Source organism: Archangium violaceum Cb vi76 (genome assembly GCF_000733295.1).
GTDB lineage: Bacteria > Myxococcota > Myxococcia > Myxococcales > Myxococcaceae > Archangium > Archangium violaceum.
The window spans coordinates 1-57671 of the sequence record NZ_JPMI01000010.1; the positions used below are offsets into that span (position 1 = coordinate 1).

Annotated in this window: 42 protein-coding genes and 3 pseudogenes (1 of these 45 running past the window's edge); 34 read left to right on the forward strand and 11 right to left on the reverse strand. The window is 68.5% G+C overall.

The features are described from left to right. Positions 1–661, reverse strand: a 661-nt coding sequence (locus tag Q664_RS02255; RefSeq protein WP_043389488.1) for a cation diffusion facilitator family transporter, incomplete at its 3' end; no start/stop codon positions are given. Positions 662–777: 116 nt separating this feature from the next. On the opposite strand from Q664_RS02255, the gene Q664_RS02260 reads away from it, so the two are divergent. The 4 genes from Q664_RS02260 (at position 778) to Q664_RS02275 (ending at position 6388) form a co-directional block, all read left to right on the forward strand. Further along, a complete protein-coding gene (locus Q664_RS02260; RefSeq protein WP_043389393.1) occupies positions 778–2361 on the forward strand; it encodes a sigma-54-dependent Fis family transcriptional regulator in 1584 nt (527 codons plus the stop codon). Positions 2362–2372: 11 nt separating this feature from the next. Then, positions 2373–3323, forward strand: coding sequence for an alpha/beta fold hydrolase (locus Q664_RS02265; protein WP_052517571.1), 951 nt, complete (start codon positions 2373–2375; stop codon positions 3321–3323). Between the two features lie 165 nt (positions 3324–3488). Beyond that, entirely contained in the window at positions 3489–5330 is a 1842-nt protein-coding gene (gene typA / locus Q664_RS02270) for a translational GTPase TypA (RefSeq protein ID WP_043389396.1), read from the forward strand. 335 nt (positions 5331–5665) lie between these two features. Then, positions 5666–6388, forward strand: a complete 723-nt coding sequence (locus tag Q664_RS02275; RefSeq protein WP_043389397.1) for a YebC/PmpR family DNA-binding transcriptional regulator — start codon at positions 5666–5668, stop codon at positions 6386–6388. Between the two features lie 43 nt (positions 6389–6431). Here Q664_RS02275 and Q664_RS02280 read toward each other — a convergent pair whose 3' ends face one another. Together Q664_RS02280 and Q664_RS02285 are read right to left on the reverse strand one after the other, a co-directional pair. After that, on the reverse strand, positions 6432–11837 hold the full coding sequence (locus Q664_RS02280) for a trifunctional serine/threonine-protein kinase/ATP-binding protein/sensor histidine kinase (RefSeq protein WP_043389400.1): 5406 nt from the start codon (positions 11835–11837) through the stop codon (positions 6432–6434). Between the two features lie 62 nt (positions 11838–11899). Further along, positions 11900–13402: a hypothetical protein gene (locus tag Q664_RS02285; RefSeq protein ID WP_152621858.1), complete on the reverse strand. Its 1503-nt coding sequence runs from the start codon at positions 13400–13402 to the stop codon at positions 11900–11902. Between the two features lie 213 nt (positions 13403–13615). Here Q664_RS02285 and Q664_RS02290 point away from each other — a divergent pair, with 213 nt between their 5' ends. Beyond that, positions 13616–14932, forward strand: coding sequence for a hypothetical protein (locus Q664_RS02290; protein WP_152621859.1), 1317 nt, complete (start codon positions 13616–13618; stop codon positions 14930–14932). Between the two features lie 57 nt (positions 14933–14989). Here the strand turns inward: Q664_RS02290 and Q664_RS02295 are convergent, their stop codons facing one another. After that, positions 14990–15367: a MarR family winged helix-turn-helix transcriptional regulator gene (locus Q664_RS02295; protein WP_235216520.1), complete on the reverse strand. Its 378-nt coding sequence runs from the start codon at positions 15365–15367 to the stop codon at positions 14990–14992. Positions 15368–15669: 302 nt separating this feature from the next. Between Q664_RS02295 and Q664_RS02300 the strand changes: the two genes are divergently transcribed. The 3 genes from Q664_RS02300 to Q664_RS02310 are packed head-to-tail and all read left to right on the forward strand — an operon-like array spanning position 15670 to position 21249. Continuing rightward, positions 15670–16950: a TolC family protein gene (locus Q664_RS02300; protein ID WP_043389405.1), complete on the forward strand. Its 1281-nt coding sequence runs from the start codon at positions 15670–15672 to the stop codon at positions 16948–16950. Then, positions 16947–18101: an efflux RND transporter periplasmic adaptor subunit gene (locus Q664_RS02305; RefSeq protein ID WP_052517575.1), complete on the forward strand. Its 1155-nt coding sequence runs from the start codon at positions 16947–16949 to the stop codon at positions 18099–18101. Before Q664_RS02300 ends, Q664_RS02305 begins: the two co-directional genes overlap by 4 nt. Before the next feature lies 1 nt (position 18102). Continuing rightward, a complete protein-coding gene (locus Q664_RS02310) occupies positions 18103–21249 on the forward strand; it encodes an efflux RND transporter permease subunit (RefSeq protein WP_043389406.1) in 3147 nt (1048 codons plus the stop codon). A 97-nt stretch (positions 21250–21346) separates the two neighbouring features. Here the strand turns inward: Q664_RS02310 and Q664_RS02315 are convergent, their stop codons facing one another. The 4 genes from Q664_RS02315 to Q664_RS02330 all read right to left on the reverse strand — a co-directional run bounded on the left by Q664_RS02315 (position 21347) and on the right by Q664_RS02330 (position 24705). After that, complete coding sequence (locus Q664_RS02315) at positions 21347–22810, reverse strand: MDR family MFS transporter (protein WP_043389414.1); 1464 nt, start codon at positions 22808–22810, stop codon at positions 21347–21349. Between the two features lie 71 nt (positions 22811–22881). After that, positions 22882–23715, reverse strand: coding sequence for a sigma-70 family RNA polymerase sigma factor (locus tag Q664_RS02320; protein ID WP_043389415.1), 834 nt, complete (start codon positions 23713–23715; stop codon positions 22882–22884). A gap of 60 nt (positions 23716–23775) precedes the next feature. Beyond that, positions 23776–24264: a DUF6691 family protein gene (locus tag Q664_RS02325; RefSeq protein ID WP_152621860.1), complete on the reverse strand. Its 489-nt coding sequence runs from the start codon at positions 24262–24264 to the stop codon at positions 23776–23778. 12 nt (positions 24265–24276) lie between these two features. Beyond that, positions 24277–24705 carry a YeeE/YedE family protein gene (locus tag Q664_RS02330; protein WP_043389417.1) on the reverse strand — a complete coding sequence of 143 codons (429 nt, stop codon included), beginning with the start codon at positions 24703–24705 and terminating at the stop codon, positions 24277–24279. A gap of 152 nt (positions 24706–24857) precedes the next feature. Between Q664_RS02330 and Q664_RS02335 the strand changes: the two genes are divergently transcribed. From Q664_RS02335 to Q664_RS02360, 6 genes and pseudogenes are all read left to right on the forward strand, one after another. Continuing rightward, positions 24858–25559 (forward strand): MBL fold metallo-hydrolase, encoded by a 702-nt coding sequence (locus Q664_RS02335; RefSeq protein WP_043389420.1) that lies wholly within the window; start codon positions 24858–24860, stop codon positions 25557–25559. A gap of 30 nt (positions 25560–25589) precedes the next feature. Beyond that, positions 25590–25907: a rhodanese-like domain-containing protein gene (locus Q664_RS02340; RefSeq protein ID WP_043389424.1), complete on the forward strand. Its 318-nt coding sequence runs from the start codon at positions 25590–25592 to the stop codon at positions 25905–25907. Between the two features lie 48 nt (positions 25908–25955). Continuing rightward, a pseudogene (locus tag Q664_RS02345) lies at positions 25956–26742 on the forward strand (sulfite exporter TauE/SafE family protein). 154 nt (positions 26743–26896) lie between these two features. After that, positions 26897–27592 carry a pirin family protein gene (locus Q664_RS02350; RefSeq protein WP_043389427.1) on the forward strand — a complete coding sequence of 232 codons (696 nt, stop codon included), beginning with the start codon at positions 26897–26899 and terminating at the stop codon, positions 27590–27592. A gap of 112 nt (positions 27593–27704) precedes the next feature. Next, the gene (locus tag Q664_RS02355) at positions 27705–27887 is read left to right on the forward strand and encodes a hypothetical protein (protein WP_043389430.1); all 183 of its coding nucleotides are present in this window, start codon (positions 27705–27707) and stop codon (positions 27885–27887) included. A 35-nt stretch (positions 27888–27922) separates the two neighbouring features. Further along, positions 27923–29185: a radical SAM/SPASM domain-containing protein gene (locus Q664_RS02360; RefSeq protein WP_043389434.1), complete on the forward strand. Its 1263-nt coding sequence runs from the start codon at positions 27923–27925 to the stop codon at positions 29183–29185. On the opposite strand, the gene Q664_RS02365 is transcribed toward Q664_RS02360, so the two are convergent. Next, a complete protein-coding gene (locus tag Q664_RS02365) occupies positions 29182–30744 on the reverse strand; it encodes an RICIN domain-containing protein (RefSeq protein WP_043389437.1) in 1563 nt (520 codons plus the stop codon). The genes Q664_RS02360 and Q664_RS02365 overlap by 4 nt on opposite strands. Before the next feature lie 190 nt (positions 30745–30934). Between Q664_RS02365 and Q664_RS02370 the strand changes: the two genes are divergently transcribed. From Q664_RS02370 to roxB, 13 genes are all read left to right on the forward strand, one after another. Next, entirely contained in the window at positions 30935–31684 is a 750-nt protein-coding gene (locus Q664_RS02370) for a hypothetical protein (protein WP_152621861.1), read from the forward strand. Further along, positions 31684–32325: a hypothetical protein gene (locus Q664_RS02375; protein ID WP_043389443.1), complete on the forward strand. Its 642-nt coding sequence runs from the start codon at positions 31684–31686 to the stop codon at positions 32323–32325. The genes Q664_RS02370 and Q664_RS02375 overlap by 1 nt, the downstream gene beginning before the upstream one ends. Then, a complete protein-coding gene (locus tag Q664_RS02380) occupies positions 32322–33527 on the forward strand; it encodes a hypothetical protein (RefSeq protein WP_043389446.1) in 1206 nt (401 codons plus the stop codon). The genes Q664_RS02375 and Q664_RS02380 overlap by 4 nt, the downstream gene beginning before the upstream one ends. Next, positions 33517–34479, forward strand: coding sequence for a hypothetical protein (locus Q664_RS02385; RefSeq protein ID WP_152621862.1), 963 nt, complete (start codon positions 33517–33519; stop codon positions 34477–34479). Before Q664_RS02380 ends, Q664_RS02385 begins: the two co-directional genes overlap by 11 nt. Then, entirely contained in the window at positions 34476–35105 is a 630-nt protein-coding gene (locus tag Q664_RS02390; protein WP_043389451.1) for a tetratricopeptide repeat protein, read from the forward strand. Before Q664_RS02385 ends, Q664_RS02390 begins: the two co-directional genes overlap by 4 nt. 15 nt (positions 35106–35120) lie before the next feature. Continuing rightward, a complete protein-coding gene (locus Q664_RS51455) occupies positions 35121–35828 on the forward strand; it encodes a MotA/TolQ/ExbB proton channel family protein (RefSeq protein WP_052517572.1) in 708 nt (235 codons plus the stop codon). A 9-nt stretch (positions 35829–35837) separates the two neighbouring features. Beyond that, entirely contained in the window at positions 35838–36464 is a 627-nt protein-coding gene (locus tag Q664_RS02400; RefSeq protein WP_052517573.1) for an OmpA/MotB family protein, read from the forward strand. A gap of 103 nt (positions 36465–36567) precedes the next feature. Then, positions 36568–38337 (forward strand): magnesium and cobalt transport protein CorA, encoded by a 1770-nt coding sequence (locus tag Q664_RS02405; protein ID WP_043389455.1) that lies wholly within the window; start codon positions 36568–36570, stop codon positions 38335–38337. Positions 38338–38351: 14 nt separating this feature from the next. Continuing rightward, positions 38352–40355 (forward strand): hypothetical protein, encoded by a 2004-nt coding sequence (locus tag Q664_RS02410; protein WP_043389457.1) that lies wholly within the window; start codon positions 38352–38354, stop codon positions 40353–40355. After that, on the forward strand, positions 40345–41172 hold the full coding sequence (locus Q664_RS02415; protein ID WP_043389460.1) for a hypothetical protein: 828 nt from the start codon (positions 40345–40347) through the stop codon (positions 41170–41172). The genes Q664_RS02410 and Q664_RS02415 overlap by 11 nt, the downstream gene beginning before the upstream one ends. Beyond that, a complete protein-coding gene (locus tag Q664_RS02420) occupies positions 41172–43082 on the forward strand; it encodes a hypothetical protein (RefSeq protein ID WP_043389462.1) in 1911 nt (636 codons plus the stop codon). Before Q664_RS02415 ends, Q664_RS02420 begins: the two co-directional genes overlap by 1 nt. Then, the gene (locus tag Q664_RS02425) at positions 43079–43726 is read left to right on the forward strand and encodes a hypothetical protein (RefSeq protein WP_043389465.1); all 648 of its coding nucleotides are present in this window, start codon (positions 43079–43081) and stop codon (positions 43724–43726) included. Before Q664_RS02420 ends, Q664_RS02425 begins: the two co-directional genes overlap by 4 nt. Positions 43727–44249: 523 nt before the next feature. Further along, positions 44250–46232 carry a rubber dioxygenase RoxB gene (gene roxB / locus Q664_RS02430; RefSeq protein WP_326938657.1) on the forward strand — a complete coding sequence of 661 codons (1983 nt, stop codon included), beginning with the start codon at positions 44250–44252 and terminating at the stop codon, positions 46230–46232. 164 nt (positions 46233–46396) lie between these two features. Here roxB and Q664_RS02435 read toward each other — a convergent pair whose 3' ends face one another. Then, complete coding sequence (locus Q664_RS02435; RefSeq protein ID WP_043389470.1) at positions 46397–47101, reverse strand: hypothetical protein; 705 nt, start codon at positions 47099–47101, stop codon at positions 46397–46399. A gap of 458 nt (positions 47102–47559) precedes the next feature. Here Q664_RS02435 and Q664_RS02445 point away from each other — a divergent pair, with 458 nt between their 5' ends. After that, a complete protein-coding gene (locus Q664_RS02445) occupies positions 47560–48387 on the forward strand; it encodes a TonB C-terminal domain-containing protein (RefSeq protein ID WP_043389474.1) in 828 nt (275 codons plus the stop codon). Between the two features lie 1302 nt (positions 48388–49689). Next, a pseudogene (locus tag Q664_RS62835) lies at positions 49690–49815 on the forward strand (hypothetical protein); the annotation flags it as partial. 84 nt (positions 49816–49899) lie between these two features. Here Q664_RS62835 and Q664_RS62840 read toward each other — a convergent pair. Further along, positions 49900–50454: pseudogene (locus Q664_RS62840) on the reverse strand (alkaline phosphatase D family protein); the annotation flags it as partial. Positions 50455–50638: 184 nt separating this feature from the next. Between Q664_RS62840 and Q664_RS02460 the strand changes: the two are divergent. The 5 genes in view from Q664_RS02460 to Q664_RS62005 are tightly spaced (at most 41 nt apart) and all read left to right on the forward strand, a layout consistent with a single transcriptional unit that may run on beyond the window. Further along, a complete protein-coding gene (locus Q664_RS02460; RefSeq protein ID WP_152621864.1) occupies positions 50639–52549 on the forward strand; it encodes a hypothetical protein in 1911 nt (636 codons plus the stop codon). Between the two features lie 41 nt (positions 52550–52590). Beyond that, positions 52591–53991, forward strand: a complete 1401-nt coding sequence (locus Q664_RS02465; RefSeq protein WP_043389481.1) for a hypothetical protein — start codon at positions 52591–52593, stop codon at positions 53989–53991. After that, on the forward strand, positions 53988–54815 hold the full coding sequence (locus Q664_RS02470) for a carboxypeptidase regulatory-like domain-containing protein (protein ID WP_152621865.1): 828 nt from the start codon (positions 53988–53990) through the stop codon (positions 54813–54815). Before Q664_RS02465 ends, Q664_RS02470 begins: the two co-directional genes overlap by 4 nt. A 3-nt stretch (positions 54816–54818) precedes the next feature. Then, a complete protein-coding gene (locus Q664_RS02475) occupies positions 54819–56741 on the forward strand; it encodes a hypothetical protein (RefSeq protein ID WP_043389487.1) in 1923 nt (640 codons plus the stop codon). Continuing rightward, a protein-coding gene (locus tag Q664_RS62005) for a protein kinase domain-containing protein (RefSeq protein WP_063934646.1) crosses the window boundary here: on the forward strand, positions 56738–57671 show its 5' portion. 878 nt of this gene lie beyond the right edge of the window; 934 of the gene's 1812 nt are visible here — the first part of the coding sequence; it begins with the start codon at positions 56738–56740; its stop codon lies beyond the right edge, outside the window. Before Q664_RS02475 ends, Q664_RS62005 begins: the two co-directional genes overlap by 4 nt.

Sequence of the window (57671 nt, forward strand, 5' to 3'; positions counted from 1 at the left end):
CGGAGATGAGCACCGAGATGATTGGGTCCTCCATGTACCAGCCCGTCAGGTACATCACCCCGGCGCCGATCAGCACGCCCACGCTGGAGAGCGCGTCCCCCAGCACGTGCAGGAACGCCCCGCGCACGTTCATCGAGTGTGAACGGTGCAGGAATCCGAGCGCTCCCAGGTTCGCCACCAGGCCCACCAGGGCCACGATCGCCATGGGGCCCAGCTTCACCTCGGCCGGGGCGAGCATCCGCTCCCAGGCCTCCACCAGGATGAAGACGGTGATGCCCAGCAGCAGCACGCCGTTGAGCAGCGCGCTGAGGATCTCCATGCGGTAGTAGCCGTACGTCTTCTTCAGATCCGCCGGCTTGCCCGAGAACCACAGCGCCAGCAGGCTCAGCCCCAGCGCGCTCACGTCCGTGAGCATGTGGCCCGCGTCGGACATCAACGCCAGCGAGTTGGTGAGATAACCTCCCACCGCCTCCGCCACCGCGATCGTCCCCGTGAGCACCAGGGCGAACAGGAGCCGCGACCGGTCCTTCCGCCGCTCCTCCTTCATGGAAGGAGGCAGCCGCTTCGCGGGTTTACCGTGACCATGCCCCTCACACGCCTCGCCGTGGGCGTGATCATGGTCATGTCCCGATGCGCCATGGATGTGGGGAGAGGTAGTCACGAGCGGGTGATGTGCGAACGCAGATCCACGGAGAAGCACCAAACGGCTAGAGTTCCAAAACATCGCGGGTTCAAGGTTTTTCCCAGTTCAACCTACCCAAGGGCACGGCACGGCAGATGGACTTCGAGAGGCACCAGAACCTGCACACCATCATCATGCTGCGGGAAATCATTCGCAAGTGGTGGAGAGCGGAGCTCCACTTCGCGGACCGCAACGGGCTGGTGATGGATTGGCAGAAGGGAGGAGATATTCCCCCGACGCCCAACGGGTGCTGCCGCTTGTCGCTCAGCTCGCGGGAAGGCCTGCGGCGTTGCAACCAGTCCGTGCGCCAGCTGCACGAGCAGTTCCGGACCAACCGGCGTCTGCGCCGCGCCACCGCCCAGCCGTGCCACCTGCAATTCAGCCTCCTGGGCGCGCCCATCTACGTGCAGGACGAGTACGAGGGCTGCCTCTTCGTGGAGGGCTTCCTGCGCGAGCGGCCCTCGAGCCGGGAAGTGGATGTGCTCAAGACGCGCCTGCGCGAGCTGGGCGCGGTGAGCTCGGACGTGGAGCGCGTGGTGGAGCGCCTGCCGGTGCTCGGCGACGAGGGCATGGAGCGGCTGGCGGATCTGCTCGAGTACGGCGCCAGCGAGATCGCCGCCTTCGAGGCCGACAAGGCCCGCCGCGAGGAGAGCGGTCCGCCGGGAATCACCCCGGGCAACGGCGAGCACTACCGCTTCGAGGACATCATCGGCCGCTCCGGGCCCATGCAGGAGATCTTCAAGCTGCTGCAGAAGGTGTCCAACTCGGAGGCCACCATCCTCATCAACGGAGAATCGGGCACGGGCAAGGAGCTGGTGGCGCGCGCCATCCACTCCAACGGCCCGCGGCGGCACGGCCCCTTCGTGGTGCAGAACTGCTCGGCCTTCAACGACAACCTGCTGGAGAGCGCGCTCTTCGGCCACATGCGAGGCTCCTTCACCGGCGCCATGCGCGACAAGAAGGGCCTCTTCGAGGTGGCCGACACGGGCACCTTCTTCCTGGACGAGGTGGGTGACATGTCCCCCGCCCTGCAGGTGAAGCTGCTGCGCGTGCTCCAGGAGGGCACCTTCCTGCCCGTGGGTGGCACCGAGCCACGCGAGGTGGACGTGCGCGTCATCGCCGCCACGCACAAGGACCTGGGGGAGATGGTGAAGCGGGGCGAGTTCCGCGAGGACCTCTTCTACCGCATCAACGTCATCCGGGTGCACCTGCCCCCGCTGCGCGAGCGCCGGGACGATCTGCCCCTGCTGGTGGACCACTTCCTGCGCAAGCACCACCGCGAGGGCCAGCGCGCCCGGGGCCTGTCCCCCGAGGCCATGGCCCTGCTCGCCTCCTACGCCTGGCCCGGCAACGTGCGCGAGCTGGAGAACGAGATGGAGCGCCTGCTGGTGCTCGGTGGAGACCTGGATCTGCTGCCCGCCGAGCTCATCTCCAGCCGCATCCGGGACGCGGTGACACCCGGGAGCCTCTCCATGCTCACCGCCCGCGCCGCCGGCAAGCTGCACGAGGCCGTGGAGACGTTGGAACGCGACATGATCCACCAGGGACTGTTGCGCACCGGCAACAACAAGAGCCGGCTGGCGAGGGAGCTTGGCATCAGCCGCTCCAACCTTATCTTGAAGATCGCCAAGTACGGCCTCGACAAGGGTCTCCCACCCGACGCCGAGGCGGACGCGTGATCCGATAACCCATGAGCCACTATTTCCGGCAGGACTTCCTCACCGTGCCCGATGGGGCATCGCTGTACTACCAGGTGCAGGGTGAGGGCGAGCCGGGGATGGTGATGTGCGACGGCCTGGGCTGCGACGGCTTCGTCTGGAAGTACCTCGCGCCCTACCTGGAGCAGCGCTACCGGGTGCTGCGCTGGCACTACCGGGGCCATGGGCGCTCGGGGCTGCCCCGCGACCGCCAGCGCATCGGCATGCTCTACACCTGCGATGACCTCAACCGGGTCATGGACGCGGCGGGCATCGACAAGGCCGTGCTCTTCGCCCACTCCATGGGGGTGCAAGTGGCGCTGGAGTTCCACCGCCGCTACGCCCACCGCGTGAAGGGGCTCGTCCTCCTCTGCGGCAGCTACGGCAGCCTGCTGGACACCTTCCACGACGGCGACTGGCTCAAGCGGCTCTTCCCCTACATCCGCTTCGCCGTGGAGCGCTTCCCCGAGCCCGCCGCCCGGCTGACGCGCACCCTGCTGAGCACCGATCTGGCCATGCAGGTGGCGCTCTCCGTGGAGCTCAACCGCTCGCTGCTGGCCAAGAACGACCTGGTCCCCTACTTCACCCACCTGGCCAACATGGATCCGGTGGTCTTCGTGAGGACCCTGCAGTCCGCCGCCCACCACAGCGCGTGGGATCACCTGCCCCACGTGGACGTGCCCACCCTCATCGTCGCGGGCGAGCACGACAAATTCACCCCGGCGTGGCTGTCGAGGCGCATGGCCGCCCACATCCCGGACGCCGAGTTCATGATGGTGCCCCAGGGCACCCATGCCGCCCCCCTGGAGCACCGCGACCTGGTCGAGCTCCGGGTGGAGCGCTTCCTGCGAGAGCATCTGCCCGCCTCGCCGCCCGCCCCCCTCTCCCCACACCGGGCGAGCGGACGGGATCTCCTGCTGGATGTGGCCGCGTCGCCTACCTGACCGCCCTTCTTTCTTCCAGCCACGTTGCAGTGTGGACACCCACGGCATATAAGCGCCCGCCCTCCGCGTTCCTGTGAAGTTCACACAGGGTCCCCCGCGGGGCCTGGGCGCTTTGCCCATCCACGATTTTCTCAGCCGGAGGACGCAGCTCCGGCTCACCTCGACATGATTGCCCGAGAGAACATCCGCAACGTCGCCATCGTCGCCCACGTCGACCATGGCAAGACCACCCTCGTCGACCACATGCTCCGCCAGGCGGGCATCTTCCGCAGCAACGAAGCCGTGACCGAGCGGGTCATGGACTCGAACGACCTCGAGCGCGAGAAGGGCATCACCATTCTCGCGAAGAACACGGCCGTTACCTACAAGGGCAAGCAGATCAACATCATCGACACCCCGGGCCACGCGGACTTCGGCGGTGAGGTGGAGCGCGGCCTGCGCCTGGTGGATGGAGTGATCCTCCTGGTGGACGCGGCCGAAGGCCCCCTGCCCCAGACCCGCTTCGTGCTCAGCAAGGCGCTGGGCATGGGCCTGAAGACGGTGCTGGTCATCAACAAGATCGACCGCCAGGACGCCCGTCCCAAGGAGATCCTGGATCAGGTCTACTCGCTCTACATCGACCTGGGCGCGGACGATCACCAGCTCGAGTTCCCGGTGCTGTACACGATCGCCCGCCAGGGGCAGAGCTCGCCCTCGCTGGATCAGCCGGGCAAGAGCCTGGAGCCGCTGTTCGAGGCCATCCTCTCGCACATCGCGCCCCCGCCGGCGCCGACGCAGGATCCGCTGCAGCTGCTGGTGGCCAACCTGGACTATGACGACTACGTGGGCCGCCTCGCGGTGGGCCGCGTCCAGGCCGGCCGGCTCGCGCCCAACATGCCCGTGGCCGTCATGCGGGACGGCGGGAAGATCGAGCAGGGCAAGATCGTGAAGCTCTACGGCTTCCAGGGCCTCAAGCGCACGGAGATCGCGGACGCGGGCCCCGGGGAGATCGTCTCCATCGCGGGCATCGAGTCCATCTCCATCGGCGACACCATCGCCGACGCGGAGAAGCCGGTGGCCCTGCCGCGCATCACCGTGGACGAGCCCACGATGATGATGATCTTCAAGGTGAACGACGGGCCGCTGGCGGGCAAGGAGGGCAAGTACGTCACCAGCCGCAACCTGCGCGAGCGCCTGTACCGTGAGGCCTACCGAAACGTGTCCATCCGCGTGGAGGACACGGAGACGCCGGACGCGTTCCGGGTGGTGGGCCGTGGCGAGCTCCAGCTGGCGGTCATCATCGAGACGATGCGCCGCGAGGGCTACGAGCTGACGGCGTCGAATCCGGAGCCGGTGACGAAGACGATCGACGGCGTGCTGCACGAGCCGATGGAGCTGATGTTCTGCGACGTGCCCGAGAACAGCGTGGGCTCGGTGACGGAGCGCCTGGGGCCTCGCAAGGGCCGCATGTCGGACATGTCGCAGCTGGGCGGCGGGCGTACGCGCCTGGTGTTCCGGATTCCGGCGCGTGGCCTCATCGGCTTCCGCTCGGAGTTCCTCACGATTACCCGTGGCGAGGGCATCATGAGCAGCCAGTTCGACGGGTACGAGCCGTGGTTCGGCTACATCCCGAAGCGGGCGAACGGCGCGATCGTGTCGGACCGCCTGGGCGAGACGGTGCCCTACGCGCTCTTCAGCATCCAGGAGCGTGGCCACCTGTTCGTGGGTGCTGGCGTGACGATCTACGAGGGGATGATCATCGGCGAGCACGTGCATCCGTCGGAGCTGAACGTGAACGCGTGCCGCGAGAAGAAGCTGACGAACATCCGCGCGGCTGGCCGCGACGAGAACGTGATTCTCACGCCGCCGCGCGAGATGGGGCTGGAGAAGGCGCTCGAGTGGATCGCCGACGACGAGCTGGTGGAGGTGACGCCGAAGTCGGTGCGCATGCGCAAGAAGGCGCTGAGCTCGGGCGAGCGTTACCGTGCCGAGCGTGATCGCAAGCGCGAGGAGCGCGGCGAGGCGTAGAACAACCTCCCCTCTCCCGCCGGGAGAGGGACGGGGTGAGGGTATCGAGCCCAATCGGGTTCCGATCACCCTCTCCCTCTGGGAGAGGGCTGGGGTGAGGGTCTACGAGGCCCCCACCGCGGCCCTTTGCCATTTGAAGCCGAAGCAGCGCCTCCGCGAGCCGGTTACACATCCAGTCCGATGTCCAGCGGTTCATGACCGTCTGGACGGCGGGACTGTACCGGCGGGGCCGCTCGTGGCTGTACATGAACCGGGGCGTGGGCACCTGCCCACGGGGTGACAGGGAGCACCGATAGCCTTGAAGAAGGCCTGGGGGCTCGGCCATTCTCCGGTCCATGGGACGCATTTTCGAAACCCGCAAGACCACGATGTTCGCCCGCTGGAACAAGATGGCGAAGATCTTCACGCGGATCAGCAAGGACATCGCCATCGCGGTGAAGGCTGGAGGCCCGAGCCCGGACAACAACCCGGCCCTCCGCCGGGCGTTTCAGAACGCCCGCGCCGCGAACATGCCCAAGGACAAGGTCGAGGCCGCCATCAAGCGCGCCAGCGGCCAGGACGCCAAGGACTACGAGGTCGTCCTCTACGAGGGCTTCGCGCCGCACGGCATCGCCGTCCTGGTGGAGACCGCGACCGACAACGTGGTGCGCACCGTCGCCAACATCCGCATGCACTTCAAGGATTGGGGCGGCAACATGGGCAACAGCGGCAGCGTTGCCTACATGTTCCAGCGCATGGGTGTCTTCCGGCTCGCCCCCGAGGGGCTGGATCTGGAGGCGCTCGAGCTGGAGCTGATCGATCACGGGTTGCAGGAGATGGGCGAAGGCACCGGCGAGAAGGGTGAGAAGCAGATCATCATCCGCTGTGCCTTCAACGACTTCGGGCAGCTCCAGGCCGCCATCGAAGCGAAGGGCATCCATCCCATCTCCTCCGAGTCCGAGTACATCGCCCAGACCCCGATCGAGCTGCCCGAGGACAAGGCGAAGGAAGTGTTGGAGCTGGTGGACGCACTCGAGCAGGACGAGGACGTCCAGCGGGTCTTCCACAACCTGGCGTGATGGAACCGACGCTCACGGAGGATGCGAGAGAGGTGAAGGGGCCTCAGCGCGCGGCCTGAGCGGGGAGCGCCCGCTTCGGCAGCGTCACCACGAACTCCGTGAACACGCCCTCCTCGGACGTGAAGGTCAGGGTGCCGCCATGGCCCTGCACGACGATGTCGTGACTGATGGACAGGCCGAGCCCGGTTCCAGCTCCTGGCGGTTTGGTGGTGAAGAAGGGAGTGAAGACCTTGTTCCTCAGCTCCGCCTGGATGCCGCCACCATTGTCGCGGATGCGGATCTCGAACCGCCTCTCCAGGTTCCGCGTCGTCACCCCGAGAACCGGCAGGAAGGCCTCTCCTCGCCGCCGCTTCTCGAGCTCGAGCGCGTAGAGGGCATTGTTGGTGAGATTCAGGATGACGCGTCCGAGCTCCTCGGGTGTGACGACCTCGCTCCCGAGCGTCTCGTCATAGTCCGCGTGAAGCCTGACCGCGAGCACGAGAGAGCCCTTGCGGGCATCATGGCCAACCATCGCGAGATTCACGTACTCACGGACGAGCGCGTTGATGTCCACCTTCCGGGCCAGTCCCGAACCGCTCCGTGAGTGCTCGAGCATCGCGCGGATGATCCTGTCCGCCCGCCCGCCGTGCTCGACGATCTTCTCCGCGGCCGTCGACAGCTCCCCGAGGAGCTGTTCCACGCCCTCGGCGCCCTCCCCTGCCGGCATGGCCCGCCGCGGGTGGAGCTCCTCCCGAAGCTCGGAGACCAACGCCACGGCGGATCCGGCGAAGTTGTTCACGAAGTTGAGCGGGTTCTTGAGCTCATGGGCGATCCCCGAGGTCAGGCTGCCGAGCGCCGCGAGCTTCTCCTGGAGGATGAGCTGGGTCTGGGTCTCCCGCAGGCGCTGCAGCGCCTCGGAAAGCTCCCGCGTCCGCTCCTTCACCCGCGCATCGAGCGTCTCGTAGAGCTTGGCATTCTCGAGCGAGATGGCGGCCTGGGCGGCGAGCATCTCGAGCACTCCGCAGCGCTCCGGGGTGAAGGCGTTCGCCAGCAGCTCGTTCTCCAGGTAGAGGACGCCCACGCGCTTCTTCTGGTGGAGGATCGGCATGCACAGCACCGACTTCGGCCGCCGTGCCAACACATAGGCCTCCGACTGGAAGGCCCCCGCCCCGGCCGCATCACCCAGGACCACCACCTCCTGCGTGCGCTCCACGTAGCGGACGATCGCGCGCGAGAACTCGACCGGCACCTGCTCGATGCCCTCGTGGAGCGAGACCGCGCCCACGCCGTCCCGGGAGGAGCCATGCGCCACCGCGACGAGTGGCCGCTCTCCTTCGAGCATGAGCAGGCCCCAGCGTGCCCCCGCGTTCTCGACGACGATCCGCACCAGTTTCTCGAGCAGCGCGGTGAGCACCACCTCGCCCGAGATGGCCTGCGAGGCCTTGAGCACGCTCACCATATCGAGCGCCTGCGAGGAGCTGGACTCCTCGGAGTTCGTACTCACCGAGGTGCTCGGCGGACGTGACTCCACACTGCCCCGAGTGCCCAGCGTGCGCAGTTCCGGAAAGGCGCGATCGAGCTCGCGCACTTTCGCCTCGGCCCCCCAGAGGTGGTAGAGGTGGCGGGCCTTGGTCAGGAAGAACCAGGCGACCTCGTGCTCCCCGTTCTCGCGCAGGAACGCGGCGAAGAGCTCCGTCGCGAGGGCCTCGTCGTTGCGGAATTCATGCTCCCGGGCCAGGGCGATGGCCCGGTAATACTCCGCCCGGGCCTGCTCCGGTGCGCCGAGCACCCGGTGGCGCTCCGCCATGAGCAGCGCATGCTTCGCCCCATAGTTCATCGGGGCGTGCCCGGCCCATCCCTTCATCTTCGAGATCTCTTCATCCACGCGCTTCAGCGAGGGTTCACGCTGCTCGGCGGGCATGCCAGCGTGGAGCGCCAGGCGCGTGAGCGCATCGAAGAAGAAGAAGATCGGAAGGTGGAGGGTGGCCGTCACCGCTCCCACGAGGCGATCCACGGCATCGGCGTGACCGAGCCCCTCCGCATGACGCCCGAACAGCACACAGAGCTGGAGCTTGTAGAGGGAGAGCGCCGCCAGGCCGAGCGCATCGTTCGCCGCGAGGTGGATGGGCAACATCTCCGCTTCGTCGTACACGGCCCCGACGAGGCGGCAGGGATCCTCGGACAATCCCCTCAGGTTCTGCACCGTCTGGTGGATGATCCGGATGCGATGAGCAGCACTGTCCTGCTTGCACTGCACGACGGCCTGGACCCAACCACCGGCGCTCCGGTCGAGCTCAGCGAGCTCCTGCCCCATGAAGAGGGAATGAATCACATACCAATTCGCTCCCCTTCCGGCGAACTCGAGGTCTCCCACCTCCAGCCCCATCCGGAAGACCTCCTGGAGGCCCCGAAGGCTCTCGCGGATGTGTGTCTTCCACTGTCCGCTGAGCATGTTCCACATGAAGTGCGCGCGCGCCGCGAACTCGCGGGCCTCGTAGCGCTCGAGGACTCGCAGCGCCAGCTTTCCGAACGCATAGGACGTGTCGATATCCCCCACCGCGCCGAGGAGGATGACGCCATACATGGCATAGCCGTACGCCAAGGCTCCGGTGTTGCCGTGCTTCGCCGCGAGCGCGACCTGGCGCAGCACGACGAGCGGAAAGAGGGGTGGTGCGGAGACATATGCGGCTGGGGCGAGGATCGTCAGGAGCCGGCTCACCGCCAGCATCACGGGGTCCGTCATCGGGGGGAGCTCGATGAGCGCTTCGATGGGGCGGTCCCCGATGGCGGCCTTGACCTCGAGGAGCGCGGCCCTCACATCCGCTGGAGTCGGCTGCTCCGGGAAGCCGACGCCGAATCGCGTCAGAACCTGGCGTGCGCTCAGGATGGCCTCCTCGAGCCGGTTCTGGATGATGCAGGCCCGGCTCCGCACCTCGTGGACCTTGCACTGCTCGAGCGGTCCACGAGCGTGCGCGAGGACCTGGGTGGCGTGGTGCTCCATGCGCTGGAGGTCCCTGCTCAGGAAACTCGCTTCCATGGCCTGGGTGTGGAGCGAGAGCGCGAGCGCGTGGCAACGCGCCCAACGTTCCTCCCCGAGGAGGGCGAGCCCCGTCTCGAAGTAGCCCAGCGCGGCGGCGTGCGCGGCCGAGGCTTGCGCCTTCCGTCCCGCGGTGAGGTTGAGCTCCGCCAGTTCCTCCCGCTCCTCCTTCTGGCTGATCAGCTCCGAACCGAGGTTGAGATGACCCACGATGGCGAAGAGTGCCTCGCCCTGCTCCGCGGCGGTCAGCCCCGAGCGCATCAGGCGACCCAGCCGCAAGTGGATCTCGCACCGCTCCTTGTCGGGAATCAGCGACCAGGCGGCCTGCTGCACGCGATCATGCAGGAAGCGGTAGAAGACCCTGCCCTCCCCGGCGTTTCGCGCCTCCGTCTCTCCAGGGTGGGTCACGAGGTCCGCGGCGGCGGATTGATCCTCGATGAACTTGTAGGCATCTCCCAGTGGGAGGATCAGCCCCTCGCGCAGCCCCGCCCAGAGCGAGTCCGCTGTCTCCCGGGCAGAGCGTCCATCGATGAGGGCGAGGGACTTCAGCTCGAAGGTACCTCCCACACAGGCCGCCAGTTTGATGATGCGTTGCGCGTCCCCTGGCAGCTTCTGGATCTTCGCCTCCATCAGCGCGACGACGTTATCGGTCATCGGCGTGTGCGAGATCCGCTCCATGTCCCACGTCCATCCGCCCGCCTGGCTGTCGAAGCGGAGCATCCCCTCGTTGTAGAGGGAGAACAGGAACTGCCCCACGAAGAAGGGGTTGCCATCCGTCTTCCGGAGGCAGATGTCCGCGAGCGGCTCCACCTCCGGGAGAGCGCGGCTCAGGGCGTCGGACAGGAACTCAAGGCAGTGCTCACGATGGAGCGGGCCCAGGGTAATGGTGCTCACGGACGCGCCGGCCTCGCGCATCCCCTTGAGCGCCGGCAGGAGCGGATGCGCCGCATCCAGCTCGGTGTCACGGTAGGCGCCGATCAGGAGCAGGTGCCTCATGTCCGGATCGGTCATGAGCTGCTCGATGAGCGCGAGGGACGGTGAATCGGCCCACTGGAGATCATCGAGGAACATCACGAGCGGGTGCTCCGGCCTCGCGAAGGTACGAACGAAGGCCTCGAAGACACGCATGAAGCGGTGCCGCGCCTCGACGGGCGGCAACTCGGGTGCCTTCGGCCGCGGCCCGACGATGAGCTCCACTTCGGGGATCACCTCGAGGATCACCGAGGCATTCGAACCCAGCGCGGCCAGGAGCTTCTCCCTCCAATGTACCAACTGCTCCGCCGGCTCGGAGAGGAGTTGCCGCACGAGCTCCTGGATGGCCTGGATGAGGGAGGCATAGGGGATGTTCCGGTTGAACTGCTCGAACTTGCCGGAGATGAAGTGGCCGCGGCGTTGGACGATGGGCCTGTGCACCTCGTGCACCAGCGAGCTCTTCCCGATGCCCGCGTAGCCGGCGACGAGGACGAGCTCCGCCCTCCCTCCCGCCACTCGCTCGAAGCTCGCGAGGAGATCCTCGCTCTCCCGCTGGCGTCCGTAGAGTTTCTGCGGAAGCTGCAGACGCTCGGAGACATCTCCACGTCCCACCTCGAAGGAGGAGATACCACCGGTAGCCCGCAGCTCCTCGAGACACCGCTGGAGATCCCTGACGAGCGCGCCGGCGCTCTGGTAGCGGTCCTCCGCCCTCTTGGACATCAGGCGCAACACGAGCTCCGAAACGACGGCCGGAACGTCCGGCACGAGCTCGCGCGGAGACACCGGCATCCGCGCGATGTGGCTGTGCACGAGCTCCATCGGATCGGTCGACGTGAAGGGGAGCTGCCCGGTGAGGAGCTCGTACAGCGTGACGCCCAGTGAGTAGAAGTCGGTGCGATAATCGACGGTCCGGTTCATGCGGCCCGTCGCTTCGGGCGACACATAGGGGAGCGACCCCTCCACTCCCTTCAGGCCGAGGAGGGCCGGCGTCTCACGAGACAACTCCGTCGCGATCCCGAAGTCGATGAGCTTGAGCTCATCGGTGCTCGGGTTCCAGACGACGTTGGAGGGGTTGATGTCCTTGTGGATGACGTGGCGCCGGTGGACACGTCCCAGGATCTCCGCGAGCCGGAGCGCCAACTCCAGGAAGCGCGGCAGTTCCATGGGACGGCCAGCCAGCAAGCGGGCAAGGGACTCCGCTCCGAAATCCTCGAGGACGATCGCCACACTCGTCCCGTACCGCTCCAGGGCGAGAACCTCGATGACGCCCTCCATCGCGAGCGCCTGAGTCAACCGGTACTCACGATGCAGCCGGGCCACCTGCTCGGTGCCGGGGAACTCCGCCTTCAGGACCTTGAGGATCACCGGCCGCAGGTCAGCGGTTCGCGTGGCCCGGTAGATGATCGATTTCGTGCTGGTGAACAGCGTGTCCCTGACTGAATACCCCGCGATTGGATTCATCGGCCTGGTGACTCCCGCACTGCACCAAGCCTGCGAAGGTACCATCAGGGCCTGCCCCTGGACTATCTTGCGCCGAGCGCCGCCTCCCATTGCCGCGGAGTCCATCCATCCCGCTCCATGCGCGCGCGACGCTCGGCGGGGATGTCCTTCCAGGCGAGCCCCTGCTCCAGCTCGGGCAGCGGTCCGAAGAGCGTACCGGGCATCATCGAGGCGACGTCCTGTGCGCGCTCGAGCCGCGAGCCCTGCATGGTGACGCCGTACTCCCTCTTGACCTTGGAGTCCTTCGAGACCTCCTTCTCGACGCTCACGCCGCCTCCGAACGTCCCCTTCTCGTAGTTGAACTCGGAGTAGGCGCCGTAATCGGTACCGGGGATGGGCAGCTCCATGCGGACAGTGCCCTCTGAATCGATGCTCGCCTTGCCCACCCCGAAGTCGACCCCGTTCGACGTCTTGGCCGCGCCCGAGGACTCGAGCTCGACGGCCGTCTTCCGGTGCCCCAGAGACGCCTCCGCTCCGGCCTTCGAGGAGCCGTCCATCTTCCCGTACTGGGTGACACTCGTCTCCCGGGACATTTTCAGCGTCACGCCCTCGCGCTCCACGCTGAGCTCCGTCTCCTGCTTGAGCTTGAGCGTGCCGGCCCGCTGCACATCGGCCAGATCCCGCGAACGATTGGACACCGCCTTGTAGGCCTGGACACGGGTGTCGGGCACCCGGGCCCAGCTCGAACGGAAGGATGAGTAGTCCGGGTGCGAGGAGATCACCCCGGGCTCGCTCACCGTGAACGGCGCCACCGGCTCCCCCAGGTCACGGATGGCCGGGAGATCCTTCGCCTGCATGACCTGCTCGGAGTACCGCCGCACATAGGCATGGTGCGCGTCGTAATAGGCCTTCCTGGCCTCGCTGTTCTTCTCATGAACGAGCTGCCGGACACTGTCGGGCAGGTTCGCGTCGTTCTTGTCGAGGGCCGGGCCATCGGGCGGGTTGCACGGTGCCGGCTCGGCCTTCTTCCCGGGCTCGCGGGTCACGTAGCCCTTGCTCACGGCCTGGGACAGGAATGCCTCGCCCGCCTCGGGGCTCATCTGCTTCAGGTACTTCCCGAGCAGCCCGCCCTGCTCCATCCGCTCCATCATCCGGCGGTAGTCGGCCGGCGGCAGCTTCTCCAACTGCTCGTGCACCCGGCGCACGTCCGCGTCCGTGACGGCCCAGTCCTTCCAATCCGTGTGCAGGGTGGCCTGGATGTCCGCGTAGGCCGCATCCGCCCGGGCCGCGTCCGCCGCCCTCCCGCCCAGCGCGAGCTGGCCCGCCGTCAGCCCTCCCCCACCCTCCGTCCCCGTGGACGCGCCGCCCGGCACCTGAGCGCGCGGCCTCTCCACGGGACCCCGGTACATCTCCACCTGGTTGCCCGGGACCGCACCGGCCGGGGTCTCCTGCTTCCCCGTGCTCCTGCCCGTCCGTGCCGGCCCGCTCGCTGACACCCGGGATGCAATGCCGTGAGACTCCGCGTCCGGGACCCGCGGGTCCGTGGATGCCGGGTTGTGGGACTCGCGCCGCGATACCGTACTCATGTTTCCGCCTCCGAGAGCGATGGGTGCGGATGCCCCACTGCAAGGGCGGCTCCAGCCCCGCTTCCCTCGGAAACCACGCCGACGGCGCTTGTCCGCCCGTCCCCGGCCGGGACGAACGTCTCACGTGGCGGACATCCGCGCACAGGTCGTCGGGGACCACCTATCTCCCGGTAGTCCCACTCTGTTAGAAGACAAGGGTCGGAAGGGGATACCGTGGACGACAGTAACTGGATCAACTGCCCCCACTGCGGACTCAAGCACCGGCCGAGGGCCCAGAGCCTCTGTCCCCGCTGTGGCCGGGGCTCGACGGGCTCACGCCCTTCCACCACGGCCATCCCGAGCGTCGCCGCCCTCCCCCGGCCTTCCGTGGCCATGCCGGGCGTCGCGGACCGCACCGTCACTCCCGTGGCCAGCGTTCCCGTTGCCCGAGCCGCTCCCGTCAGCGTCCCCGTGGCCCCCGTGCCCGCCCGTGCGGCGGAACACGTCCCCACCGTGGAGTACATCCCGTCCCTGGACTCCATACCCACCCGGGAGAGAGCCCCCACCTCCGAGCCGATGCCGGCTCCCCCGGCGGAAGCCGCCTCCAACGTGAGCGCCGCGCTCCCCGTGGGCGGCGTCATCCTGCTGGTGAATGCGGTCCTCCACCTCTTCGAGTTCCTGTTCCTGCCCTCGGTGTCCACGGATCCCTCGCTCCGGGCGGCCCAGCTCGCGGGCACGCTCGTCGGCGTGGGGCTCGACGTGCTGCTCGGCTTCAGCTTCCTGCGCGGAAAGACCCAGCTGCTCACCCTCGGCTTCATCCGGCTCGTGGTCGGCATGTTCCTGTTCGGAGGCATGAGCCTCTACCAGGCGCAGTACCTCTTCACCCTCGTCGTGTTCGCCTTCTCCTGCGGCACGCTGGTGCTCATCTGGGGCAAGCCCTCGGCCTTCCTGGCCGGTGTCGGCCTCACCGCCGTGCTGCTCTCCATGGGCGTGGAGCTCATCGGCTTCCAGAAGCTGTCCGCCGTGCAGCCCCTGAGCGACCGGGCCCGCATCGCCCTGCGGCCGGACCTCGAGGGCCGTCAGCTCGGCGAGGGCGAGTCCATCGTCGGCGAGCGCCACCCCTACAAGCTGCGCCTCCCGTCCGACGGTTGGTACCGCCGCAAGAGCGAGGTGTCCCGGAGCGCGGACGCCAGCATCGACGTGTGGATGACCCACCCGGAGTACGCCGGCAGCCTGGTGGTGTCCGTGCGCGACTGGAATGACTCGGAGGCGGAGAGCCTGCGCGAGGCGCGGGACGTGGAGCTGCGCGACCTGAAGGTGCAGTACCCCGACTTCGAGCTGGCAGAGACCTCCGACAACGGCACGCCCCTCCAGGACCCGAGCATCGCCACCCTCACCGGCAGCGCGGTGCGCAACGGCAAGCCGTTCCTGTTCGAGGTCTCCCTCTACAGGACGAACGACAGGCTGCTGCTGGTGAAGGCCTTCGCGCCCACGGCGGCCTTCGCGCCCCTGCGCCTGGAGGGCGCGAGCACGACGCTGCGGCCGGACTGAGCGCCCGGACGGGGTGACAGGCCGCGCGCTGCTTCCGCCGAGCCCCACCCTCGGGCATCAACTCTGGGACTCGCCCTCACCGGGCTGGGCGGCGACCTGGGACCAGCCCTCCAGCAGCTTCTCCAGCAGGCGATTCAGCTCCACCAGCTCCGGCTCCGTCAGAATCCGGGCCGCGTCCTCATCCAACGAACGCGTCGCCTCTTCCAACGCCTCCATCGCCACCCGGCCCGCGTCGGTCGCCTGGAGCTTCACGCACCGGCGATCCTCCCCGGCACAGCGCTTCACCAGCCCTTCCTCTTCCAGCCGATCCACCAGCCGGCTCACCGCGGGCGCATCCACCAGCAACCGCTCGGCCAGCTCGGCCTGGGTCCGCACGCCACGCATGGCGATGAACTTCACCGCCAGCAGCTGCGTGAGGGGACGGCGCGACCTCACGCTCAGCCGGCGGGTAAGCAGGCGGTAGGCGGTTCGCCGAAGGGCTCCTATTTGCTCCGCGAGGGTCATTTAACCTAAGAATACAATGATTGTTGTATACAACGATTGTCAATGACACCGAATGAACCGGCCGTTATAGGGGCAGCCGGACAGTACGCGACACCCGATTTTCCCTGGTTCCCCCCTGGCATGACCTCTCGTATCGCCCTCCTCCTCCTGGTGCTCACCGCGGGCCCCGCCCTGGCCGATCAGGATCCGCTCCTGCCCGCCCCGCCCCCTTCCAGCCGCAGGTGGACGATCCGATGCTCACCCCGGCCCAGCCCGCTTCCAGACAGGTGGGCAACTGGGAAGAGGCGCTCGGGCTGGTGCGTGAGCGCTCCACGGATCTCCGGAGCGCGGAGGCCAACGTCCAGCGCGCCGAGGGCCGCTGGCGCCAGGCCCTGGCCACGCTCCTGCCCAATGGCCGCGTGTCGGCGGGAGTGGCCATGGATCTGCTCAACCCCGGCCTCGCCGTGGGCATCACGGGCATCCCGATCGCCGCACAGACGGGGGGGACGTCGAGCCTCCGGCCCACCGTGCCGCTCGCGAGTGGCTCCGTGTCGTTGACGCAGTCAGTCGTGGACATCGGTGCCTGGCGCGGGCTGTCGTCGGCCTCGGCGGCCGAGAACAGTGCCCAGGCGAACCTCCAGGACGTGCAGCGCCGCCTCACCCTGGGGCTGGCGCGCGCCCTGGTGGCCACCGTGGCCGCCGAGCGCGCCGCGGAGATCAACCGCGTGGGCCTGCGCCGGGCCCTGGAGCGCGCCGCGCTCGCCCAGCGCTCGCTGGAGCTGGGCGCGGGTACCCAGTTGGATGTGGTGCGCGTGCGCCAGGACGTGGAGGTGGCCCGGCAGTCGCTCATCTCCGGTGACGAGCAGTTGCGCCGCGCCCGCGAGGCGCTCGGCCTGTCCCTGGGCCTGCCCCAGGAGGTGGGAGTGAACCCGTCCTTCCAACTGCAGGGCTTGGTGGATCAAACCCGGGCCACCTGCACGCCGCTGAAGGCCCTGGGTGATCGGCCGGATCTCGAGGCCGCGCGCGCCCAGGTGGATTCGGCCCGCGAGAGCACGCGTCAGGCGTCCGCCGGCTACCTGCCCACGCTCGGCATCAACAGCAACATCAACGCCTTCACCACGGATCCCGGCCCCGGACGGGTGGCCACCTGGAGCATCGCCGCCGTCCTGTCGGTGCCCATCTGGGAGGGTGGCGGACGGGCGGGAATCGTCCGCGAGCGCGCGGGTTTGGAGCGGCAGGCGGCCGAGACGCTCGAGCGGACCCGGCGCGACGTGGAGGTGGAGGTGGCGCGCGCCCGGCGGAGCGTGGAGGTGGCCGAGTCGCTGGTGAAGACGGCGACCGAGGCGCGCGAGCTGTCCGCGAGGACGGATCAGCTCACCCGGCGAGCGTTCGAGGTCGGCCGCGGCAGCAGCCTGGAACTGGTACAGAGCGGGGCGGCCCTGCGTCAGGCGGAGCTGGCGTTGGCCCTGCGTGAATTCGAGCTTGTCCAGGCGCGCCTGGACGCATTTCTGACGGAGGCCCGGTGCGACTGGTGAGAAGGGTACGCCCCCTGAAGGCGCTGGCAGTGGGAGTGTGGGGTGCCGCCCTCGCGGCGGGAGTGGTGGGCTGCGGTGGCAAGCCGGCGGCCAAGGCCCCTCCCCCACCCCGTGAAGTCGAGGTGGTGCAGCTGGCCCCCAGCGAGGTGCGCGACACGAGCGAGTACCTCGGCAGCCTGCTGTCGCGGCAGAGCGTCAACGTGCTGCCGCAGGTGGCCGGCTACGTGCGCCGCATCCACGTGCGTCCGGGCCAGAAGGTGGAGGCCGGCGCCCCGCTCATCGACGTGGACGCCCGCGAGGAGACGGCGGCGCTCGAGACGGCCCGCGCCCAGCGCACCTCCTCCGAGGTGAACCTGGAGCAGGCCCGCCGCACGCGCGCCCGCCTCGAGTCCCTCTACAAGGAGGGGTTGGCGAGCGCCCAGGAGCTGGAGCAGGCCCGGGCCCAGGTGGACGCGCTGGAGGCCAACACGCGCGCCGCCGCCGCCACGGAGGCCCAGCGCGAGGTGCAGTTGCAGTTCAACACCGTGCGCGCTCCCTTCGCCGGCACCGTGGGCGACGTGCTGGCCCGCGTGGGCGACTTCGTGAGCGCCACCACGCCCCTGACGAGCGTGGCCCAGGCGGATGTGCTCGAGGTGAGCGTGGCCGTGCCGTCCGAGCGCGCCCGCTCGCTGCGGCCCGAGACGCCGCTCGAGGTGCTCGACTCCCAGGGCAAGGTGCTCATCTCCAGCCCCATCTTCTTCGTGGCCCCGCAGGCCGATCCGCGCACCCAGCTCGTCGAGGTGAAGGCGGCCTTCCGCAACACCGTGGGCCTGCGCCCCAGTGAGCTGGTGCGCGCGCGGCTCGTCTACTCCACCCGCCAGGCGCTGCAATTGCCCGCGCTCGCGGTGGTGCGCCAGAGCGGCCAGCCCTTCGCCCTCGTGGTGGCGGAGAAGGAAGGCCAGATGGTGGTGGAGCGCCGCCCGGTGACGCTCGGGGCGCTCGGGGAGATGGCCTACGTGGTGGAGGGTGGACTGAAGGAGGGTGAGCAGGTGGCCGTCACCTCGCTGCAGGCGCTGCGTCACGGCGCGCCGGTGAAGGTGAAGCCCCCGCCCGCCAGGGCCGTCACGCAGGGTTCGGAAGGCGGTGGAGGAGCCGCCGGGGGCAGCCGCTGACATGTTCGTCGATTTCTTCATCCGCAGGCCCGTCTTCGCCGCGGTCTGCTCCATCCTGCTGACGCTGGTGGGGTTGATCGCCATCCCCACCCTGCCCATCGCGCAGTATCCGGATCTCGCTCCGCCCCAGGTGACCGTCACCAGCACCTACGTGGGCGCGAGCGCCGAGGTCGTGGAGAGCGCCGTCACCATTCCGATCGAGCAGGAGCTCAACGGCGTGGAGGGCATGCGCTACATCACCTCCACCAGCAGCAACGACGGCACCAGTCAGATCACCGTCACCTTCGAGCCCACGCGCGACATCGAGGTGGCGGCCGTGGACGTGCAGAACCGCGTGAGCCGCGCCGCCTCGCGCCTGCCCGCCCAGGTGAACCAGACGGGCATCGTCGTCAACAAGGCCTCCAGCCAGATGTTGCTGACGCTCGGTCTGTCCAGCCCGGACAACCGCTACGACGCCAAGTTCCTCAGCAACTACGCCGACGTGAACCTCAAGGACGCCATCAAGCGCGTGCGCGGCGTGGGCGAGGTGCGCATCTTCGGCGAGCGCAAGTTCTCCATGCGCCTGTGGTTGGATCCCACCGAGCTGGCGCGCCGCCAACTCACCCCCCAGGACGTGGTGCGCGCCCTGCAGGAGCAGAACCTCCAGGTGGCCGCCGGCCAGGTGGGCCAGCCGCCCTCCGCCGACGAGCAGCCCTATCAGCTCGCCGTGCGCGCGCGCGGCCGGCTCGTCGAGCCCGAGGAGTTCGGGGAGATCGTCCTCCAGCGCAACAGCACCGACGGGAAGCTCGTGCGCGTCAAGGACGTGGCCCGCGTGGAGCTGGGCGCGGAGAGCTACGGCACGCTGCTGCGCTTCAACGGGCGCACGGGCGTGGGCCTCGCCATCTTCCAGCTCCCCACCGCCAACGCGCTCGACGTGCGTGACGGCGTCATCAAGGAGATGGACCGGCTCGCCCAGCAGTTCCCCCCGGGGCTCGAGTACAAGCCGGGCAACGACACCACGCTCGCGGTGCGCGCCTCCGTCAACGAGGTGGTGCACACCCTGGTGGAGGCCATCGCGCTCGTCATCCTCGTCATCTTCCTCTTCCTGCACGGCTGGCGCAGCGTGCTCATCACCGCCATCACCCTCCCCGTCTCGCTGGTGGGCACCTTCGCCTTCGTCTACCTGATGGGCTTCTCCATCAACACGCTCACCCTGTTCGGCCTGACATTGGCCACGGGCCTCGTGGTGGACGACGCCATCGTCGTCATCGAGAACATCGAGCGATTGATGGTGGAGAAGCACCTGACCGCCATGCAGGCGGCGCGCGAGGGCATGAAGGAGGTGTCCGGCGCGGTGGTGGCCATCTCCATCGTGCTGGTGGCGGTGTTCATCCCCGTGGCCCTCTTCCCCGGCACCACGGGCGCCATCTACCGTCAGTTCGCGCTCACCATCGCCGCGTCGGTGGCCCTGTCCACCTTCTGCGCCCTCACCCTGACGCCCGCCCTGAGCGCCCGCCTGCTCAAGCACCACCACGGGGAGAAGTGGATCTTCTTCCGCTGGATGGACAAGGCGCTCGACTGGACGAAGGCCGTCTACGGCCGGGGCCTGCGCTCGCTGCTCGAGCACCCCATCGTCATCCTCGTGGCGTTCCTCCTGTGCATCGCGGGAACGGTGCTGCTGTTCCGCTCGGCGCCCACCGGCTTCATCCCCGACGAGGATCAGGGCTACCTCATCATCTCCGTGCAGGGTCCCGAGGGCATGTCGCTCGCCCAGACGGAGAAGGTGCTGGCCGAGGCGGAGCAGATCCTCAAGGCCCAGCCCGAGGTGGTCACCATCTTCGCCATCGGCGGGTTCTCCTTCCAGGGCACCGGCCCCAACTACGCCACCATCTTCATCCCCCTGCTGCCCTGGGAGAAGCGGCCCAACCCGAATCAGTCCGTGGCCGCGCTCGTGGAGCGGCTGCGCGGACCGCTCGCCGCCATCGGTGGAGCCCGGGTGATGCCCCTGCAGCCCCCCGCCATCCGTGGCGTGGGCAGCGTGGGCGGCTTCCAGTTCATCATCGAGGACGTCGGAGGCAGCATCTCGTTGGATCAGCTGGCCTCGACCGCCCAGGAGCTGGTGGCCAACGGCAACCAGGACAGCCGCCTGCGCGGCGTCTTCACCTCCTTCAACGCGGACACGCCGCTGCTGGACGTGGAGGTGGATCGCCAGAAGGCCAAGGCGCTCGGTGTGCCCATCGAGCAGATCTTCGGCACCATGCAGCTGTACATGGGCAGCCAGTACGTCAACGACTTCAACTACGCGAACCGCACCTACCGCGTCTACGTCCAGGCCGAGCAGCAGTTCCGCGACAACCCCTCGGACATCGGGGCCTTCTACACGCGCACCGACACCGGCGCGATGATTCCCCTGGAGTCGCTGGTGAAGGTGACGCCCACGGCCTCCGCCCAGGTCATCCGGCACTACAACCTCTTCCGCGCCGTGGAGATCAACGGGCAGGCCGCTCCGGGCGTCTCCTCCGGCCAGGCGCTGGAGTCCATGGAGCAGCTGGCGTCGCAGGTGCTGCCCCAGGGCATGAGCTCGGAGTGGACGGGCATCAGCCTCGAGCAGAAGGAGAGCGGTGGTCAGACGTTGATCATCTTCGCCCTGGGCCTGCTGTTCGTGTTCCTGGTGCTCGCGGCCCAGTACGAGAGCTTCACCCTGCCCTTCGTCATCATCCTCTCGGTGCCGCTGGCCGTCATGGGCGCGCTGGGACTACAGCTGGCGCGTGGCTACGCCAATGACGTCTTCTGCCAGATCGGACTGGTGATGCTGGTGGGTCTGGCCAGCAAGAACGCCATCCTCATCGTGGAGTTCGCCGAGCAGCTGCGCGAGGGCGGCAAGAGCGCCATCGACGCGGTGGTCGAGGCCGCCGAGGTGCGTCTGCGCCCCATCCTCATGACGTCCATCGCCTTCCTGCTGGGCGTGGTGCCGCTCATGACGGCCTCGGGCGCCGGTGCCGCCGCGCGCAACTCGCTGGGCACGGCCGTCTTCGGCGGAATGCTCGTGTCCACCATCGTCAACTTCGTCTTCATCCCCGGCCTGTACGTGCTGATGCAGCAGCTCCGGGGTGCGGCGAAGCGGAGCAGCGCGGAGCCCGAGACCATCGCTCCCGCGCCCGCGCCGTGACGTAGAAGCCTGGAGCTCTCCGGAAGCACGAAGGGGCACCGTGGAAACACGGTGCCCCTTTTCATCGCGGCCCCTCATTCCGAGCCCATTTCGAAGCTCAGTGAGGCGCCGCCACGTCGGTGGAGGGGACCGCCACGTCCCGCTTCACCTTGGGGAAGAAGAGCCCCGCGGCGAAGGCGGCCACGGTGGCGGCGCAGATGATCCAGAAGTTGATCGTCAGCCCCGTTCCGAGCGCCCCGCTCAGCGTCTGGAACAAGGCCGGAGACAGGCCGCGGCCGTGCTCGGGGCCGAGCAGCTCGTTGGCGGCCTCCAGGGGGACGGTCGGATCCTTCATGAGCTGGGAGACCACCACGCCGCCCATCAACCCCACCCCGAGCGCCCCGCCGATGGTGCGGAAGAACATGTGGCTCGCCGTCGCCACCCCGCGCAGCTCCCAGCCCACGCTGGTCTGCACCGCGATGAGCAGCGAGGTGGCCGTGAAGCCCAGGCCGATGCCGAACAACGCCATCGCCAGCTCCGGAATCAGCAGCGAGGACTCCGGCTTGAGCAGCAACGCCATCACCCCCGTGCCAATCACCGACAGCCCCAGCCCTCCGACGATGAGCGGACGGAAGCCCGTCTTGAGCAACAACCGCCCCGCGAAGAGACTCGCCACGGGCCAGCCGACGATCATCGGGGTGATCATCCCACCAGCCAGCGTGGCCGAGCCGCCCAGCACGCCCTGCACGTACAGCGGCACGTAGGTGGTGGCCCCGAACATCGCCGCCGAGAAGAGCGCCCCCGCCACCGCGGAGATGGTGATGGCCGGGTTCTTGAAGATGGTCATGGGGATGATGGGCTCGGCGACCTTGCGCTCCACCCACACGAAGGCGGCGAGCAGCACGGCCCCCAACATCAGCTCCGGCAGGTTGCGGCCGATTCCCTGCACCCCGAAGAGCAGCGCCACCACGCCGGCCGAGAGCAGCACCGCCCCCGCGTAGTCCAGCTTCAGCGGCTTGTGCTGCACCTGCTCGTGGAAGAAGAACACCAGCAGCGCGAAGGCGCCCAGCCCCACCGGAACGTTGATGAAGAAGACCCAGTGCCAGGTGAGGTACTTCACGATGAGGCCACCGGTGAGCGGACCCACCAGCCCCGCGAGCCCCCACACCCCGCTGAAGACGCCCTGCACCTTCGCGCGCTGCTCCAGCGTGTAGATGTCCCCGATGATGGTGAGCGAAACGGGCTGCATCGCTCCCGCGCCCAGCCCCTGCAACGTGCGGAAGGCGATCAACATGTTCATCGACGTGGACAGCCCGCTGAGAACGGAGCCCGCGAGGAACAGGCCGATGCCGAAGAGCAACACGGGCTTGCGCCCATAGAGGTCCGCCAGCTTCCCGTAGATGGGCACCGTCACGGTGGAGGCGAGCATGTACGCGGTGAAGACCCAGGCGTAGCTCCGCAACCCGCCCAGCTCACCGACCACCGTGGGCATGGCGGTGGAGACGACGGTCATCTCCAGCGCCGCCATGAAGAGACTCAAGGCCAGGGCAACGGTGGTCAGGGGACGGTGGGTGGTTCTCATGCTGTCGGGTCGGGAGGGTCGGACGGAGAAGGAGCGCCCTGCTTAACGGGTGGAGGCCAGGGCCGCCATCGTCAAGTATTCCCGTCTCCCGGGCTCCCGGCCTCGAGCGTCCGAGACAACGCCTGGCGCACCGCCGCGCGCACCGGCGCGGGCACTTCGTCCCCCGGGATGCGCCGGCACAGGGACACCGTGCGTTTGAGCGAGTCGCACGCCTCGGCACAGCGTGGGCACCGCGACAGATGGTCCTCGAGGCGTACGCACGTGGCCTGGTCCACCTCCTGCGCCGCGAACTCCGAGAGCTCCTGCGCCAGCTCAGGGCATCCGCGGGCCTCGTCCTGGGCGCCCTCGCCCATCAGCGTGGAGAGGTGCTCGCGCAGTTGGAGCCGCGCGCGGTGCAACCGGCTCTTGAGCGCTCGCACCTCGATTCCCACCACCTGCGCCGCCTCCTCGGCCGTGAGGCCCTCCACATCCCGGAGGATGAGCACCTCGCGCTGGGCCTCGGGCAACGCGAGGATGGCCGCCTGCAACACCTCTCCCATCTGCCGGGCATGGGAGACCATGTCCGGAGCCGCCTCTTCCGCGGCCACCTGGGTCGCCGCGGGAGAATCCAGGGGTTGGAACTCCTCGGGGGCTCCGGCTCGGCGGCGGCGCAGGCGGAAGCAGTGCGTGCGAGCTACCTGGAACAGCCACGTGGACAGCTGCGCGTCGCCCCGGAACGCGTGGATGCCTCGGAAGGCCGCGAGCAGCGTCTCCTGGAGCACCTCCTTGGCGTCCTCCTCCGAGCCGCACATGCGCAGGCCGAAGCGGTACACCTGCTTCTCGTGCCGGGCGAGGAGCTCGTCCACGGCCTTGTCGTCACCCGAGCGAGCGGCCTCCATCAACTGCGCATCGGTTCGCGTCGACATCTCCCGGTCGCCTCCTCGCGCTCCCCGCCGGGGAACACCAGACGGCCAGGATGCCTCGCGTCAGGGGGCGGCTCCAACTGATTCCGGAGGCCGTGAAGGCATCGTGTCCGGGAGCGGAGTCCCCGCGCGCTCGCTCCGCCGCGTTTGTAACAACTGGGCGAGGAACATGCCGGCGAACATGGCGGGCACGAAGACGAGCACCTGGGGCGCGCCGCTGGAGAGCGCGGTGAGCACGGGGCCAGGACAATAGCCGCCGAGCCCCCAGCCCACCCCGAAGAGGGCCGCTCCCACGAGGAGCTTCGAGTCCACCCGGCTGACGGGGAAGGAAGGGAATTTCGCGGCGAACAGGGGCCGCTCCCGCTCGAGGATGAAAGGCCGCAGTGCCGCATGCACGGCGATGGCCCCCCCCATCACGAACATGAGCCGGAAGTCCCAATCTCCCGCGATATCGAGGAAGCCGAGGACGTTGGCCGGGTCCGTCATGCCGCTGATGCCCAGTCCGAGGGCGAAGAGGAGACCGCTGAGAAACGCGCTGAGAAGAGGACGCAAGGGAAGCTCCGTTCAGAAGACGTGGCGGGCCAGGAAGACGGTGAGGACACCCGTGGCCATGAAGGTGAGCGTGGCCGCGATGGAGCGGACGGAGCCTCGGCTGATGCCGCAGACGCCATGCCCACTGGTGCAGCCGTTTCCCAGCCGCGAGCCGAAGCCCACCAGCAGCCCGGCCACCACCAGCAGCGAGACCCCGCTCGCGCTCAGGGGCCCCGGAGCCGCGAAGGAGCCGGGACGAAGCCACGCCAACAGCAGGCCACCGGTGAGCAGCCCCGCGAAGAAGAGCACGCGCCAGGCGATGTCTCCGCGAACAGGGGCCAGCAGCGAACCCACCACACCGCTGATGCCCGCCACCCGGCCGTTGGCCAGAAGCAGGAGCGACGCGCTCAGTCCGAGGAGCGCCCCGCCCAGGAGAGGAAGGAGGAAGGAAGAAGAAGTCATGTCCTGTGAGAGCCAGATTCCCCAGAAAAGGATTCACCGGGAATCTACACCTCCATGAGACGGGAGGGCGGCCCCCTGCTCTCCCGGCTGCTCACAACGAGGCCTGAATCCTTTTTCCCGGCCCCGGGCTCTCACGGACAGGAGACCCCGACATGATCTTCCGTCAACTCTTCGATACCGAGTCCTCGACCTATACCTACCTCATCGGTGACGACGCCACGCGCCAGGCGGTCCTCATCGATCCCGTGCTCGAGCAGGTGGATCGCGACCTGCGGCTGGTGAGCGAGCTGGGCCTCACCCTCACCCACGTCTTCGATACCCACGTGCACGCCGACCACGTCACCGCGTCGGGCGTGTTGCGCGAACGCACGCAGTGCACGGTGGTGGGCGGGGAGGGAGGAGCCCCCTGCATCAACCTCCAGGCGCGCCATGGGGACGAGGTGCGCGTCGGACAGCTCGTCTTCCAGGTGCTCGCCACTCCGGGACATACGAACGACAGCGTCAGCTACCTCCTCGGCGACCGCGTCTTCACCGGCGACGCCCTGCTCGTGCGAGGCAACGGCCGCACCGACTTCCAGAACGGCAACGCGAGCCAGCTCTACGACAGCCTCACCCGCGTCCTCTTCAACCTGCCGGACGAGACGCTCGTCTACCCCGGCCACGACTACAAGGGCCACACGGTGACGAGCATCGCCGAGGAGAAGCGCCACAACCCGCGCCTGGCTGGCAAGAGCCGTGAGGAGTTCATCCACATCATGGAGAACCTCCACCTGCCCAAGCCCCGGAAGATCGACATCGCCGTCCCGGCCAACCGCGCCTGCGGGACCACGGTGCCCGTCCCCCAAGGGGCCTGAATCCCCTGCCCTCTCTCTGGAGACCCGGCCATGGCATCGCTTCCCTACCAGGACATCACCCCCACCCAGCTCGAGGCGCTCGGCCCCCGGGTGCGCCGCATCGACGTGCGCGAGCCAGATGAGTACACCGGCCCCCTGGGCCACCTGCCCGGGACGGAGCTCATCCCGCTGGGCACGCTGGAGGCGGCGTCCGCCTCCTGGCCCCGCGAACAACCGCTGCTGCTCATCTGCCGCTCGGGCGGTCGCTCCGCGAGGGCCGCGCAGGCGCTCGCTCAACGGGGCTTCACCCACCTCTACAACCTGGCGGGCGGAATGCTCGCCGTGCGCGAGACATCCGCGGCCCGCTGAGCTCGCACGGAAACGGACACCATGCTCCTGCTCGGCTTCTCCCTCGCGATGCTCATCGGACTGTCCCTCGGCCTGCTCGGCGGGGGCGGCTCCATCCTCACCGTTCCCATCCTCGTGTACGTCCTGGGCTTCGGAGCCAAGGAGTCCATCGCCATGGGGTTGGCGGTGGTGGGAGTCACCAGCCTCTTTGGTGCCCTGGGCCACTGGCGCAAGGGCAACCTCCAGTTGCGCGAGGCCGTCGTCTTCGGGGCGGTGGCGATGGCGGGCACGTACGCGGGGGCCCGCCTGTCCGTCTTCATCTCGGGCACGGCGCAGCTCCTGCTCTTCGCCACGGTGATGCTCGTGGCGGCCTTCTTCATGTTCCGCAATGGCCGCGAGGAAGCAGCCTCCCCCCCCACCTCCCCACAAGGCCTCCTTCCCGGTCATGGCCGCGGCCGCGCTCGGCGTGGGGGGCCTCACGGGACTGGTGGGCGTGGGCGGCGGCTTCCTCATCGTGCCGGCGCTGGTGCTCCTGGTGGGCCTGCCCATGAAGCAGGCGGTGGGCACCAGCCTGCTCGTCATCGCCCTCAACTCCTTCGTGGGTTTCGCCGGCTACCTCGGCCACGTGGACGTGCCCTGGATGTACCTGGGACTCTTCACGGCCATCGCGGTGGCGGGAATCCTCGCGGGCACCTGGGCGACCCACTTCGTGTCACAGGCGGCCCTCAAGCGGGCCTTCTCGATCCTCCTCGTGGTGATGGGCGCCTTCATCCTCTTCAAGAACCGCGAGGCCCTGCACCAGTCAGGCACCGGGCACACGAGTCCGGTGGTCTCCTCGGCGCCTCACGCCCATTGAGTGCTCGCTCCCCTCCGCGGCTGTTCTCCCCCGCGGGACTTTGTCCCATGGGTGGAACAGTCCTTCCAGGATTCACGTCTGGTGCGGCAACAGTCTCGCGGTCATCTTGGAGGTGTCTCAACGAGAGAACTCAACGAGAGAAAAGGAGCACCCCATGATGATCGTTCGACCCTCTGAAACGCGCGGACATGCCAACCACGGCTGGCTGGACTCCCACCATACGTTCTCGTTCGGGGGCTATTACGACCCGGACTTCATGGGCTTCCGCGCCCTGCGCGTCATCAACGAGGACCGCGTCACGGCGGGCGACGGCTTCGACACGCACTCGCACCGGGACATGGAGATCATCACCTACCCGCTCAGCGGCGCCATCGCGCACCGGGACAGCACGGGCGGCGAGGGACTGCTGCGCACCGGCGAGGTGCAGCGCATGACGGCGGGCACCGGCGTGCAGCACAGCGAGATGAACGGCGCCAACGAGGAGCTGCACTTCCTGCAGATCTGGATCCTCCCCAAGCAGCGAGGACTGAGGCCCGGCTATGAGCAGAAGGCCTTCTCCGAGTCCGAGCGCCAGGGCCACTGGCGCGTGGTGGCCAGCCCCGACGCCCGCGACGGAAGCCTCACCGTGCACCAGGACGTGCTGCTGCACAGCACGCTGCTGGGCCAGGGCGAGCAGGCCGAGTACACGCTGGCTCCGGGCCGCCACGCCTGGGTTCAGCTGGCACGGGGCAAGGGCACGCTCAACGGCGTGGAGCTGAAGGCCGGAGACGGCGTGGCCGTATCCGAGGAGTCCCAGCTGGTGCTCTCCGCCTCCGAGCCGCTCGAGGCCCTGCTCTTCGACCTGGCCTGACCGCACGCGCCCCGCCCACGACGGGGCGCCACCGGGCCTTCGTGAGTTTCTGGATTGCTCTCGACCATCAGGAGGCCTTATCCTCGAACGTCCACTCGCGAAAGGACCGCCCATGAAGAAGGTCGAGAAGAAGTTCCCGCGCACGCAGGTCATCGAGCGTCAGAACGAGCGCACCCGCCAGGTGCTGGAGCTGGATGAGAAGGCGCTCGAGCAGATCCGCGGAGGCAGCGCCGACTACGGCCTGCCGCCCCCGGATGAAGACATCATCAAGAATCCCAAGTTCCAGCTTCCGTAGCTGACCTGCTCCCTCGCTGTCCCCGCCCCCGGCTCATGCCTCAGCCCACCGTCCAGACCCGCACGGCCTATGCCGTGTGGGAGCTCACCCTCAAGTGCAACCTCGCCTGCGGCCACTGCGGTTCGCGGGCGGGAGACAGCCGCAAGAATGAGCTCTCCCGCGAGGAGGCGCTCGACCTGGTGCGCCAGCTCGCCGAGGTGGGCATCCAGGAAGTCACCATCGAGGGCGGCGAGGCGTTCCTGCGTCCCGACTGGCTCGACATCGCTCGGGCCATCTCGGACCACGGGATGCTCTGCACCATGACGACGGGAGGCTATGGCCTCTCGCGCGAAACGGCGCGGCGGATGAAGGAGGCGGGCATCGCGCACGTCTCCGTCTCCGTGGACGGCCTGGAGGCCACGCACGACAGAATCCGTGGCCGCAAGGGCTCGTTCCGCTTCTGCTTCGAAACGCTGGGCCACTTGCGCGCGGCGGGTATCCCCATCAGCTCGAACACGCAGGTCAACCGCCTGTCCGCCCCCGAGCTGCCCGTGCTGTACGAGCGCCTGCGGGACGCCGGCATCCGCGCCTGGCAGGTCCAGCTCACCGGCCCCATGGGCAACGGGACGGACAACGCGTGGATGCTGCTGCAGCCCGCGGAGCTGCCGGACCTCTACCGGATGCTCGCCCGCGTCGCCCTGCGGGTCCGCGAGGAGTCCCGGCTGTCATTGGTCCCTGGCAACGACGTGGGCTACTTCGGCCCGTACGACGACATCCTCTTCTCCTCCAGTGGGGCCAAGGTGTGGGCGGGCTGCAAGGCGGGCCTGTCCGTGCTGGGCATCCACGCGGATGGCGGCATCAAGGCGTGCCCCACCCTGCCGTCCGAGTTCGTCGGCGGCAACATCCGCCAGCAGCCCCTGGCCGACATCCTGGAGACGCGCGAGCTCACCTTCAACGCCGACGCCGGTACGCCCGAGGGCTTCGCGCACCTGTGGGGCCACTGCGCGAGCTGCCGCTACGCCGAGGCCTGCCGGGGTGGGTGCTCACAGCGGGCGCATGTGCTCTTCAACCGGCGGGGGAACAACCCCTACTGCCACCACCGCTCGCTCCGGCTGGCCGAGAGCGGTGTGCGCGAGCGCGTCATCCGCACCGCGCCCGGCACGGGGTTGCCCTTCGACCATGGCGTCTTCGAGCTGGTGGAGGAGCCGCTCGAGTCACCCTGGCCGTCGGACGATCCGCATCACTTCACCTATGAGCGCGTGGAGTGGCCTCCCGGTTGGGAGGCCTTCCCGCTGCCCGAGGCCAGCGCAACCCGCTAGCGGTAGTCCCACTTCTGGTTCGAACCGCCGTGGCACTCGTAGATGCTCAGCTTCGCGCCGTCGTTCGCGTTGTAGCCCTCGATGTCCACGCACTTGTTGGCCAGGTAGCTCACCAGGTCACCCGCTCCGCTCAGCACGAAGTCCTGGGCGGGGCTGGTGTTGCAGTTGGCGATCTGGATGCGCGTTCCGTTGGCCGTTGACGCGCCGGAGACGTCCAGGCACTTGTCGGCGATCCGCACCTTGCGTCCATCGAAGGTGAACTTCTGGGCGTTGGTGCCATTGCACGTCCACATCTGCACCTGGACACCATCGGAGAAGTTCGAGTTGGGCACGTCGATGCACTTGCCGTTCATGCGCGAGACGAACGACCTGCCGCCGCTGCCGCCACCGCTCGTGACGAGCGTGAGGCCGTAGGCGTTGAGGATGGGCTGGAGGGGCTGGAAGAACGTCTGGGGAGGATTGCCGTTGGCGCAGCCACCCGCGATGCCCGAGGTCACGCCCTGCGCCTGATTGCCGGAGAGGACCGAGCCACCCGAGTCACCGGGATCGGCGCACGCGTTGGTCTTGGACAGGCCATGGACGGGCCCATTGGAGTAGTTGACGGTGACGTTCGTGGCCTGGAGCGTTCCACACCGCCAGCCGGTCGTGTTGCCGGAGCGGCAGATGGACGCGCCGATGCCGGCCACGTTGGCGCCCTGAACGAGGACGTGCGCGTTGTTGTAGTTGTACACCCAGGGCTGCGGCGTCCACGAGCTATTGGTCGCCACCCATCCGTAGTCAGCACCGGGGAAGACCGACCCCCGGATGGTACCCATGGCCTGCCAGTTGCTGCCCAGCGTGGGGGTGCCCGCCCCGCCGCAGTGGCCCGCGGTGACGAAGCCGCCGTACACCGAGAAGCCCACCGAGCAGACACCATAGGAGCCACCGGCCCCCGTGCCGAAGTAGTAGATCTCTCCGCCGCGCAGGTCGTAGGCCGGGCGCGGGGCCTGGGTGGAGTGCTCCACGCGAATCACCCCATCCCGCGCGCCGCTGCTCAGGGCGGCGAACGACTGGGCGCGCGAGGCCATCAGGCTCGTGCCGCTCTCCGCCCGCACGACGACACTGTTGGTGGCGACATCCACGTACCAGGAGTGGACCGAGGCGGGAGCGTTGTGGGCGTTGCGGTCCAGCTCCGCCTGGACCTGCTCCAGCCTCGCCTTGCTGTGCTTGACGAGCAGCGGCTCGGCTCCGGCGCGGCGGACGCGAGCGGCGCTGGCCTCATCCGTGACACCGACGATGAGCTGGGTGCCATCCTCGTTCAGCCAGGCTCCGCCAAAGCGCTCTCCCAGCTGCGCGCTCAGGCCCTTCTCGAGGGACGGCGCCTTCGCCTCGAATACCAACCGGCGCCGCAGCTGCTCCTCGTCGATGTTCAGGTCCCGGCGCATCGCGGTGAGCAGCTCTGGTGACACCTCCGGCGCGGACTCGACTTCAGCGGCGGCGGCGGGCAAGCCGTGGAGGGTCGCCAGACCGGCGAACAACGCCGTCACGGTGGAGAGCGCGTTGAGCTTGCGATTCTTCATGATGTTGGTTTCTCGCGGAGATGGGGGTTTGCGGCTTTTTACGGTCCGCATGTGTAATTTTCACGAGCAATCCTGTCAATGCGCGGGTCGCGACATCCGTGTCGCGGATCCCCGCTCCCGGAGTGCACAACCCGCCTCGTTCTCCCGCCTATAGGCGTCGGCGCAACAGTTGCATAAAGTCGCCGACCACATGACACGTCGTGCTGTGAAATTCGGGCGCAGGGTGAGGGACGCGGGCTGGGTACTGCTGTGCGGTGCGCTGCTGTCCGGCTGCGTCACCACCACCGTGTACCAGCCGCTCAGCGCATTGCAGCGCCCGGCGATCGTCGATCCGCAGCTCGCGAACTTCGAGGGCATGCGCCTGCTCGTGCGCTGCGTCCCGGGGGACTACATCGAGGCGAGCGACGCCGACCTCCTCTGCCGCAAGGTCGGCTCGCTGTTCCGGAACCAGGGCGCGAGGGTCGAAACCGACGTGCCCCGCAACGGCAGATCGTCGCGGAACCTCCAGGAAGGCACCCCGCCCGACCTGGTCGTCAATCTGTCGTCGCGGCTCCTCCACAAGGAGAGCAGCGGCCCGCTGTGGGCCCTCACGGTCCTCACGCTCACGATCGTGCCGGCCTACACGGAGTACAGCGTCGCGCAGGACGTGACCATTCGCGACTCGAGCGGGTTCCTGCTCGCGTCCGACAGCCTGAAGGCGCGCTTCATCGAGTACTTCGGCGCCGGCGTATGGGGCGTGAACTGGGTGCTCGACGCCGTCGTGCGCCCGCCGGAGGAGGAGATCACGGGCGACGCGGCGGCAAAGGACTTTTCGCGCGACTTCTACGCACAGCTGAGCCAGCTCGCCTTCAACGCGCGGGTCCGCGCCGACGTGCTGCGCTCATTCGAGCCCCGTCCCCAGAGCGGGAGCAACCCACGCCAGACGGGGGCGGTGCCGTAATGGAAACCCTGCTGGTCTTCCTCCTGGTGCAGCTCTCGGTGTCCGAGGGGCGCCCGTACGATCCCGCGCCTGGCATCTGGCACGACAAGTCGGAGGCACGGAACCTCGATTGCTCGCGCATGAGCCAGCAGCGGGCGCATGAGCTCCACCCGGGGGAGATCCCCGCGCCGCTCGCGCGCCTGGCGAACCAGGAATCCGAGGCGCTCGTCTGCACGCGGCGCATCATGCGCAATGGAGAGCGGCCGGAGCGCGACGAGCTCATCCTCGATTCGCTGCGTGAGTCGGTGGGAGAGATCGCCGAGGTCGCCAGCGCGCTGGGGCCGGGCAAGCTCACCTGGCACGTCGACGCCTTCTATCCCCAGCCCGAGGTGGCGGCGAAGATCTCCGTGGCGGCGCGCACCGAGCTCGCCGAGCAGGGACGCCGGGTCTCCGACAAGGTTCCGGTCCTCGCCGCTGGCGACATCGTGGTGCTCGGCCGGATGGCGCCGAAGGATGCCTATCCGCTGGCGTGCAAGCGCTACTTCGCTCAACGCGCGCTCGGCGAGAACGACGCGTTCCTGGGGATCATGCTGATCGACGAACGGGAGACGCAGCTCCACGCCGGACTGTGTCTGAATGGAGAGTGGAGATGGCTGCGATGAGGCCGGCGCTTCTCGCACTCACGCTCGCGTTGGTCTCCTCGTCGTCGTGGGCGGAGGTGGCCCCGGAGATCGCCGAGGCGCAGCGGGCGCAGATGGAGAAGCTCCGCGCGGAGGTGGCGGGGCAGATCCAGCTCCAGGCGTACGACCTGCTCGACGAGCTCGTCTACGGCTGGACGCGGCAGCCGGTCTTCGAGCTGGAAACGCCGGTGGTGCTCGCCGACGTCACCGTGCCGGTGGGCTTCGGCAGTGGACTGGCGGCGCTGATCGAGAACCACTTCGCCGAGCTGGTGGTGAAGAACCCGCGCACCCGGCTGACCCTGGCGCACTGCCCGCAGTGCACCGCGGTGGTGGTGCACTCGGGCGCGAAGGGAACGATCGTCTCTCGCGGCGTGGACCAGCCGGAAGCCCTGGCCACCGCGGGTGCGCTCTCCGGTGCGCGCCATGCGATCTTCCTCGACTTCGAGGCGGAAGGCAGCGCGCTGGTGCTGCGCGCCCGTATCACCTCGCTGGAGCCGGCGCTTCCGATCATCCACGCGAAGACCCTCACGACCTCCACGTCGTCGCCGGCGCTGCTGCGCTCGGGAGACCAGCTCAAGAGCGCGGCCGAGGCGCGGAAGGAATACCTCGACGCCCTCCAGGGCCGCGGCCCGGTCAGCGTGCCAGTGCGCGTCGCGGTGCGGAGCTACGCCCAATCCCCTACCGCGGGCCCGATCGCGGCGATGCCCTTCATCTGGCTCCAGGCCGGGGCCGAGGTGGCGCTCACCCAGGCGCGGGCCTGGACCGGCACCTTCTCGGTGGGCGTCACCTGGATGCCCCAGCTGCACACGGGCTTCATGGGGCAGGCGCGCATTTCCCGCCTGCTCACCGGCTCGGTCGCCTCGCTCACCCAGCCGGATCTCTACGTCTTCCTGGGCGGCTCCGTGATATCCATCCACGGGCAGGGGGCGCGGGTGTTCCGGAGCGAGGTGCTGAACCTGGAGGATGTCCTCTCCGACATCCCGTCGCTGCTCGTCGAGCCCCACGCCACCTTCGCCGCGTTTCCGATCGGGCTCGAGCTGCGCGTCGGGAATCGCATCGCGGCTTCGGTCTTCCTCGAGTCCGCGCCAGCGCTCGACAACGCGCCCTCGATCGGTACCCACCTGAACCTGCTCAACATCCTGAAGTTCCACACGGTGGGCGCGGAGGTGTCGTTTGCTTTTTAGGCAACTCGCACTCCTCGCCGCGTTGCTGCCGGCCGTGGCCCTCGCCCAGCGTGACACCTCGCGCGAGGCGCTCGCACGGGTGGAGGAGACCCTCACCCTGCGCCTGGAGGAGGGAGGAATCACGTTGAAGGACGTGACTCCCGCCATGGTGGTGAGCGTCTCGCCGGCTTTCGAGGAGTCGAGAGCCTGGTTCCCGGCCGCTGCGTTGCAGACCCTGGTTCGCGTGTTCGGCTCCGCCGCGCTCCGCTCCTGCGAGGCGTGCATGGCGTCGCGCCTGTACGTGGAGGAGGGACGGCTCGAGCAGTTCACGACCGCCCTGGGCTCGGCGGAGATCATCCGGCTGGACGAGAACGCCCGTGGAAAGGCCCCGCCGGCCCGGGTGGCGATCTGGCTCGACGAGACACCCGAGGGCGTTTCGTTGCGCATCATCGATCTGCACAACAGCCGCATCGTGTTCGTGCAGAACTTCGATCCGGGGCTCACCGAGATGGCCCGAACCCGCCGCAACTTCACCCTCACCGAGGAGCTGGAGCGGCGCGCGCGCGGAGACAGCCTCACCCACACGTTCCTCGACGTGACGATGTACCCCGGCCAGCACGTCTCCCTGGATTGGACGGAGCAGTGGGGCGACACCAACGCGAACCTCGCCGGCTTGTCCGTCTCCATCTATGACCCGCTGGTGGGCGTGGGTGGCTCCTACTACCGCGTCATCCCCAACGCGATGAACCTCATGGTCGGCGGGAAGATCCTGCTGAGCGTCCCCACGGCCATCGCCAGCGGCATCAGCGGCACACCAACCCAGGTCCTCGACCCGCTGCTGACCGGCGTCTTCGTACTGCGGGTGCCGATCGCCAGCTCGAACTACGGCGTCACGTTCACCGCGTCCACCAACGGGAGAATCGGCATTGGGATCTCCCTCCTGAACATCACCGCCCTGCCCTTCCTGCCATGAATCGATTCCTGCTCATCCTGCTGCCGATCCTGGCCTCCGCTTGCGCGACGCGGAACTACACCTATTACCTGGTCGAGCCGCCACCGAAGAAGCCCGAGGCGCTCAAGGAGGAAGGGACGTTGGTGCGGCCCTTCGGCTTCGGCTCGACCACGGTGATGAAGGTCCGCTGGAACGATGGCAATCTGATGACCGAGGTGGACGTGCCCATGCTGGGCACGGGTCAGCGCATCGTCATCGAACACGGCGCGGGCAACGGCGACGTGAAGACCATTCCCGCCAGCCGGGTGGTGCCACCGCCGCCCTCCACGGCGGACAAGGCGCTCATCGAGGCCTACCGGGCGCGCGGCCTGCGCATCGACGAGGCGGCGGCGGAGGTGAGCATCACCCGCGCACGCACCTTGATGGAGCAGGCCACCCGCGAGGGCAACTACCACCTGGCCCTCGAGTGGTGTGAAACCGTGTTGGCACGCTACAAGTCGCACCCCGAGTTCCTTCGGGCCAAGGGCTCGCTCCTCCTGATGATGGGGGAGCGCGAGAAGGCCATCGAAATCTACGAGCAGGTCGAAGCCATCGAGAGTGAACCGGGCGTTCGCAAGAAGCTCGAAGAGCTCCAGCGCCAGCAGTAACAGGAGAAGCACGTCGTGCAGATCATCGGGTTCATGTTGTTGGGCTTCATCATCTGGTACGGGTTCAAGGATCGCAGCGATGCGGTCATCTCCGCGTTCGACGCCCACGCGATGGTGATGGTGTTGGTCGGGTCGTGCTCGGCGGTGCTGGTGAGCTCCAGCCACACCACCGTGTGGCGCACCTTCCTGTGCCTGCGTGAGCTGATCCCCGGACTGGCGTTGTTCGGCCGGACCACCCGGGCGATGGAGGCCGAGCGCGAGCAACTGTCCGCGCTGTGGCGTGACGGCAAGCGCAGCCAGGCGGTCGATCTGGCGGGGAACAGCCGCTTCCCCGCGGTGAAGCAGATGCTGGAGTTGATCCTGAACCGGGCGACCGACGCCTCCAGCAGCAAGACCTTCACCGAGCTGCGGCACGAGGAGATCAGCCGGTGGCAGCCGGCGATCCACAACTGGGAGATGCTCGCCAAGTTGGGGCCGGCGTTCGGCATGGTCGGCACCATCACCGGCATGATCCAGCTCTTCCGCAACATGAGCTCGGAGAACCTCAACATCGGCGCGGCGATGTCGCTGGCCCTGCTCGCGACCCTGTACGGCGTGGCGTTCGGCGCCGGCGTGGCCGGACCGATCGGCACCTACCTCAACGGGCTGCTCGACGACCGCCTGGGGTTGCTCGAGCGGTGCGAGAAGAGCGTCAACGAGATCGTCTCCCGCGGCGAACGGTGAAGGTGAGCCATGCAAAGACGGAAAGCGGGGCATGAGGAGAGCTGGCTACTCAGCTATGCCGATCTGATCACCAACCTGCTGCTGTTCTTCGTGGTGCTGCTGACCGCGGCGAACCTCAACAAGATGAAGATGCAGCAGATCGCCCAGAGCATCTCCGGCAAGCAGAGTCCGGCGAGCCTGGAGTCGATCCGCAAGGAGCTCGAGGCGCAGATCGCCGCCAAGAACCTGCAGAACCTCGTGACCACCACGGTGACGGAGGCGGGGTTGGAGGTGTCCCTCAACTCGGGGCTCGTGTTCGACTCGGGGAAGGCGAAGATCCGGCCGGAGTTCGACGAGACCGTGGCGTCGATGTTGAAGGAGCTCACGCCGTACTCATCGCAGTACAACTTCGCCGTCGAGGGGCACACCGACTCGACACCGATCGTGAGCGGTGGACTGTTCGCGAGCAACTGGGAGCTCTCCAGCGCGCGCGCCATCGTGGTGCGGCAGCGGCTGGAGGAAGTGGGGATCAACCGCTCGCGCATCCGCGTCGAGGGCTACGCCGAGACGAAGCCGCTCCCCGAGCAACTGCTGAAGGGCCTGAGTGACGACGAGCGCCTGGCCCGGCACCGCCGTGTCGTCGTGAGGATCTACTGATGAGACGCTTCGCCGTCCTCGTCGCCTGGGTCGCGTTGAGCGCCGTGGCGGAGGCCCAGACCCCCCCCCTGCCGGCACCAGCCTCCCTGAAGCGCCGACACCGGTGCCACAGGGCCATGTCCCCGCGCCCGTCCTCCTGGAGCTGCGCACGCTCGAGAGCCAGTTCGATCTCGCGCTGGCCCAGGACTGCGCCCCCGAGCGCTGCTTCTCCAAGGGCTGTGTCTACCGCGACCACGTCACCGTTGACATGCCGCGCAGCAGCTCGTTGCCCGGGCTCGGCCAGACCGAAGGCCCCGGCAGCGTGCCGCCGCAGGAGTACCTGACGCAGGCGCAGTGCGAGTTCACCCACGAGAAGTCGGTCCCCACCCAGGACGTCCAGGCCCTGGTCCGGCGCCTCGAGCAGCGGCTGTCGAAGGGTTGGCTCAAGGTGAAGGTCGGCCGGCAGATCCTCCAGCCGATCTCTCCGGGACTGCGCGAGTCCCCTCCTCCGCCCGAGCCCCCGAAGCCGCCGGCGCCAGAGCCGGTGGTGGAGGAGAAGCCGGTGGAGCCGCCACCGCCGGTGACGTGGCAAGCCGACGTCGCGCTGCGGGAGCTCTGGGTCAGCCTGCTTCCGCACTTCTCGTGGATGATCGCGATGATCATGCTGACGATCGCGGCGCTGACCATCATCTGGGGCCTGCGCCGCCTTGGGCGAGAGACACTCGAGGAGAAGGCGCTGGCGGCACAGCTCGCGGCGGGTTCGCTCGGCAAGGCGCCGGAGGCCGGAACGCCTCCGAATGCCCAGGTGCCGTCTCCAGACGGGGTGGACCCGGCACTTGCCAAGGGGGACGCGGAGACCGCGTTCGTCATGGCCCAGCAGCAGCTGTGGAACGAGCGGATCGCCCAGGCCGAGCTGGCCAAGGACGAGGGCATGGTGGTGGAGCTGCTGCGCGACTGGCTGAAGGCCGGCGAGTTCGAGCTGCTGGCCAAGGCCATCTTCGTGTTCGGCGATCGGCTGTCCCTGGCCTTCACCTCGGACGGTGAGCTCGCCGTCCGCAAGGTGGAGTTCGCCGGGTATCTGAAGACGGTGGACGAGAAGGCGCTGATCTCGGACGCGGAGTTCTTCCGCTTGCTGAACCAGCACGCCATCTCCTCCACGCTGATGGCCCAGGCGGACGCCGAGGTGTACCGCAGCCTGCGCGAGGAGTTCGGCTCCAACGGCGTGGCGCACCTGATCGAGAGCCTGTCGCCCCGTCATGGGGCGCTGCTGTTCGGGCACGTGCCCACCGACTGCCAGCAGGACGTGGTGCGGATCATGCCGCCTGAGCTGCGGGTGCGGATCGCCAACGAGCTGCTCACGTCCAACCGCATCTCGAAGGAGGAGACGGTCCACCTGTTCGAGGTGCTCGACGCCGCGCGCGCGGGGAAGCCGCTTCCCCCGGCGCCTCCGGCCCAGGGCATCCTGGACCGGGGCCGCCAGTTCGACGCCGCCGGGGCGCTCTCGGTGCTGTTGCCGCTGGTCGAGTCCTCCGAGCGCGGCGCGCTGTTCACGCGGGCGCAGGGCCGCTCCGGCGGGACGCTGCCGCTCTGGTACCAGGACATCCTCTACGGCGACATGCTGCTCAAGCTGCCCGACGAGCTCCAGAGAGACCTGCTGCTCGACGTCGACGTCCGGGGGCTCGCCGGCTGGTCCTCGGTACAGCAGCCCGCGTGGCAGGAGAGCTTCATCACGCGGCTCGCGCCGACGATGCAGAACGCCATCCGCGCCAACATGTCGTTCGTCTCGCGCGAGGAGCAGCTCCGGGCCGCGCGGCGTGGCCAGAACGAGTTGATCTCGGCAGTGAAGAAGCAGGTCGCGCGAGGGAAGGTCTCCTTCGCGGAGATCATCGCCTAGGTGGGGTGGACGGGATGGACCGCGCGCGCCTGCTGCTCATCGGAGTCACAGCCCTCGCGGTCGCCGCCTGCGAGAAGGTGCCGATCGTCGACATCAACGCGGGCTTCTCGCTCGCGGACGTGGCCTGGTTCGAGGAGGAGGACACGCTCTTCGTCTTCTACCAGGCCAACGCCGAGCAGGGGCTGGGGCCCGAGACCCAGCTCGAGCTCACGGTCCGCACCGATCACTTCGAGCTGCCCTGGACGCCGCTGTCACAGCTCAGCACGGTCCACACCCACGTTCCGGCCGACTGCGGCCCCAAGAGCGTGTGTGGCAGCACCAGCCTGGCGCTGAGCGAGCCGCCGCGCGACGTGAGGTTGCGGCTGCGCTACCACCGTTCCGGCGAGATGACGATGAACGCGCCCGTGGCCCTCAACATCATCGGCAGGGGGCCCGCGCACACGAACCGGAGCCTGCTGGTGTACGGCGTGTTTGACGAAACCAACACGCACGTGCAATGGCGTGCCCGGCACCAGTTCCCGACGCTGCGGAACCACGAGGTGCAGAAGTACGGGCTGCGGCGCCACTTCTCCATCGCCGACCGGCGGCATGGCGCCATCGCCGCGGACTTCGGCGGGAACCCGTACGGCTACGGCTCGGTTCCTGGCTGTCCGGGAGCGCTGCCGCCGCTGGACTTCGGGCCGGTGGAGACCACCGCTCGGGCCGTGTTCGACGTGGGCACGCTTCCGCTGTCCGCATCCGAGTCCCCGGTCGTCTGTGCGCGCGCGACCGTCACCGAGGCGAAGCGGGGCACCTTCGAGGCGGTGGCGCTGGCGCGAAAGAACCCGCAGGTCCGCCCGGCCTTCCCGATGCTGCGCAGCCCGATCACCGAGAACACGCCGATCAAGTTCATGTTGAGCCCGTGCCGGCGGACGATCTCCTCGCCGCATTACAAGATGCAGGAGCAGCGCCTCTTCCTCGAGGACGCTCCGGAGATCTGCATCGACGACTGGAACGCTCGCGGGTTCGCCGACGAGCTCTCCACCCGGTTCCGCACGAAGATAGACGAGGTGCGGATGCAGGGGCGGGACATGGTCCTCGTGCTGGGTCTCCATCACGACGACACGACGGGCCGGCTGGGCACCGTGCTCGAGGAGGCGCTCCAGAAAGTGCTGCCCTTCGAGCGCGACAAGAGCTCGCCGCGGGTCACCGGTGCCTTTGTCTACGACAGCATGGCGCGCACCGTCGGACGCCCGGAACTCCGGCGGCTGGTGTTGTGGTGCCCACCCAACCTCATGGTCGATGACCTCGACGACGTCCCAGCGGCGGCGTCGAGCACCTGCCCCGCGGTATCGACGATGCCCGACATCGAGCTCGGGCCGTTCCGCTTCAATCAGATCCCGATCCTGACGACCCGTACGCAGTACCTCCGGTTCATCGAGAAGTACTCGGACGGCCAGGCGGGGAGGATGACCTCGATGTCGTTCCGCGCTCCCGAGCACACGCCTCTCTCCGAGAACGTACCGGTCGGAGAGTTCGGGACCGCGACCTTCTACAACAACGAGCTCATCACGGCGGAGCCGGGCGATGCGTTCTCCTATTGTCCGGAGGCGGACCAGCGGAAGATCGTGTTCCGCATCCCGGGCACGCCAACGCCGCTAGGGCTCGAGTCGCTTCCCGAGCTGCACCAGTTGGCCCCGCAGCCCGCGTATGCGCTCGGCCTGTTCTGGGACTTCCCATTCCTGTTGAAGGCGAACTACGAGAGCTCTCTCGCCGGAGCCGTGACGGCCTACTCGTTCAGCGTGCCGTTCGGAATCGTCAGCTCCAACGAGGAGACCTGGGCAAGCCAGCTGTGGACGACGGGCGAGTTCCCCGTGGGCAACATCCTGGCGCAATGCACGCGCTTCTGCGATCACCCGACGTTCGATACGAGCGTCACCTACAACGTCCATGCGTTGTTCCGGGACGCCTACCGCGTGCAGTGCTATCGCCCGCTGTTCCCGCGGCCGGGTGACGGAGGCTTCCCGAATGATCCGTAGCCTTCTCATCCTCTTCGTCCTCCTGTCGTCGCCGCGCGCCGTGCTGGCCGCGGAAGAGCAGGCCCCGAAATCGCCCCCGGAATCGTCCCCCGCCGACCCCGAGAAGGCCGACGACACGCTGGAGGGCTTCCGCACGCCGCTCGACGCGCTCACCGAGCGGATGATCGGCACGGCCTCGAAGTCGGTGCGTTTCGACTGGCGGAAGTCCAACCTCGGGATTGGGCTGATCGGCAGCGAGCTCCTCGAGCGGAACAACTTCGGCAGCACCCGCCTTGGGCTCCTGGCGCGCAGACCGTTCGGGAAATTCATGGGGGAGCTGGCGATTTCCCGTGCGTTCACGTGGGGAACCGACAGCACCGAGAAGCTGGCGCTCACGCCGTACCGCCAATACGGCCGCCCCAGCCGCATCGAGCTCGACGTCAACCTCGGGTACCCGTTGGCGGAGGGTGTGGTGACCGCCCTGCCCGGCTTCTTCCCCGCGACCGAGCTGGTGTTCTCGGCCAACGCGGGCTTCCGCTATCTCTTCTACCCGGGGGCGATGGGCGGCATGAAGTTCCAGGACGTCGCCACCTCGCTCCTCGCGCCGCGCCTCTCCGACCACGAGCTGGGGCAGCTCGAGTCCTCGCGGCCAGGCGGCATGCAGATCGACCCTGCCCGGTATGGCCTCCTCGCGGGGATCTCCTTGGACGTGTACTTCGGGTCCGGAGGTTTCCTGTCGCCGCGGGCGATGATGGCCGTGCCACTGGTGGGCGTCGTCACCGGAACAGGCCTGGGGTTGTGGTGGGAGCTCTCGCTCGCCGCGGGCTGGACATTCTGATGCGCTGGGCCGCCGCCATCATCGCTGGCCTGTTGTCGAGCGCCGCGGCCGCGGAGGAGACGGCGTCCAGGCAGACCGTGGTCTTCTACAACGCACGCCTCGCGCTCCGGGACGGCCGTCCGGAGGACGTGCTCAAGCTGTGGCTGCTTCGCAACAGCCTTCTCCAGCGGGGCGAGCGCCCGCGAGAGGATCCTGAATTCCGCTCCGTGGTGTGGGCGGCGCTCGGGAGCCTCGGGCTGTGCCAGGACGGATTCGAGGATGACGAGCGAGCGGGCGCGGGCCTCTGGCCGCTGGGGCTGCACAACACGATCGTCCACGGGCTCAGCAAGGGCCCGCCCCCCTCGATGCCCGCGCCGTGGGACGTCTTCCAGGTCGGGCGCCAGCAGCGGTTCATCTCGCTGCAGGACGTGCTCTCGGCGGAGGAGCTGCGTTCCGTGACCTTCTTCCGGACCGACTGCCTGCAGCCGACCGTCACCGCGCTGCGGTTCGGATGGACCCCTTTCATCGAACTCGAGGATCGACAGGACGCGGGCTGGCTCTTACGCAATCTGCTGGCGAGGTCGCGCGCCACCCTGGTGCGGGAGAAGGTCCGGAACCTGTCGGTCGTGGAAGCGCGCATCTTCGATCTCGATCTGATGCTCGCGGGCGAGGAGGCACGCAAGGCACGTCAGAACGCCCGGAGTCTCGCGCAGCAGGCCCGGGTGGCCGGTGTCTCCGCGGCCGGCGCGGCGGAGCTCCGGAGCAGGCTGGAAACCTTCCCCGAGGACTCGCCGCAAGCGGCGTTCCTTCGACGAAGTCTGACCTGGACCCCTCAGGAGTGGCTGGCGCTGAACCGGGAACGGCGGCTGTTCCTGTTCGCCCGGGCGCAACCGCTGTCGAAGGATCCGGCCGCGCTCCAGAAGCTCATGCTCGAGATCATCGACGAGCTGATCCGCCGCAAGGACGGCAAGGAGCTCGAGGCCTGGATCGGTTTCGTGGGAGCGAGCGACTCGGCGGAGTTGCGCGGCGCGCTGACTTCGGGCGAGCGGGGCAAGAGCCTCCTGGAGCTCGATGAGAACACCGGGTTCCGCGAGCGGGCAGTCATCGCGCTGCACCGGGGCGTGGGCTTCCTGGAGGCGGGAGAGCTGCAGGAGTCCCTGCGAGCCTTCGCGTACGCCTTGCAGCAGGCCGAGGCCTCGCGCGAGGCGGCCGTCACCCAGGGGCTCGCACGGCGGTGGCTGTCGTATGTGCTCTCCCGCTACGAGACCAACGACGAGGTCGTCGCCACGCTGAAGGCGCTGGTTCCGCGGCAGGAGTACAACCAGGTCATCGAGGATCTGGTCTGGCGCGCGGCGCTGCGCGCCGATGATCGATCCTTCGAGCGGATCACCCAGACGGCCCGGCGCGGTGGCTCCTTCGACGCGTCGATCGAGCGGCTCCGGCCGCTGTCACAGGGCAAGCCGGGTGAGATGGCGACGCGGTTGCGCGATGCGCTCCGCGAGGAGCCCTCGTCGGTGCTGCGATTCGTGCGACGGCTCCTCGAGAACATCGAAGCGGAGGATGCGGACGTCCGGCGGGCCAACGTTCCGACGCTCAAGCACCTGCTCGAGGTACTCCGGCCCCTGAGCGCCGAATCCAAGACGGCGAAGTCCCAGAGCCGGACGGCCGGCGAGCTCATGGATCAGACCCAGTCGATCCTCGACGGACTGAGCCACCTCGATGACTCGGTGAGCGGGAACGCGCGGGCGCTGTCACCCACGCGCTCGACCTTCGCCGGGAGCATCCGCCTGGCGCCGGCCGATCCGCTGCCATGGCCCTTCAGGCCGCCCGAGCCCGAGGCGCCGTCCGTCTTCACGCCCATCGTGCTCGAGCCGGTGGAGTGGCGGGACGCGAAGGGCGCACTCGTTTTCGGGTGGAGGCTCTCCGAATGAATCCCAGGGAGCTTCGGCGCGAGCTGCGCCAGCGCCAGAAGGAACTGCGCCGCTCGGTGGAGCACATGAAGCGGGCGGCACGCGAGCGGGTGGAGCAGCTCCCATCCGTCCAACGCGAGAAGAGGCGGAGACGAGTTCGCCGAGCGGTGACGCTCGCCGCGCTGCTGCTGCTGGCGATGCTGGTGCGCTGTGAGTGCCAGCCGCCGCCCGCGCCGCCTCCGGAGCCCGTGGTGAAACCCGCGCCAGCGGAGGTGAAGCCGAAGAAGCCCGAGCCGCCCGCGAGCAAGCCGAAGGCATTGAGCGAGCGGATGAAGCGCCAGCGGAGGGGGAGCTACCAGAACGAGGCGCAGACCTCGCCGAGCTGGCTGGACGACTTCCGCCTTCAGGTCGCGGCGCGCAGCCCACGCCTGGCCCAGTGCTTCAGTGGGACCGAGCGGCCCGGAGCCCTGCGCTGGACGGCCGCGGTGAACGCCGCGAGCGGCTCCGTCTCCGACCATGCGCTCGAGCTCGTGGGAATGGGGGGCGAGCTGAGCGGGAAGCAACGCGACTGCGTCCAAGGCGTCCTCTCCAGCCCGGGCTACCGGCTGAAGCCCGAGCAGCAGCAGGACCTGCCCGGCCGCGTCAGCATCGTCATCGAGTTCTGACGAGGGGCTCGAATCAGCACTTCCAGTGGAGGCGGCGGGAATCGAACCCGCCGCCTGGGACTCGTTCGCGGCCCGGCGCTGCGGTGTCGGGCATGAGGATTTCGGGCAACCGGCACGGCACCGGCTGCCCACCGCGCGGACTTCCGCCGCCGTGCCCTCCGCCGCTGCAATGCGGAAACCGCGCGCAGGAAACATGACTCATTGCGTCACAGCGTCATCCTCACCCCCGAGAACCGTGAAGCATTGCGTCAGGGCAAGCCCGTTTGTTGACATCCCGCCAACAGCCTATTGACCCTCCGTCAATAGGAATCTATCTTGACTCTCGCGGCTGCCAGGAATTACCGCTTTAGCTCTCTTCAGCTTTGGCCTGCGTGGTATCAACCTCGAAGCGGGCTCCGCCTGGTCTCTGCCGCGCATCGTTGCCAGCGAAGTGGGAACACGCAGCGCACGAGGAGACCCCATGCCAGGAACGAGCACGACCGTTGTCCCTTTCATTCGAACATTGCTTGCAGCGGGGGCCCTGGTGTTCCCCGGCGTCTCGAGCGCGAGTGATTTGCTCGGCAGCAGTCGAGGCGGCTCGGCACAGTGGGACTTCTGCTACGGCAAGCCGGATAGCGCCGTCTTGCCGACGGACCCACGAACCCTCGTGCAGCCCGGCATCAGCGACAGCCGGGCGGTGCACTTCAATGCCTACTGGAAGGACTGCCATGTCGACCCGGTGGCGGTGAAGGAGGAAGGCGCGGCACAGACCTGTGGCCAACTGCGTCGGCGCTTCAACCTCGGCGAGGCGTTGCTGACGAACGGCCACCCGGGCGCGGGCGCGCTGTTCACCGGCACCGACCCCACACGCCTCGAGTCCGGGTTCGGCATCGCCACCTTCACCTCGTTGCAGTACAACGAGCTGTGGCGGACCTGGGGCTTCCCCTTCCGTCCCGACAACTTCGATGGGTTGGTGTCCCAGCGCTACGGCTCGGGGATGAGCACGGAACGTAATCCCTATCCGCTGCCTTGGGAGAACCCGAACTTCACCAACGGCGGGAGCGGTCAGCTCCCGCAGATGCTGACGCAACTGCGCAATCCGGACGGCACCTGGAGCGGACGCATTGGAGTCACCTGTCATGCCTGCCACAGCGGCGTGGTGGGCACGCCCACGGATGGTCCAGGCCTTGGGGTGACCCTGGGCGGCGGCAGCAGCCTGGCGGATCTGGACTTGTTCCTGTCCGATCTGCTGCCCCTGGGTTATCCGGCGTCGCTGGCCACGTTCCTGAACCTCAACCGCACCCGCGGCACCAACAATGCCAGCGACATCAACCTCGCCTTCCTGTTCCCGGACGAGGAGCCGCTGACGGCCTCCGAGGTGTTGGGCGTCATCAACTCGGGCTCGACCGCCGGAATGGATACGCCTGCCTGGTGGAACATGGGGCACCGGCCGGTGAAGTTCGTCGACGGTGTGTTCCCGATGGATGCGCCACGCGTGGACATGGTGTTCTACACGCCGTTCTTCGGCCTGTTCGGCGGGATCGGCGGGCCGGTGAGCGAAGCGGGGCAGGACTGGATGCGCGCCAACGGTCCGAGCCTCAACACCTGGGTTGACTCGCTCAAGTCACCGCCCTATCCGTTTCCGATCAACCAGGCGCTGGCCGAGCAGGGGGCGGTGCTGTTCCACACGCTCGACATGTGGGCGCCGGGGCGCAACAACTCCGTGCCGCGGCCCCAGGGCAACGGCTCCTGCGCGAGCTGCCACGGCGCCTACTCGCCTCGCTACGTCAATGACCCCGCGTTCCTCGCGACCCCGGTGCTGGAGGGCATGGCGAGCTACATCGTCCCCCTGAGCATCATCGGCACCGACCCGGTCCGGGTGAACACCAACAACGCAGCGGTGCAGGCCGCCGGCGCCAAGAACTTCTTCGGCTATCCGACGACGGCGGGCACCGCCCAGGACTGCGGCCCGCAGAACCAGCCGCACATTCGCGGCAACCGGGAGCTCGGCTACCTCGCGCCGCCGCTCTACGGCGTCTGGGCCACCGCGCCGTACCTTCACAACGGCTCGGTCCCCAATGTCTGGGAGGTGCTCAAGCCCTCTGACCGCAAGCCCATCTGGCGCCGCGTCTCCACTTCTCCGCGCTGGGATCAGCCGCTCACCCTCATGGGCTTCGACACGAACCTGCAACGCGCCTTCGACTCCACGAAACTCGGCTGGAAGTACGACACCATCGCCTGCCAGTGGCGCTCGATCTTCAACCCGTCGGTGTCGCCTTACATCAACTGCGACCCGGGCGACGAGTTCCGTACGCCCCTCGCGCAGGAAATCCAGAACGTGCTCTTCAGCAACCTGGTCGCCACGTGGAACATCCTCTATCCGCCGACGCGCACGCGGCAGCAGCTCGAGGATCGGAAGATCTACAACACCCACGCGTTCGGCCAGGACAACGGCGGACATGAGTTCAACTCCGTGCTCACCGACTCGGAGCGTCTGGCGCTGATCGAGTACCTCAAGACGCTGTAGAGCCAGAGCCCGTTCCGCCAGGTCTCGGCGGAATGGGCGCCCTGGCGTCGTCAAGAGCCCACCTCCCCCTCCAGAGCCCATGACGAAGTCGAGGAGCGCTCGGCAGCGATGAGGCCGAGCGCGGGCCGGCTGTTCCGGATGCATCTCCGGAGGGCAGCCCCCCGTCAGCGCGCTCCGGTCGCGGAGCCGGGCGCGTCCACCTTCTGGTGTCCGGTCACCGTCACCTCCGTACGAAAGCGCACCTTGTAGAGGAGGACTCCGCCCGAGGCGGCGATGTTCATCCGCGTGGGCTGCCGCTCGCACGGGGTCTCCGTGTAGGCCAGGAAGTCCATCTGGAGCTCATCCAACATGGGGGGCATCTCGGAGGGGGAAATGCGCAGGGTCATCACCTTCCCGGCCCGCGCATCCACCACCGCCTGTCCCTTCATCCGCTTCTTGTCCGGCTTCACGGGGGCGAACTTCACGGTCACCAGCCCCTCGCTCGGACCCGGTGTGGAGTCGAAGCGATAATCCGCCCTGGCCCGCGGATGGAACGGGGACAGCCTCGCCTTGTCGTCCTCGTTCTTCGGCGGGTCCTTCGGTTCCTCCTTGAGCTGGCCGGTCAGGTCCCCTTCTTCCTTCTGGGAGAGGAGCTTGCGTGCCACCACCGTGGTTCCGGAGCGGGTGACCTCGTAGCTGCGGGTCAGCCGTCCCTTCACCTTGCCCTCCGCGTCCAGTTCCTCCGTGACCGAGCTCTCCACGGTGCGGCAGCCGGGGATGACCAGCTTCCGCTCCTCCGCCTCGCCCAGACGTTGGAGGAGGTCATCCCGTGGCGCTTCCGCGCGAGCGGAGACACCGAGGAGCAAGGAAAGAAGGGCGAACACGCGCATGCCGTGGAGCTTAATCTCCACCCACTCCGCTTATTACTGAAAAGCGCGAATGATCCACCCTTGTCGGCTCATTCCCAGGGGAGAGAAGATGGCTCTCCGTCATGAGCTCACCGGCTTCCCGCAACAGGTTCCTCCCACCCCTCCTCCTGTCGGTGCTCCTGCACCTGCTGCTCGGAGTCTGGCTGTGGTCGACGGAACCGTCCTCGACGCCGGTGCGGCCCATGTCGACGACGTCGCACGCCGTGGAAGTGGAATTCCGCGAGGCACCGGCCTCCGTGCCCACGACTCCGCCGACGACTCCCGGAAGCAGGCCCCCGCCCATCTCGCGCATCAGGCGCCAGCGCCCACCTCCCCCTCCAGAGCCCATGACGAAGCCGCCGGAGCCTCCCGCTACGGGAACAGCGAACCCGGCGGATGTGGCGGAGGTACGCCGTACACCCATCCTCTTGCCCTCATGGATGCAAGCGCCTGCCTCGACGGGCTCCCTGGCCGTGGCGCCGGAGCCCCGCGGGCGGACGTTGCGCCCGGGCGATCCCGAGCTGCGGCCGGAGTCCAACGCGGAGGCATCCGAACGGCTCACCGCCCGGTTGCAGGACTGGGCCGATGACGACACGGCCGGGGTGCGCGCCCAGGGCACCGGAGGCCATCCCTATCTGGGCGGAATGCGGGACTCGCTCGCGGAGGCCCTCGGGCACACCCCCGGTGGCAAGCCCAGGGAGCTCGGCGTCGACAATCCCATCGCGGGCCTGCTGAAGAACTACACGGAGGCCGCCGAGCAGTACGGCAAGACCGGAGGCCCGGGCATCACGCCCCCCTCCACGACGCCGCTGCACAGCGAGCAACTCGCGGCGCGCTTCCGGGACGAGGCCGCCGCCCAGGGGATGATCGCCTCCGCACAGGCGCTCGAGACACTCGATGCGATGGAGAAACGCGGCGCGCTCCTCACGGTCCAACTGGAGCTGCGCCACTCCCGCACGGGCGCCCTTCTCGGGTCGCGGCTCGCGGAGAGCTCCGGCAACCGCCTCTTCGATGCCTTCGTGCTCAAGGTGGTGCCCGCCTCCCTGGGAGAGCTGGCACCGCCCCCGCCGGAGGTGATGCGGAACAAGGAGGAGCTCAAGACCCGGTGGCTGGTCGAGGGCTGGCATCACCCGCCCAAGGCGTTGTCGCAGGCACTGGTGTCTTCCCTCGCCTCGGGTCAGCTCATGCTCCCCGTGGGGTTGCTCACCGCATCCCAGAACGAGGAGGCCGAGTTCGAATACCGGGTGCGCTTGAGCAAGCTCTACTGACACGCAGCCCTTCGAGCGCCATCAACAGTTCGGAGAAGCGGCAGGATAGTCTGGGATGATGCATGGTCAGATGGCACATCGCGGCCTATGCCCACGTCAAAGGCGCCACGTCCAACCCCGACCTCGTTCCTCCCATCGTCACGGTGGGCAAGAACAATGGCTGGGGTGGCAGTACGACCCAGAGCATCGAGCGGTTGATGGCGGGGGTCTCGCCCGCTGAATCCGGGCAGCGGGAAGGCGCGGGCAATCCTTCACCACGTCAAAGGCCCCTGAAGATGGGGAAGGAGCAGCGCCTCCCTGACCGTGTCCTCCCATCCTTCCCATGCTCCGCCTCCCCTCCTATATTTCCTGAGCCTCCAAGAGGAGCACTTCGCCTTCGAGGGTAGGTTGGCACGCGCCAGGAAAGAGCCTTCTCCGATGCGGTACGGGCTCGTCGCGGCGGGCGCCTTGCTCCTGCTGCTGGGGCTGCTCCTGGCCCTCGCGTCCGGCGGCACGGATGGGCGAAGGGCCTCCGCGAAGACGCGGGCCGCCGGTACGGGCCCGGACTCCTCCGCGCCGGTCCTGGCGGCCCATGAGCGCGGCGTGGTGCGCGGGTGGGTCCAGGATGCCCGGGGCCTGCCCGTGGCGGCCCGGGTGCTCGCCTTCGAGGGCGCCTTCGAGGTGGAGGGGCTGCTCCCCCAGGCGCGCTATGGCGTGTGGGCCCGCGCGGCGGGTCATGGCCCGCGGGGGGTGCTCGTCGCCGCGTCCCGGCCCGTCACCGTGATGCTGCCCTGCGCGCTGCGCGTGGAGGGCCGGGTGCTCGAGCGTGGCATCGCGGCGTCAGGGGCCCGGGTCTGGCCGCGCGGAGGCGGGCCGGAGGCGCGGGCCGACGGCGCGGGGCACTTCGTGCTGGAGGGGCTCGACTGCAGCGGGCGCACCGAGCTGCTCGCCCAGAGCGCCACGGGCGTGGGCGAGCGGGCCCTCGAGCCACTGAGCGAGGACACCTCGGGGTTCGACATCTCGCTGGAGACGGCGGGCGGGCTCCGCGTCCGGGTGGTGGAGGAGCGCTCGGGCCGGCTGCTCGAGGGCGCGAGCGTCCAGTCTCCGGCCGCACCGGAGGTCATCTGGCGCGAGGAGGACGTGGGGCGCTTCCGGGCCGCGGCGCTGATGCCGGGCTCCCATGCCCTCCTCGTCCGGGCACCGGGCCATGGGGCCGTGCAGCGGGTCCTCGAGGTTCGCGCGGGCGCCGAGACAGAAGTCGAGCTCGCGCTGCCGCCGGAGAGCGTGCTCGCGGGCCGCATCCTGGGACCCGAGGGGCTGGGGATGCGGGGCGCGCGGCTCCACTTCCTGGGGCCAGGGCTGAGCGGGGGGGAGGTGGTGCTCACGGGCGCGGAGGGACGCTTCGAGGTGCGTGGGCTCGCGGAGGACACGTATGAGCTGCGCGTCGAGCATCCGGGGTACCTCTCCGTGACGCGAGAGCTCCGGCTGCCGCGGAACGGTGGGGTCCGCCAGCGTCGTGTTGAACTCCATGATGCCGAAGCTGTACTCGGCGGGCGTGCTGGGCGAACCGATTCCGGAGGAGATCAGCTCGTACAGGGGGTAGCCCCCCGCGGGGGTTCTATCCGTGAGCAGACTCCGGTGGATGTCACCCGTCACGAAGAGCACGCCTCCAATCTTGTTGGCGGTGATGAAATCGAAGAGCGCCTGCCGCTGGGTTCCCCAGCAGCTGTTGCCCAGGGTGGAGCCATTCACGATCACCTTGAAGGTGGCGTTGGAGGCCAGCAGCTCGCTCTTGAGCCAGCTGAACTGCGTGGAGCCATACATCTTCGGCGAATACCCCGAGGGCATGGACCTGGGGCAGTCGCGGCCCCAGCGGTCATCCATCATGAAGAACGCCACGCGGCCCCAGCTGAACTGGTGGTAGATGCCGTCGCCGGCGAACGGGGGGTGGGGATAGAGCTCCGCGTACGCCGCGCGGGCCACGTCCTTCTGGGCGAAGGTGCCATCCTCGTCGTTCGGGCCATAGTCGTGGTCATCCCAGATGGCGAAGGTCGGGAAGGCGCGGAAGACGTTGGTGAACTGCGGCACGGCGCGCTGCTACGACTCCCTCCACCACCCCCAGATGGCCCCCCAACAGCATCAGCACGTCCCGAAGCCGAAGCGCTGAGGACGCGCTCACGGCCCCTTGGTTGCAACATCCAGGCACCCGTCTCTACGATGGTAGCCCCCCGCTGAGCAGACTCGTGCTGCCTGGCGCTCCCCGGACCGAACGATGAACCAGGCACAGAGCCGTCGTCTCCGCACGAACTGTCTGCTGCTGCTTCCATTGCTGGTGGTCGGCACGCCCCTGCTCTCCGTGGCGGCGACCATCCTCCCCGCCACCGCCACGACCCACTTCGCGCTCGAGGGTCTGAGCACAGGCGCGCCCGTGCCGGCGGGTGTGGCACTCCGCGTGACGGTGAAAGCGATGACCGTGTCGGGCACCGTCGATCCGGAGTACGCCGGCACCATCCGGTTCTCCTCCACGGCACGTCGCGCGCTGCTGCCGGCCGATTACACCTTCAACCCTTCCGTGGACCGCGGCACGAAGGAGTTCCTCGTCACGCTCTACTCGTATGGCCCGTGCGAGGTGCTGGTCCAGGACATCAACACCCCCGCCATCAAATCCCACGTCCCGAGTATCTCCGTGGAGCCTGGTCCACCCGTGCGCTTCAACGTCGCTCTCGACTCGGCGACGGTCGCCGGCTCCACCTACACACTCCAGGTGCTCCCCGTGGACGAGGCCGGCAACCGCACCCACTACACCGGCCGGGTGCACTTCGAGACGACCGTTCTCCGGGCGGCTCTCCCACCTGACACGGACGTCTCCTTCACCGCCGAGCAGGAGACGCCGCTGGAGTTCCCCGTCGCCTTCTCGAGCGCCGCTCCGGACCCCAAGACCCTCACCGTCACGGATGTGACGGGCCAGAAACTCTCGGGGAGTGCCTCCACCGTGGTCAGCGCCGGCCCGTTCTCTCACGTGAAGCTGTCCACCACCGCCCCGGACCCGGCGCCGACCTGCTCGGAGACGACGCTCGTGCTCGAGGCCGTGGACGCCTGGGACAATCCCGTGACGGAAGTACCCACCACCCCGGTGACGCTCTGCGCGGCATCGGGCAGTTCGGCCGCCTTCGTCAAAAGCACCCTCGAGCGGTCGGCGTACTCCCCCCCATGTGTCACGGGCATCCTGGCGGGCACCGCGCAGGTGGTCTGGAAGGACACGAAGCAAGAGGACGTCGAGTTCACCGTCTCCGGCCTCGCCACCAAGGCACCGCTCACCCTCCACTTCAAGGCGGGGATTCCCAGCGCTGAAACCTCGAGCTTCTCGTTCAGCGAGAGCACCCTGGAGCCCGCTCCGCTGCTCATCCGAAGTGGACAGCTCACCGCCCAGCTCACCCTGCGTGACCAGTGTGGAGACCCGGTGACGCTGCCCGCGGACAAGCGCCTCTCCTTCGCGGCCCATCCGCCCCTGGCCGTCACCTCGCCCGTCGAGGACGCTCCGGGCAAGTGGAAGACTTCCGTCAGCCTGCCCGAGTGCCCCACCAGTCCATCGGAGATCCTGGCCGTCTGGCCGCTCATCAACGACGAAGTGCTGAAGTCGAGCGGCAAGCAGGTCAAGCGGTACGTCCTGCCGCAGTGCTCGACCGTCGCGAAGCTCTCGGTGCTGACCTCGGCGGACAGCCTGGTGGCCGAGCCCGGCGAGGTGGTCGAGTTCGAGGTGCAGGTGTCGACCGAGGGTGAAGTGACCGTGACGGGCGGCGTGCTGATGCTGGAATCCCAGGGCATGACGGTGATGGGGGTGAGCACCAGCGGCCAGGCCCTACCGGTCAAGGGAAAAGGATTCGAGCTCCCGGAGTTGAGCAAGGACTCGCCGCTGACGGTCAAGGTCACCGCCCAGACGACGACCCAGCTCGACCAGACGGTGAGCACGAAGGTCTGGGTCGTGGGCCCGGAGGGAACCCTGCTCACCCAGAAGGAGCTCGTGGACTTCGAACAAAAGGACCTGGGTGTAGACGTCGGGTGCGGTTGCCAGACCGGCGGACTCCCGGGTCAGCTCGTCACCTGGCTGGCCCTGCTCGGGGTGGCATCGCGCCCCCGGGGTGGATTGCGTAGACTGCGACGAAGCGAAAGGATCGACCCCTAGGCGTCATGGCGGCAGCGACTCTCACTCTTCTGGTTCTGACCATGACGGGTCAGGCTGTCGCGCTGCGTTCCGACAAGCCTTTCGTCACCTCCGAGGACACCGCGCGGCTCGAGCTCAGCGTGCTCGATGAGGCGGGCCAGCCGCTGAGTGACGCGCAGGTCTCACTGAGCGTCAACACCGGCTCCGTCACCGAGCCCACTCCCGCGCGGGACGGCACGTTCCACGCCACCTACCGGCCGCCCTCGAAGCAAGGCCCCCTGGTGGCCCTGTTCCATGCGACGGTGAAGCGGGGAACCCGCGGTTCCGGGGCGTGGCTCGCCCTGCCCGTCCACGGTCCCTACTCGCTCCGGGTCAAGGCGCCGCCCCGGTCGCGGGTGCAGGTCTCGGTGGGGGCCGCCTCCTACGGGCCCGTGGTCGCGGCCGCCAGCGGAGAGGCCGTGGTGCCGGTCCTGCTTCCGCCCGGCGTCACGAGCGCGCAGGTGACCATCATCGAGCGCTCGCGCAAGAGCCGCACGCAGACCGTGCCGCTCCCCGAGCCCAGGTTCCCCCGCGTCCAACTCGTGGCGATGGAGGCTCCGATCCAGGGGCGGCCCGTCCGGCTGCAGGGATTCGTCGTGGATGACAGCGGCAACCCCGCCGTCGCGCTCCCGCCCCTCGCCGTGAGCGCCGAGCAGGGCACGCTCGGCCCCATCGAAGCGAAGGAGGGCGGCGTCTTCGAGCTCCCCTTCACCGCCTCCACCACGAGCACGGCTCCGGTGAACATCTCCGCTTCACCGATCGACGAGAGCGAGCGCTCGTTCACACTCCAGGTCGAGCCTCGTCCGGCGTCACCCGGCGGACCGGCGCGGCCGGATTCCCCCGAGCTGGTTGCATCCCCCGGGCAGCCCCCGCCTTCCCAGTGGTCGCCCTGGCAGCCCACGCTGGGCGCCTTCCTGTTCGTGCACAGCAACGCCGCCCGGTCCAATGGCGCGGGACTCCAGCTCGAGGGCGCGCTCCGGCTCGCCACGCTGCCCGTGGAGGCGCTGGTGCAGGTCGAATTGCGCGGCAACACCACGGTGAGCACGACCCTCGCGGCGGACGGACCGAACCCGGTCACCAAGACGTTCACCCTCGGCGGTGGAGCCCTCCGGCTCGGGGCCCGCTGGAGCCACCCGGTCCTGTCTCGGGGCCTGCTCTTCGCGGACGCGAGCGCGGGCCTCCTGCACATGCGGGGCGACCTGGAGCTGAAGAGCAATGAAGACACCGTCACCCAGGAGCTCCGCTCGACGGGTCTCGACGTGACGGTGGGAGCCGGGTTCGCCTGGAGGCTGGGCCCGGGCCGCGTGGCCGGACAGGTGCAGTGGGGCTACGCGCCGGGAAGCCAGCAGGTGAGCGGTAACCTGGGTGGATTGTCTCTCGGAGTCGGCTACCAGCTCACGCTCGGAGGGGGGCCGCGCCCATGAGACCGTACGCGATGACCCTCGTGCTCGCGCTGCTGAGCACTGGCGCCCTGGCCGCCGCGCCCTCGCCGGAGACATCCGGGACGGTGTGGATCACCCTGCGGCCCCACCCTTCCCTGCCGCTGAAGAGCCCGCGCATCCAGGCCGGTGGCAAGGACGCCATCGCCGTGGGGCAGGCGTTCCGCGTGGAGGGGCTCGCCTCGGGCCAGGTGGCCATCACCGCCTCGGCCGAGGGCTATCAACCCGTGGAGCGCAAGGTGCTCGTGCCCCCGGGAGGCCAGGCCAGTGTGTTCCTGCCGCTCGAGCGCATCCCAGGCCCCGGCACCGTGAAGGGCCGGCTCCTGTGGGAACAGGGCAATGAGGGCACGAAGGTGCCCGTGGCCAATATCGAGGTGCGGCTCGGCGGTCAGGTGGTCGCCCGGAGCGATGCGGACGGCTTCTTCGTGGTGCCCCAGGCGGGCCCGGGCCCCGTCACCTTGAAGCTCGCCGGCACCGGAGTCCGGCCGCAGGAGGAGGTGGTGGTCGTGCCCTCCCATGGCGAGGCCTCGGTGGAGGTCATCCTGCAGAAGGGCTCGGAGGTACGGGCCTGGTTACGCGGGCGCGTGCGCTCCACCCGGGGGCGCCCCGTCCTGGCCACCCTGCGTGTCGAGGAGGCCGGGCTCCGCGCTCGCACCCGCGCGACGGGAGACTTCGAGTTCCGCCTGCCCGCGGGCCGCTATCACGTCACCTTCGAGGCACGCGGCTATGTGCCGCAGACGAAGGTGGTGGACGTGGGCGCTGGAGATCAGGCGCTGTTCTACGTGGATCTGTCACCTCTGGAGAATTGAGCCGTGCGCGTCCTCTCCCTCACGCTCCCGCTGCTCCTGCTCCTCCTGGGGGGATGCGGAGGGTGTGACAAGAAGCCCCCCGCGGGACCCGGCGCGCCGGAACTGGCGAAGCTCATCCAGCTCCAGGGCCAGGTCATGGTGAAGCAGGATGCGGCCTCCCGCCCCGGCCGCGTGGACGAGCCGCTCTACCCGGGAGAGACCGTGGTGACCGGTCCCGGGAGCACCGCGCGCGTGCGCTACATCAATGGCGTCGAGGTGGAGGTGGCCGAGAACAGCCGCTTCCGGGTGAACGGCGCGCCGGGAGCGCTCACCCTCGAGCTGGAGGAAGGAAGGATCGTCTCGACCGCGCCGAAGGCCGGCGGCAACGGGCTCACCGTCACGGGCCGCTTCGGCCGGGCGGAGCTGGTCACCGCGTCGGAGATGGTGTTCGACCTGCGCGAGGAGGATCCCAAGCTGACGCTCCAGTACGGCGACATCCGCGTGATCGATCCGCGGGGCCAGCCCATACAGGTCGTGGCGGGCGAGGAGCTCGCGCTCTCGCTCGGCAAGCCCAGGCAAGCCCCGCTGGCCGTGGTCGCGGAGGAGATCGTCTTCACCCTCAAGCCCCAGGGCGGCAAGGCCCGCGTGCGTGGCGCCCAGGACACCGCCTTCGCCGACGTGGCCCCTGATCAGAGCCAGGAGCTCGGTCGCGGCGCGGCGTTCGAGATCCCCGCCAACGCCAGTGCCCGCCTGTCCTCCAGGTCGCTGCAGGTGAGCCTCGCCGGGGACACCGCCGGGACGCTCCAGGAGGCCTCCCGGCGGGGAGACCAGAGCTCCTACACGCTGCAGCTCAGCCGCGGAAAGGCGCGGCTCCTGTTCGGCACGGGCAAGCAGTCGCTGAAGCTGACGGACGCTCGCGGTGAGATCGAACTCAAGGTCTCCGAGCAGAGCACGCTCTCCATCAGCAATCCCGAGGCAGGCGCCACCGTCACCGTCCTCGCCGGGCAGGCCGAGCTGGTGGCCGATGGAAAGACGACCCTCCTCAAGGCGGGCGAAGGAGTACGCCGCGCCTCGGAGTCTCCACAGGCCGAGCAGGCCTCGGCACCCCTGCTCGTGCTGCCCCCGGATGCGAAGGGCGCGCGCGTGTTCACCGACGGGCCCGGCGAGGCGGGGATCCAGGTTCCCTCCGCGTCCGGAGCGCCCCTCCGGGTGGAGGTGGCGGAGGAGTCCTCCTTCCGGGAGCCGCTGCTCGCGGGGCGCGCGGGAGCGGACCCGGTGCGAGTCGAATCGCCGGCCCGGGGCGAGCTGCACTGGCGCTTCCTCGGTGAGGACGGGAACGTGCGCGCACAGGGCTCGGCCCGGTTCCAGCCGGATCGCGGCCGCTCCGCGCTGGCGGACTCGAACCCGAGGGCCGAGGTGCTCGAGACCGGGCTCAAGGCCACGATCTACTTCCAGAGCGCGGTGCCCTCGCTGCACTTCAGCTTCGAGCCCCGGCCGGGGGCGCGCTCGTATCAGCTGCGCGTCTACCGCGCCGCCGACGTCCAGAAGCCGCTCCTGCAGCGGGTGACGAACCAGAACCAGTACAGCCTGGAGCCCGGCACGCTCGGCGAGGGGCGCTACCTCTGGTACGTGGCGGCGCTCGGCCCTGGGGGAGACGAGCTGGCGGGCGGCCGGATGAACAAGCTGGAGCTGGTGTATGACAACGAGCGCAGGGGGCTGGCGCTCAGCCGTCCCCGCCCGGGAGAGCGTGTCGGACGCGAGGGGGTTCCGGTGGAGGGCGTGGTCCCCCGCAGCTCCCGGCTCTTCCTCAATGGGCAGGCGATGAAGCTCGACGCCAAGGGCCGCTTCTCCCAGCGCCTGGCTCCCACGGAGACACTGGTGTTCCGCCTCGTCTCGGGTCAAGACGAGGCATACTGGATCCGAACTCTCCGGAAAGCTCGGCCATGACAGCTCCCCAACCCGTGATTCCCCTGTCCTGGCCGGCCATGTCACCGCGCCGCTTCGGCCAGTACGTGCTCATCCGCAAGCTCGCCGAGGGCGGCATGGCGGAGATCTTCCTCGCCAAGCAGCTCGGCGCCGAGGGCTTCGAGCGGGACGTGGTGATCAAGTGCATGCACGAGCACCTCACCCAGCATCGGGAGTTCGTCTCGATGTTCCTGGACGAGGCGCGGCTGGCGGCGCGGCTGCACCATCCGAACATCGTCCAGATCACCGATCTGGGCGTGGCGGACAACCGGTACTTCATCTGCATGGAGTACCTGGCGGGCGAGGACCTGGAGGCGGTGTTCGGCGCCACCCAATACCAGGGCCAGGGCGTGCCGATCCCGATCGCCGCCCGCATCATCCTCTCCGTGCTCGAGGGCCTGGAGTTCGCCCACGGCTATCAGGACCAGGGGCAGCCCCTGGAGCTCGTCCACCGGGACATCTCGCCCTCGAACATCTTCGTCACGTACCAGGGCACGGTGAAGGTGCTCGACTTCGGGATCGCCAAGGCCTCCTCGCGGATGACGCAGACGCAGCCCGGGTTCCTGAAGGGCAAGTGGGGCTACATGTCCCCCGAGCAGGCCCGGGGCGATCAGCAGCTCGACGGCCGCAGCGATCTGTTCTCGCTGGGCGTCACGTTCCATGAGCTGCTCACCATGCGCCGCGTCTTCGAGCGGGACACGGAGCTCGGCGTACTGCTGGCGCTGATGGATCAACCCATCCCCCCGCCAAGCACCCACCGGCCCGACGTTCCTCCCGCCCTGGATCGCATCGTGATGAAGGCGCTGGAGCGCCGCCGGGAGGATCGCTACGCGAGCGCGGCCGAGATGCGCGTCGACCTGGAGGAGTTCCTGCGCGGGACGGCGTCGATCCCGGGCGTGTCGCAGCTCGCCC

Excerpts from the sequence above, each read along its gene's own strand:
- Q664_RS02260 (WP_043389393.1), top strand. The coding sequence starts at position 778 with ATGGACTTCGAGAGGCACCAGAACCTGCACACCATCATCATGCTGCGG.
- Q664_RS02265 (WP_052517571.1), top strand. The coding sequence starts at position 2,373 with ATGAGCCACTATTTCCGGCAGGACTTCCTCACCGTGCCCGATGGGGCA.
- typA (WP_043389396.1), top strand. The coding sequence starts at position 3,489 with ATGATTGCCCGAGAGAACATCCGCAACGTCGCCATCGTCGCCCACGTC.
- Q664_RS02275 (WP_043389397.1), top strand. The coding sequence starts at position 5,666 with ATGGGACGCATTTTCGAAACCCGCAAGACCACGATGTTCGCCCGCTGG.
- Q664_RS02280 (WP_043389400.1), bottom strand. The coding sequence starts at position 11,837 with ATGAATCCAATCGCGGGGTATTCAGTCAGGGACACGCTGTTCACCAGC.
- Q664_RS02285 (WP_152621858.1), bottom strand. The coding sequence starts at position 13,402 with ATGAGTACGGTATCGCGGCGCGAGTCCCACAACCCGGCATCCACGGAC.
- Q664_RS02300 (WP_043389405.1), top strand. The coding sequence starts at position 15,670 with ATGCTCACCCCGGCCCAGCCCGCTTCCAGACAGGTGGGCAACTGGGAA.
- Q664_RS02310 (WP_043389406.1), top strand. The coding sequence starts at position 18,103 with ATGTTCGTCGATTTCTTCATCCGCAGGCCCGTCTTCGCCGCGGTCTGC.
- Q664_RS02315 (WP_043389414.1), bottom strand. The coding sequence starts at position 22,810 with ATGAGAACCACCCACCGTCCCCTGACCACCGTTGCCCTGGCCTTGAGT.
- Q664_RS02320 (WP_043389415.1), bottom strand. The coding sequence starts at position 23,715 with ATGTCGACGCGAACCGATGCGCAGTTGATGGAGGCCGCTCGCTCGGGT.
- Q664_RS02330 (WP_043389417.1), bottom strand. The coding sequence starts at position 24,705 with ATGACTTCTTCTTCCTTCCTCCTTCCTCTCCTGGGCGGGGCGCTCCTC.
- Q664_RS02335 (WP_043389420.1), top strand. The coding sequence starts at position 24,858 with ATGATCTTCCGTCAACTCTTCGATACCGAGTCCTCGACCTATACCTAC.
- Q664_RS02340 (WP_043389424.1), top strand. The coding sequence starts at position 25,590 with ATGGCATCGCTTCCCTACCAGGACATCACCCCCACCCAGCTCGAGGCG.
- Q664_RS02350 (WP_043389427.1), top strand. The coding sequence starts at position 26,897 with ATGATGATCGTTCGACCCTCTGAAACGCGCGGACATGCCAACCACGGC.
- Q664_RS02355 (WP_043389430.1), top strand. The coding sequence starts at position 27,705 with ATGAAGAAGGTCGAGAAGAAGTTCCCGCGCACGCAGGTCATCGAGCGT.
- Q664_RS02360 (WP_043389434.1), top strand. The coding sequence starts at position 27,923 with ATGCCTCAGCCCACCGTCCAGACCCGCACGGCCTATGCCGTGTGGGAG.
- Q664_RS02365 (WP_043389437.1), bottom strand. The coding sequence starts at position 30,744 with ATGAAGAATCGCAAGCTCAACGCGCTCTCCACCGTGACGGCGTTGTTC.
- Q664_RS02370 (WP_152621861.1), top strand. The coding sequence starts at position 30,935 with ATGACACGTCGTGCTGTGAAATTCGGGCGCAGGGTGAGGGACGCGGGC.
- Q664_RS02375 (WP_043389443.1), top strand. The coding sequence starts at position 31,684 with ATGGAAACCCTGCTGGTCTTCCTCCTGGTGCAGCTCTCGGTGTCCGAG.
- Q664_RS02380 (WP_043389446.1), top strand. The coding sequence starts at position 32,322 with ATGAGGCCGGCGCTTCTCGCACTCACGCTCGCGTTGGTCTCCTCGTCG.
- Q664_RS02390 (WP_043389451.1), top strand. The coding sequence starts at position 34,476 with ATGAATCGATTCCTGCTCATCCTGCTGCCGATCCTGGCCTCCGCTTGC.
- Q664_RS02400 (WP_052517573.1), top strand. The coding sequence starts at position 35,838 with ATGCAAAGACGGAAAGCGGGGCATGAGGAGAGCTGGCTACTCAGCTAT.
- Q664_RS02410 (WP_043389457.1), top strand. The coding sequence starts at position 38,352 with ATGGACCGCGCGCGCCTGCTGCTCATCGGAGTCACAGCCCTCGCGGTC.
- Q664_RS02415 (WP_043389460.1), top strand. The coding sequence starts at position 40,345 with ATGATCCGTAGCCTTCTCATCCTCTTCGTCCTCCTGTCGTCGCCGCGC.
- Q664_RS02420 (WP_043389462.1), top strand. The coding sequence starts at position 41,172 with ATGCGCTGGGCCGCCGCCATCATCGCTGGCCTGTTGTCGAGCGCCGCG.
- Q664_RS02425 (WP_043389465.1), top strand. The coding sequence starts at position 43,079 with ATGAATCCCAGGGAGCTTCGGCGCGAGCTGCGCCAGCGCCAGAAGGAA.
- Q664_RS02435 (WP_043389470.1), bottom strand. The coding sequence starts at position 47,101 with ATGCGCGTGTTCGCCCTTCTTTCCTTGCTCCTCGGTGTCTCCGCTCGC.
- Q664_RS02445 (WP_043389474.1), top strand. The coding sequence starts at position 47,560 with ATGCAAGCGCCTGCCTCGACGGGCTCCCTGGCCGTGGCGCCGGAGCCC.
- Q664_RS02460 (WP_152621864.1), top strand. The coding sequence starts at position 50,639 with ATGAACCAGGCACAGAGCCGTCGTCTCCGCACGAACTGTCTGCTGCTG.
- Q664_RS02465 (WP_043389481.1), top strand. The coding sequence starts at position 52,591 with ATGACGGGTCAGGCTGTCGCGCTGCGTTCCGACAAGCCTTTCGTCACC.
- Q664_RS02470 (WP_152621865.1), top strand. The coding sequence starts at position 53,988 with ATGAGACCGTACGCGATGACCCTCGTGCTCGCGCTGCTGAGCACTGGC.